The sequence below is a fragment of the Mesorhizobium sp. B2-2-3 genome (genome assembly GCF_006442405.1).
Classification (GTDB): domain Bacteria; phylum Pseudomonadota; class Alphaproteobacteria; order Rhizobiales; family Rhizobiaceae; genus Mesorhizobium.
In genome coordinates, this window is the sequence record NZ_VFWC01000002.1 from 415,001 (window position 1) to 471,017 (window position 56,017).

A 56,017-nucleotide genomic window follows, 5' to 3' on the forward strand; every position below is an offset into this window, starting at 1 on the left:
CGCAGGAACCGGAGCCCAATCCGGAGTTGCTGACGGCGTTCGATGATTCGTCGGCGCCAGTGGTGGTGCGCGGCAACCTGCCCAACGTCTATGACGGCATCTACCGCGCCGCCTATTCCTACGGCATGTCCAAGGCCATGACGCAGCGGCTCATCAAGCTGTTGGCTTCCGATGTCGACTTCCAGTCCCGCCTCAATCCGGCCGACCGTCTCGAAGTGCTGTTCTCGCAGCCCGACGGCGACGACCAGACCTCGGACAATTCCGAACTGCTTTACGTCTCGGCGACCTTCGGCGGGCAGACGCGCAATTTCTACCGCTTCCAGATGCAGGACGGCAGCACGGATTATTTCGACGAGGACGGCTCGAGCGCCCAGCAGTTCCTGCTGCGCAATCCGTTGCCGGCCGGAAAGTTCCGCTCCGGCTTTGGCGCGCGCAGGCACCCGATCCTCGGCTATGTCCGCATGCATACCGGCGTCGACTGGGCAGCCCCCATCGGCACGCCGATCATCGCCGCGGGCAATGGCGTCATCGAGAAGGTCGGCTGGGCCGGCGGCTATGGCAAGCAGATCATCATTCGCCATGCCAACGGCTATGAGACCTCCTACAATCACCAGAGCGCTTTTGCCAAAGGCATCGAACCGGGCGTTCACGTCCGCCAAGGCCAGACCATCGGCTATCTCGGCCAGACCGGCCTCGCCACCGGCCCGCATCTTCACTACGAGCTGATCGTCAATGGCACCAAGGTCGATCCGATGCGCGTCCGCCTGCCCGTCGGCAAGGTGTTGAAGGGCGAGGACCTTGTCGCCTTCAAGCGTGAACGCGAGCGCATCGACGACCTGCTGAAGCAGGAAGACAGTGATTCGCTGAAGGTCGCGAGCGCCAAGATCGAAGGATAGTTCCTTCGATCCACCCGTCAGTCGCGAGGGTTTTCGGCGGGCCGGCGCCATGGCAATGATTCGCCTGAAATCGTCATCCAGGCGATGACAGCCGAAAGCAGGCAAAGCAGCGCCGTTACAAAGGAAACAGCCGAGAATGCGGCGTCGCTGGCGGCAAGCCGTGCGGCGTCGACAGCCGGGGCCAGTCCGGTCGTCGCCGGTTCACCGAACCCCGGCACGCCGGGCAAGGCGCTGCCATCCAGGGCCTTCGCGTAGACCCAGGCGGCAAGCGACCCCATAGCCGCAACCGCAATCAGGCCGCCTATGCGCGAGACGGCATTGTTGATACCGGAGGCCGCGCCCGTATCCTTGTCTTCCACCGCCGTCATGATCGCGGTCGACAGCGGCGACACCACCAGCGCCATGCCGAACCCCATCAGCGCCATCAGCGGAAATGTTCCGGTCCAGAAATTGTGGATACCGGCATGCGTCAACAAGCCAAGCCCGGCGAAGGCGAAGGCAACCACCAGACTGCCGCTGGCGATCGGAAAACGCGGTCCGATCCGGTCGGACCACTGGCCGACAGGCCCAGACAGCAGTGCGATCAATGCAGACAGCGGCAGGAAGATGAAGCCGACCTCGGCCGTGCTCAGCCCCCAGCCGGCGATCAAAAGCATGGGCAGGTAGAAAAGATTGGCCGACAGCGCGAAATAGAGGAAGAAGGTCGCGAGATTGGCGCCGGCGAAGGCGCCGATGCGAAACAGATTGAGATCGATCATCGGCTCGCGCTGCCGGCGCTCGTAGAAAATGAAGACGAAAAGCAGGACCACGCCGGCAACGATTGCCGAACCCGACATGAATCCGGCAGCCTCCGCGTTCATCGCCGTCAGCCCGTAGGCCAGCAACCCGAAGGCCAGTGTCGCCAGCGCCGCGCCGCCAAGATCGAGGCTGCGCTTTTCGGTCGGCCGATCCGCCGGGATCTTGGCGAGCAGCAGGTAGATCGAAACCAGCCCAAGCGGCAGGTTGATGGCAAATATCGCACGCCAGATTCCATTGCCGAGGGTCGACAGCACGAAACCGCCCAGCACCGGACCGAGTGCCGTGGTCAGCGCCGAAGCGGCGGCCCAGATGCCGATTGCGCGGCCGCGCTCCTTTTTCGGATAGGCCTTGGCGATGATGGCAAGGCTGCCCGGCACCATGATCGCCGCGCCGACGCCCTGGATTGCGCGAAACGCGATCAGCACCGCCGGATTGGGCGCCAGCGCGCAGGCCAATGAAGCGGCGATGAACAGCGCGATGCCGGCGACGAAGGCGCGGCGCAGGCCGAAGCGGTCGCCCGCAGCACCGCCGGCAAGGATGAGCGCCGAAAGCGTCAGCGCATAGGCATTGGATATCCACTGCGCTTGCGCCAGGCTGGCGCCGAGATCGACGCGGATTGCCGGCGTGGCGATGGCAAGGATCGAACCGTCGATGAAACCAAGCGCTGAAGCCAGGATCGCGGCGATCAGCACATAACGCCGCTGCGACTGCGGGCAGAACGTACCGTTGGCGGTCGGTGGCGGGACGGCAGCGGCTTTGCTCGGTGAATGCATGCAACCTGCATAAACCCGCGGCGCGCGCGCAACAACCAGCCAGCGGTCCCGGTCGTTGAAACCAGCTGCGCAGCCACCTGGCCGCATTGGCAGGTGCCGGCCCACGCAGGTGCAAACAAGCGCCGGCATGCTAAGTTTTCACGCGGCATCGAATGGGAGCCGATCAGGCAGGGGAGAAAACCGATGAAGCGACCGCTCGAACCATCCCAGTCCGGGCTCCACCGCGTCGTCGGGCTGACCGACGGCGTCTTCGCCATCGCGCTGACCCTGATCGTTCTGGAGATTCGTGTGCCGACGCACGAGGCGATCCATTCCGAAGGCGATCTCCTCGACGCCGTCCTGGCGTTGGCGCCGCGCTTCCTGACCTATGCGCTTTCCTTCCTGACGCTGACCATCTTCTGGTTCGGCCAGCAGGCGCAGCATGGGTTGATCACCAGATCCGACAGGCGGCTGGCAACGCTCAATTTGTGCTTTCTCGCCTTTATCGCCCTGCTGCCGTTCTCGACCGATCTTCTGGCCGACTTCCTCGAATTCAGAACCGCGGTCGCCGTCTATTGGCTCAATCTGCTGATGCTCGGCGTCACCCTGATCGCCAGCTGGCGCTATGCGGAGAAAAATGGCCTTCTGGCGGATGATGTCGACGTCGAAACGAAACGCACGGTCTACCTGCGCATCGTCAAGGCGCAGCTTCTGTGGGCGGTCGGCGCCCTGCTCTGTCTGGTCACCCCGCTGCTCAGCGTCGGCTTCATTCTCATGGTGCAGCTGATTTATGCCGCGACACCGAGCGCGAAATGGTTGCGCAGGATAATCGGGTAGAGCAATTCCAGGAAAAACGTGGCGGTTTCCCGGGAAAAGCGCGCAGCGCTGGAGCGGCTCGGAAGTCCATCGAACACTGAACCGCTCTAACCAGCGACGAACGCCGCATCGTCTCAGTCGACGAATTCCACCGTCACACCGGGCGAAACCAGCTTGGCCAGTTCGCGGGCATCCCAATTGGTTAGTCGCACGCAACCATGGCTTTCGGTCTTGCCGATCTTCGAGGGATCCGGCGTGCCATGGATGCCGTAGGTCGGCTTGTCCAACGCGATCCACACCGAGCCGACAGGGCCATTCGGGCCGGGCGGAATGGTCAGGACCTTATTGTTCTCGCCCTGTTTGAAATTGATGTTGGGGTTGTAAGTGTAGTTCGGATCGAGCGCGACACGGGACACGGCATGAATGCCGGACGGCGACGGCGTGTCGGACGAGCCGATGGTGGCGGGATAGGCCGCGACCAGCTTGCCCGCCGTATCATAGGCAAAGACCTCTTTCTTGCCCTTGTCGGCGACGATACGAGCCACCGGCGACGACACCAGTCTGCCGAAATTGGCAACCTTGATGATCGTTCCGGGACGGTTGAAATTGGCCTCCGGGTTGAGCGCCTTGAGATAGTTCTCGTCCATGTGGAAGCGCTCGGCAAGCGCTTCCGTGACCGACGTATAGCCCATGCGGTCGAGCTGCGCCTTCTGGCTGTAATCTTCCGGGATCGACGCAACATAGGGACCGGCCGCATCCTCCGGCGTGATCGTGTAGTTGGCCAAGGCATCGCCGCCCGATTGTGCAAGGGCCGCCTGGATGCCGACGGCGTCGGTCGATCGCAGATTGCTGCCGGTGATCTGGTTGTAGGCAGCCAGCGCCTTGTCGACATTCGAACCGAAGCGCCCGTCGATGACGCCAGGCGAAGCGCCGCCGCGATCAAGCAGCACCTGCAGAGCCGCGACATCCTGGCGTGCTCCGAGCGAAAGCGACGGGTCGACCACAGTCTTGCCGGCTGCTTTCGGCGGTAATCCCGCTTCGTCTGCAGGCGCCGGCTGCGCGGCGGGAGCCGTGGGCTGGACCGGCTCTATCGAGGCCTCGTTCAGCGGCTGGCGCTTGACGGAGGGCGGCGTTGCCGGCTGGGGCGCTTCCGGATAGTTGTCGTCGTAGACGCCGTCGCCGCCGGGGGCCGGCGGGTAGGCCTCGACGGAATTGTCGCCATAGGGATCATATTCCTGGACGGGCGGCGCGATGACCCGGCCTTCGTCTTCCATCTGCCTGCGGCGGAAGCGTGCCATGTCTTCCGGATCGTCGAGATAGTAGCGGTCGTCGTCGGCGGGAACGCGGCCGAGTTCGCGCAGCCGTGTCTCGCGGCGCAGCGCGCGTCGGTCGAGCCTGGTCTGCGGCGGTTGGATGGCGACGACCTTGCCCGTGTCCGCATCGACGATGACGCGGTTGCCCCTGGCGTCGTAATAGATGTCGAGATTGCCGTCCTGGGCCAGCAGGATGCCGCCGTCAGCGGGGCGGACGACCCGCGGCGAAGCGTCCTCAGTCGGCGCGGCGAACGCGCTTGAAAACGCCAGTCCGGCCGCAAGTGCCGAAAGGGTGAAGATCGTCCGCAACATGGTGGGCAAACTCTCCGGTCCGTAATTGCCGTCGCAGGCGGCTTTCGCGCGTAGCGAATCCTTCGCCAGCGAACCACCGCCCGACCATAAGGTTCCAATATGAACCGGGCATGAAGATGGCGGTTTTTCGGCGCCTCGACGAATATCAGCTAAATGCATATCGTCCAAAAGCGGCCCGGTTTGGGGCGAACGACATGCATAGAACCAAGAGCTAAAGCGCGTCGCCTGAATCCGTCGAACGTGACGCGCTTTAGCCTCAGGCAAGTCCCAGTTCCCTTCGCGCCTGCTTCGTCAACTTCAGGGCGACAAGACGATGGCTCTCGCGCAGGTAGTCCTTCAGCGCGCCATCATCCATGCTCTTGCTTGTCTGGCGCTGGATCCATTTCATGCCGCGCGAGGCAAGATAGGGTGCGGGCCGCAAGCCCGGCTGCTCCTTCAGCACATCATAGGCAATATCGGAACATTTGAAGGTAATGAAAGGGTCGCGGCCCTCGCTCCGGCCGCCGATGGCAAAGACCTTGGCGCCGACCTTCCAGACATGGGCGCCGCCCCACTGGACGACATGCGATGTGGCGGGCAGCGAGGCGCAGAAGCCGTTATAGTCGTCCAGCGTCATGCGTGCTCCTGCCGAAAGACGCGAAAAAGCCGCGCGCCCGTCCTGGGCGCGCGGCGTTCAATCAGGCTGCCGCTTCGGTCGCGACGACCGTCGGCTTCGAACGGAAATTCAGCCGGTCGGAGCCGGCGGTCACCTTGACGGTCGAGCCGTCGAGGATCTCGCCGAGCAGGATCTTCTCCGCCAGCGGATCCTGCAGGTCTTTCTGCATCACCCGCTTCAACGGCCGCGCGCCATAGGCGGGGTCGTAACCCTTGGATGCCAGCCAGTCGATCGCCTCCTGGTCCAGCGACAGCGTGATCTTGCGGTCGACCAGCAGGTTTTCCAGCCGCTTGAGCTGGATTTCGACGATGCGGCCCATATCCTGCCGGCGCAGCCGATGGAACAGGATCACCTCGTCGACGCGGTTGAGGAACTCCGGCCGGAACGACGCCTTGACGACGTTCATCACCTCGTCGCGAACCTGATCGACATCCTGGTCCTCGCCGAGATTGACCAGGTATTCGGCGCCGAGGTTCGACGTCATGATGATCAGCGTGTTGCGGAAGTCGACCGTGCGGCCCTGCCCATCGGTGAGCCGGCCGTCGTCGAGCACCTGCAGGAGCACGTTGAACACGTCGGGATGCGCTTTCTCGATCTCGTCGAACAGCACGACCTGATAGGGCCGGCGCCGCACCGCTTCGGTTAGCGCGCCGCCTTCCTCATAACCGACATAGCCGGGAGGCGCGCCGATCAATCGGGCAACCGAATGCTTCTCCATGAACTCCGACATGTCGATGCGCACCATCGCGCTCTCGTCGTCGAACAGGAAGTTCGCCAGCGCCTTGGTCAGTTCGGTCTTGCCGACGCCGGTCGGGCCGAGGAACATGAACGAGCCGATCGGCCGGTTCGGATCCTGCAGGCCGGCGCGAGCGCGCCGCACTGCCTTGGAAACAGCTTGCACCGCCTCGCCCTGGCCGACGACGCGCTTGCCGATCTCGTCTTCCATGCGCAACAGCTTGTCGCGCTCGCCTTCCAGCATCTTGTCGACCGGAATTCCGGTCCAGCGCGAGACGATGTGGGCGACATGATCGGGCGTGACCACTTCCTCGACCATGCCAGCCTTGCCGTCCTGGGCCTCGGCTTCCTTCAGCTTCTTTTCCAGTTCCGGGATCTTGCCATAGGCAAGCTCGCCGGCGCGCTGGAACTCACCCTTGCGCTGGGCGATGGCCAGTTCGTTGCGCGCCTCGTCAAGCTGCTTCTTGAGATCGGCGGCGAGCCCGAGCTTCTGCTTCTCTGCCTGCCATTTCGAGGTCATCTCGGTCGATTCCTCCTCAAGGCTAGCGAGGTCCTTCTCGAGCCGGGCAAGCCTGTCCTTCGAAGCCTCGTCCTTCTCGACCTTCAGCGCTTCGCGCTCGATCTTGAGCTGCATGATGCGGCGGTCGATCTCGTCCAGCGCTTCGGGCTTGGAATCGACCTGCATGCGAAGCCTCGAAGCGGCTTCGTCGACGAGGTCGATCGCCTTGTCCGGCAGGAACCGGTCGGCGATGTAGCGGTTGGACAGCGTCGCCGCCGCGACCAGCGCCGAATCGGAAATGCGCACCTTGTGGTGCTGTTCGTATTTCTCCTTCAGGCCGCGCAGGATGGAGACCGTGTCCTCCACCGTCGGCTCCTCGACGAAGACCGGCTGGAAGCGGCGGGCGAGTGCGGCATCCTTCTCCACATGCTTGCGGTATTCGTCGAGAGTGGTGGCGCCGACGCAGTGCAGTTCGCCGCGCGCCAGCGCCGGCTTCAGAAGGTTGGACGCATCCATGGCGCCGTCCGCCTTGCCGGCGCCGACCAGGGTGTGCATCTCGTCGATGAACAGGATGATCCCGCCGGCAGCGGCAGTGACCTCGGAAAGCACGGCCTTCAGCCGCTCCTCGAACTCACCGCGATATTTGGCGCCGGCGATCAGCGCGCCCATGTCGAGCGCCATCAGCTGCTTGTCCTTCAGCGATTCCGGCACGTCGCCATTGACGATACGCAGCGCCAGGCCTTCTGCAATCGCCGTCTTGCCGACGCCCGGCTCGCCGATCAGCACCGGATTGTTCTTGGTGCGGCGCGACAGCACCTGGATGGTGCGGCGGATCTCGTCGTCGCGGCCGATGACCGGATCGAGCTTGCCGGCGCGGGCATCGGCGGTGAGATCGCGCGCGTATTTCTTCAGCGCGTCATAGCCCTGTTCGGCATTCGCCGAATCGGCGGTGCGGCCCTTGCGGACATCGTTGATCACCTGGTTGAGCGCCTGCGCGGTAACGCCGGCCTTGGCCAGTATGTCTGATGTCTTGGCCGATTTCTCGACTGCAAGCGCCGTCAACAGCCTTTCGACCGTGACGAAGCTGTCGCCGGCCTTCTTGGCCAGTTCCTCGGCCGTCGAAAACACCTTGGCCAACGGCTGTGCCAGATAGAGCTGGCCGTTGCCGCCCTCCACCTTGGGCATCGCTTCGAGTGCCGTCTCGATGCCGAGCTTGACGTCGCGGACGCTGCCGCCGGCGCGCTCGATGAGCGACGCAGCCAGACCCTCGTCGTCATCGACGAGCACTTTCAGGATATGTTCGGGGGTGAATTGCTGGTGGTTGCGCGAGAGCGCCATGGTTTGCGCGGATTGGATGAAGCCGCGCACGCGCTCCGAGTATTTCTCGAGATTCATACCTGTCTCCTTCCGTCACCGGCCCGCTTTGCGGCACCGGATCAGTTTGCGGTGACGGACCCGCCCGTGAGAGCCGGATCCAGTTGAGGCTGATATGGTGCGCAACCCGCGAACCCTCAAGACGTCTCGATGGCTGCGAAAGCATAATATTCCACGGCCGCGCAAAACGAAAACGGCGGAGATTTCTCTCCGCCGTTCAATGCATGGAAGCGTCGCCGCTCAGTTGTCGATGTCGGCGACCGCGGTGTCGGCGTTGCCATTGTCCGTCGGCGCCGCGACCACCTCGCCAGCGTCGGCATTGTCGTTGCCGCTGGTGATCTGGTCGGCATTGCCGCGCGGGCGGCGCGGACGCCTCGGACGACGGCTGGGACTAGTCTCCGCGGCCGTCTCATTGAGTTCGGCCTGGGCTGCGAGCCCGGCCGGCGACAGGTTCTCGAACAGCGGCGCCGCCTGCTCGACCGGCGCGGCGGATTCGGCTGGCGTGACGGCCTCGGCCTGTTCGGCCGTCTCGTTGCGCTGCTGCTGGGCACCCTGCTCGGCGGACGAACCATAATCGCCGCGCTGGCTGTTCTGGCCATAGCCGCCATTGGGGCGGCGGTCGCGATGGCGTCCGCCATTGTTGTCGCGGCCGCCACTGTTGCGCCCGCCATTATTATCACGATCGCGATTATCACGATCGCGGCCGTTTTCCCGGTTCAGCGCGACTTCGGCCGGCATGCCTTCGATAACCGGCTGCGGACCCGCGCCGTGGTTGATCACCGGAACCGGCGCATCCGCAACGTTGTTGCCGGCGTTGCCGACATTGTCGAACTCGTCGCGATCCTCATCGCCATCATCGTCGAATTCGTCGCGATTCTGCTGGACGTTCTGGATCGGCATCTGCGCCTGCGCGGCGGCAATGATGCGATTATAGTGCTCGGCGTGCTGGAGATAGTTCTCCGCCATCACCCGGTCGCCGGAGCTTTGCGCATCACGGGCAAGGGTGGCGTACTTTTCAGCGATCTGCTGAGCAGACCCACGGATCTTCACGTCCGGGCCGTTGCTCTCGTAGTTGCGCGTCAGGGGATTTGGCCCCTTGCGGTTGTTGTTATTGTTGTTGTTGCCGCCGCCGCCATTGTTGTTGCGACCGCGCATGCGCCTGTTCTGCTGTTGTGGCCTCATTCGACTCTCTTCATATTGAAATTTTCGAAAACTCTTCACGAACGGTGGCGCTCATGCAGCCAGCCGTTTCGTTTCTTCACCGGCGTTCGCCCGCATCAATTGCGTTGGCGCCACGTGCCATCCTGTTCCGGTTACATCACTTGCCGGACGATTCCCGCACGAAGCTTGGGCGTCGTTTGCGCAAGAAGGCAGCTATTTCCAAGGAAAACCGAATCGCTAAGAGCACTGCCTGCTTCGTCTCATCCGGTTAACGCGACCCTAGCCGCATTCCCCGGCATTGCCAAGCGGTTTTTTTCGCACTGCGTCAAGGCTTTCCCCGTTGAAAGACAAGAACCCTGTCGTTTCCGCCGAGGTCGCCGAACGCACCAGCGACCGCATAGCCGGACGAGCGAAATATAGCGGTGACCTCGATGTGCTGTGTGTAGCCGATCTCGACCGCAATCCTGCTTCCGGCTTCTAGAAACTTAGCCGCCTCAGCGGCGATGACCCTGTAAGGGGCCAACCCATCCGTGCCGCCATCCAGGGCCAGGCGCGGGTCGAAATCCCGGACTTCATCCTGCAGATTTCCGATGTCCTCCGATCGTATATAGGGAGGGTTTGCGACAATTACATGGTATCGACCAGAAACTTTTTCGAACCAGTCGGACAGCAGCGCCGTGAACCGGTCGCCAAGCCCCAATTGCGCGGCATTGCGCGTTGCCGTCCTCAACGCCCCTTCCGAGAAGTCGACCCCGGTGGCAATCGCTGCCGGCACGGCGCTGAGCAGCGCCAGCGCGATGGCTCCGCTGCCGGTTCCCAGATCGAGGATGCGGCACTCGCCCTCGCGCATGACGGTTGCCCTGACAAAGGGCAGTATGGCCTCGACCAGCGTTTCGGTGTCGGGCCGCGGCTCCAGCGTTTCCGGCGACAGCGACAGCCGCAACCCGTAGAACTCCCGATAGCCCAGGATGCGGTGCACGGGCTCGCCGCCCGCGCGGCGCCTCAAGGCGCGGTCGATCTGGACAAGAGCGGCGGCATCGACCGCATGTTCGGGATCGGCAATGGCCTGCGTGCGAGTCGTACCTGAAAAGTGCTCCACGATCAGTCTTGCATCGAGCGCCGGATTATCGACCGCCGCCAAGCGCGCTCTCGCTTCCCGCAGCAGCGGCCCCAGCGCCTGGGGCAAAGGATCAGCCATCGAGGCCGATATCGGCGAGCAGCTTCGACTGGTGGTCGGCGATCAGCGCGTCGATGACTTCGTCGAGTTCGCCCATCATCACCCGGTCGAGCTTGTAGAGCGTCAGGTTGATGCGATGATCGGTGACGCGGCCTTGCGGAAAATTGTAGGTGCGGATGCGCTCTGAGCGGTCGCCGGAGCCGACCTGAGACTTGCGCGATTCCGAGCGCTCCTCGTCGGCCTTGCTGCGTTCCAGGTCGTAGAGCCGGGCCCGCAGGATCTGCATGGCCTTGGCCCGGTTCTGGTGCTGCGATTTCTCCGCCTGCACCACCATGATGCCGGTCGGCAAATGGGTGATGCGCACCGCCGAATCGGTGGTGTTGACGTGCTGGCCGCCCGAGCCCGACGCGCGCATCGTGTCGATGCGGATGTCTTCGGCCCGGATGTCGATGTCGACTTCCTCCGCCTCCGGCAGCACGGCCACCGTGGCCGCCGAGGTGTGAATGCGTCCGCTGGCCTCGGTCGCGGGCACGCGCTGCACCCGGTGGACGCCGGACTCGAATTTCAGATGCGCGAAAACCCCCTTGCCGGAAACCGTGGCGATGATTTCCTTATAGCCGCCGGCATCGCCCTCGCTGGCCGATACCGTCTCGAACCGCCAGCCACGCGAAGCGGCATAGCGCTCATACATGCGAAACAGGTCGCCGGCGAACAATGCTGCCTCGTCGCCGCCGGTGCCGGCGCGGATTTCCAGGATGGCGTTCTTGTCATCGGCCGCATCCCTGGGCAAGAGCAGGATGTGGATGTCCTTCTGCAACGCCTCAATGCGCTCATCGACGCCTGGCAGGTCGGCCTCGGCGAGCGCTCGCATCTCGGCATCGGTGCCCTTGTCGGCGAGCATCGCCTCGAGATCGGCCTGCTCCTGCTCGGCCGCACGCAAGGCTCTGACTTTGGCCACCATCTCCTGGAGCTCGGCATATTCCGATGCCATCTTCACATAGGCATCCGGCGCCGGGCCGGCCGACATCTGCGCTTCGAGCATCTCGAAACGCTTGACGACTTGATCCATGCGGTCGCGGGGAAGGGAGATCATTGTAAAGGTGCTATAACGGAATTGAGCGGTCGTCGGCAAAGGCCTGCAGCAGCGCCCGCATCGGCAGCCCCTGGACCGGCGCCATCAGATTGTCGTCAAAGAACGCTTTCAACGCCTCCAGCGGCAATTCGGTCAGCATCGCCTTGACCGGACCGATCGAAGCGGGCGACATCGAGATAGAACGGAAACCGAGGCCGACCAGCGCCATTGCCGAGATCGGTTTGCCGGCGAGTTCGCCGCAGAGTGTGACGGGCGTGTGGTTGCGGGCACCGGCATCGGCGATGGTCTTGAGCACCCGCAGGAACGGCGTCGACAACGTGTCGAAGCGATCGGAAAGCTGCGTGTTGCCGCGGTCGACCGCCATCACGAACTGGAACAGGTCGTTCGAGCCGACCGAGACGAAGTCGACCGCCTTCATCAACTCGTCAAGCTGGAACAGGAGGGACGGCACCTCCAACATTGCCCCGAGCTTGAGGCTGGTCGGCAAATGATGGGCAAAGCGCGACAGATGCCGCACCTCGCGGTCGATGATTTCGCGCGCCTGGGCGATCTCGCCGAGCTCGGTGACCATCGGCAGCATCAGCTTGAGCTCCCGCCCGCCGCAGGCTTTCAGCAGGGCGCGGATCTGGGTGCGCAGCAATCCCGGACGGTCCAGCGTCAGGCGGATCGCCCGCCAGCCGAGCGCCGGGTTCTCTTCCTGGATGGCGCCTTTGAAATAGGGCAGCACCTTGTCGCCGCCGATGTCGATGGTGCGGAAGGTCACCGGCTTGCCGCGCGCGGCATCGAGCACGTCGCGGTAGAGCCGCTCCTGCGCCTCGGCACGGGGAAAGGTCGAGGCGACCATGAACTGCAATTCGGTGCGGAACAGGCCGATCCCGGCGGCACCCGACTCGGCCAGTTGCGGCAGGTCGACGGCAAGCCCGGCATTCATCAAAAGGTCGACCGCAATGCCATCCTTGGTCACCGACGGCTTCTTGCGCAGTTCGCGGTAGACTTCCTGCCGGCGCGCCCGGAACCGCACCTTTTCGGCATAGGCGGCTTCGAGATCCGACTGCGGACGAAGATGAATCGCGCCTTCCTCACCGTCGACGATGATGGCATCGCCGTTTTCCGCCATGGAAACGGCGCCCTTCATCTGCCCGGCGACGGGAATGCCCATGGCGCGCGCGACGATGACGACGTGGCTGGTGGCGGCGCCATCCTCGAGCACCAGTCCGCGCAATTTGTCCCGGGGGTAGTCGAGCAGTTCGGCGGCGCCCATCGAGCGGGCGACAATGATGGCATCCTTCGGCAGCGAGGCCGCGACATCGTCAGGCCCGCGTCCCATCAGCTGGCGCAGAAGCCGGTTGGCGAGGTCGTCGAAATCGCTCATCCGCTCGCGCAGATAAGGATCGGTCATGTGCAGCATGCGCGCGCGCATGTCGCTCTGCACCTTTTCGACCGCAGCTTCCGCCGTCAGGCCGTTGCGGATCGCCTCTTCCAGCCGCCGGACCCAGCCGCGGTCGTTGGCGAACATGCGGTAGGCTTCCAGCACCTGGCGATGCTCGCCCTCGAAGGCGACGTCGCGGCGCTCGAGCATGTCGTCGATGGAAAGCCTGAGCGAGCCGAGCGATGCCTCGAGCCGGCGGACTTCCTCTTCGCTGTCCTCGTTGAACAGGTTGGTGACGACGATGCGCGGTTCGTGCAGCACGACATGACCGAGCCCGACGCCCTCGTTGAACGACAGGCCGGTGAAGCTGACCGGGCGGCGCAGGTCGAGCTCGAGGCCGGGCCGCGTCAGCCGCGCCAGATCGCCGGTGGCGATCATCTCGGCGATAACCATGGCGGTGGTTTCCAGCGCCTCGACCTCGTCGTCGCGATAGTGGCGCATGGTCTTGTTCTGCACCACCAGCACGCCCAGCGTGCGCCCTGCCCTGAGCACCGGCACGCCGAGGAAGGAATTGTAGATCTCTTCCCCGGTTTCCGGCAGGTAGGCGAAAGCCGGATGTTCCTGCGCATTGGATAGATTGAGCGGCCGCGCGCTGGCGGCGATCGTGCCGACCAGGCCTTGCCCCAGCCTGAGCTGCGCCAGGTGCACCGCGTTGGGGTTCAGGCCTTCGGTGGCGTAGAGTTCGAGCACGGAATCGGCGCGCAGCACATAGAGCGAGCACACTTCGGCGACCATGTTGGAGGCGATGTCGCGCACGATGCGGTCGAGCCGCTCCTGCGGCTCCAGCGGCTCCTGCATGAGCTCGCGGAGCCGTTTCAGCAGAACGCGCGGGCCACTGGCCGGGTCACGCATCGCGGCTTCTTCTCCAATAGGCTTCCTGCCGGCGCAGTTTCGGCCGCCGCCGGCACGCACGCTACAACTGATTCAGTCTGCTACTGCTTATCCAGACCGTAGACGGAATGCAAAGTGCGAACCGCGAGTTCCGTGTACGGACCGTCGATCAGTATCGAAATCTTGATCTCGGAGGTGGTGATGGCGCGGATGTTGATCGCCTTGTCGGCCAGCGCCTTGAAGGCGGTGGCGGCAACGCCGGCATGGCTTCTCATGCCGATGCCGATGACCGAGACCTTCGACATGCCAGCTTCCGACTGCACGACGTCATAGCCGACATCGGCCTTCAGCCGGTCGAGCACGGCCAGCGCCTTGTCGACGTCTCCGGAGGGCACCGTGAAGGTCATGTCGGTAAGCTTGCCGTCCTCGGAAATGTTCTGGACGATCATGTCTACGTTGATGTTGGCCTCGGCCAGCGGCCCGAAGATGCCGGCGGCGACGCCCGGTCGGTCGCCGACACGGCGCAGCGAAATCTGCGCCTCGTCCTTGGCATAGGCAATTCCGGTGACGACCTGCTGTTCCACGATCTCTTCCTCGTCGCAAATAAGCGTTCCGGGCGGATTGAGCAAATCCCCCATTCCGGGCGCGTCGGGATCGTCGAAGGACGACCGCACGAAGGTACGCACCCTGTGCACCATGGCAAGCTCGACCGATCGCACCTGCAGAACCTTGGCGCCGAGCGAGGCCATTTCAAGCATTTCCTCGAACGATATCTTGGCCAGCCGCCGCGCCTTGGGCTCGATGCGCGGATCGGTGGTGTAGACGCCGTCGACGTCGGTATAGATGTCGCAGCGGTCGGCTTTGACGGCGGCCGCGATCGCCACCGCGCTGGTGTCGGAGCCGCCACGACCAAGCGTTGCGATGCGGTTGTCCGGTCCGATGCCCTGGAAACCTGCGATGACGGCCACCTGGCCCTCGCCAAAGCGCTTGATCAGGAAAGCGCCGTCGATATCGAGGATGCGTGCCGCGCCATGCGCGTTGTCGGTCTTGATCGGGATCTGCCAGCCCTGCCAGGAGCGGGCGTGCACGCCCATGTTCTGCAAGGTGATCGCCAGGAGGCCTGCCGTCACCTGCTCGCCGGACGCAACCACGGCATCATATTCGCGCGCGTCGTGCATCGGCGAGGCCTCGCGCGTCCAGCCGACCAGTTCGTTGGTCTTGCCGGCCATCGCCGAGACCACCACCGCCACCTCGTGGCCGGCATCGACCTCCCGTTTGACGTGACGCGCCACATTGCGGATGCGGGCGATGTCGGCGACGGAGGTTCCGCCGAATTTCATCACGATGCGCGCCATGGAAGCGAAATGCCTTTGACTGAAGCCGGCTCTGCGCCGAAAAACCGAGGAAAGCGCCCGGCTGGCGCCGGCCGCTGAATGCGCGGCCTCCTTAGCCAAAACATCCAGGCTTCGCAAGCGACGGCTCATAAGAAGAGCGCCGCGCGGGCTGAACGGTAACTTCATTTTGCGCAGGGCCCAACCGGCAAGGCTCACACGGCGACGGACGTCAGCCCAGGCGCACGATGCTTTTCCACAAATGTGGATAGTCGAGCACGAAGCCGAGTGGAGAGACCTCCAGAACCGCCTCATAGCCGAATGCCGGCGCGGCATAGGCGTAGCGGGCCGCGTCGAGGCGTCGATAGGTCTGCTCGAGCCGCATCATTCTGAGCTCGGGAAAGGCCAGATAGGCGGCCGGCGCGGGCGTCGCTTCGCCGACGGCGAGCGCGAACCGGCGGATCGCCAGGAGGTTCGAAGCCGGCGTGAAGCCGAGATCGACGTCTATCAGGCCGGCCACCTCCGGCTGCGGCTCGCCATTCAGCGCCCAGGAGCCGTCGGCGCGGCGTTCGATCCCCAGGGAAAGCTCTTGCGGGCCGAGAAAGCCCTCGACCCGTGCCGAGCGCGTGTGCCAGCCGGCATCGCAATCCACCTCGTAGGCGATGCAACACGGCCTGTCGTCTTGCAGGAAGATGGCCTGCCCCTTCAGGCCGTGCCCACTGGGCCGCTGCGAGAGCATGCAGGAATCGTGACCTTCAAAGTCGAGCCTGCGCCAAAGGATCGATGCGGTCTGAGCCACGGCCATCTCCTTTTTTCAACACGATCTTCCCTTTTTCGCACACCGCCGCGATTTTGTTTCGGCCGAGATGCCCTGAGCTGACACGTCCTGACAGAGCGCCGCCGGCAATACAGGGCGCTTGTCGGCGGTGCCGGCCTCGCACTGTCAGCAGGCGAAAATGCAGCCTTGACTTTCCCTCCCCCACGCCCGACTTGCTAGCGTCCGAGGAGACCAATCGATGCCAGAGCCCCGACGATCGACGATCGATGCCGGAGAAGTGGAGCGCTTTTCCGCCCTTGCCGCCGAATGGTGGAACCCGAACGGCAAGTTCCGGCCGCTGCACAAGTTCAACCCCATCCGGCTTGCCTATATACGCGACCAGGTGGCAACGCGCTTCGGCCGCGATCCGCGCGCGGCACGGCCATTCGAGGGCCTGCGCTTTCTCGACATCGGTTGCGGCGGCGGCCTGCTGTGCGAGCCGATGGCGCGGCTTGGCGCCGAAGTGGTCGGCGCCGATGCTTCCGCCACCAATATCGAAGTGGCCAAATTGCACGCCGCCGAAGTCGGCGTGACGATCGACTACCGCGCCACCACGGCCGAGGACCTGGCCGACGCCGGCGAAAAATTCGACGTTATCCTCAATATGGAAGTGGTCGAGCATGTCGCCGACATCGACCTGTTCGTCGCCAAATGCGGCGAGATGGTCAAGCCCGGCGGCATCATGTTCGTGGCCACGATCAACCGCACGCTGAAGGCGCTAGGGCTGGCCATCATCGGCGCCGAATATGTGCTGCGCTGGCTGCCGCGCGGCACTCATCAGTTCGGCAAGCTGGTGCGCCCGGAAGAGCTGGAAAAGGCGCTCGGCGGCGCCGGCCTGACCGTCATCGACCGCACCGGCGTCGTCTACCACCCGCTCGCCGACCGCTGGCAGCGGTCGAAAGACATGGACGTCAACTATATGGTGCTGGCGGAAAAGGGCACGGTCTGAACCGGCTCACGCCGCCTGACTCTGCGCCCTCGCGCTGGTCCCGCTTTGCGCCTTGGTGGTGATAAACACGCCGGCCGTGATGATGACAGCGCCTGCCCAGGTCAGCAGCTGATAGTGCTCGCCGAGGAAGATCGTGCCCGCGAACAGCCCGACGGCCGCCGCCACATAGCCGATCTGGCTGAGATAGACCGGGCCGCCCACCGCCTGCAGCCGGAAGAAGAAGGCAAACATTGCCGAAGCCGACGCCATCTGCGCGACGACCACAGGCGGTACCGCGCCCAGCGGAACAAACGCTTGCCAGCCGAAAAGCGTCAGGATGCCGAGGAGAAGCAAGGTCGCCGACGCCAGATGGCTGCCCACGGCAAGCTCGATCGGGCCGGTTCCTTCGGGCCAGTCGACGGTGCGGTAGATGTTGCCCGCGGCAAGGCTGACCGGGATCAGCAATCCGATCGTTACCCAGAAATAATCGGCCGGTTGGCCAGCTTCGCCGCGTGTAAGCGCGACCATGACCGCACCGATGAAGCCGACCGCAATGCCGATGACGCCGAGCAGGTTGGGGCGCCGAACGCCAAGCAAGATCGAGAACACGAGCGTGATCACCGGCGATAGCGTGAACATGATGCCCGTATATCCCGCGCCGAGATGCGGGATGGCCGAAAACATCAAGAGGTTGGGAAAGGCATAGGACACCGCCGCCGTGACGAAGAAATAGCGCAGCTTGCGCGCCGTAAGCTTGATGCGCTCGCCACGCAGCAGGAGAGCCAGCAACAGCACGCCGCCGGCACCGAGCGAGATGACGAAGGCCCAGACCATGGCCGGAACGCCGGCGGCGGTCGCAAGCTTGCCGAACGGCAGCGTCAGGCCAAGCAGGGCGCCCGTCACGACCAGCAGGCCAAGCGCCGAATCCCAGAGAAATTTCATCTGATGGTCCTCGTCATCGTCGCCGGCACTTGGCCGCCACTTCATTTTCCGATAAGATAACGAAAAGATTCTTAACGTCAAGATACATGGCAGAATAGATGGACAGGGCGGCAAAGGCGATCGAACAATGGAACAGGGAGAGGCCGGACCTTGACGTCTCGCCGATGGGCGTGATCGGGCGGTTGAATGAAGCATCCTCGCTGATTGCCCGCGAGCGCCTCGCGCCGTTGTTTGCGCGCTATGGATTGCAGGCCGGCGAATTCGACGTGCTGGCCACGTTGCGCCGCTCGGGCGCGCCCTACGCGCTGACCCCGACCGCCCTTTACGAGGCGACGATGGTGACCTCGGGCGCCATGACCAACCGGCTCGACCGGCTCGAAACCTCAGGGTTGATCGTGCGTGGTCCGCATCCCAACGACCGGCGCGGCATCGTCGTGCGGCTGACTGAAAAAGGCCTCGCTTTGATCGACGAGGCCATTGCTGCCCACGTCGCCAACGAGCACGAGATTCTTTCCGGCCTGACGCAAGCCGAACGGGAAACGCTTTCGCGCCTGCTTGAAAAATTGATCGGCAGCGTAAGCTGACCGCTCAGTTCCGATCCTCCGGAAACACCGGGATCGGCATGAACTCGACGCCGTCCTCGGCCAGGCTCTTGGCCTCCTCCAGCGTCGCCTCGCCATAGATGCCGCGCGGGTCGGTCTCGCCCAAATGGATCTTGCGCGCTTCCTCGGCGAATTTGTCGCCGACGTAATCGGCATTCTCGCGAACCTTCTCGGCCATTGCCTTCAGTTGCGCCAGCGCCTGCTTCTGCGCCTCGCCCATGGCGAGCGCTATCGTTTCCTGCTTGCGCGCCGTCGACACGGCCGGCGCCATCAGGGCTTTCTCCACCTTGTGCGAGCCGCAGCTCGGGCAATCGACGAAGCCACGCTTCTTTTGCGTGTCGAAATCGTCATTGCTGCGGAACCAGCCCTCGAACTCGTGCTCGTTTTCGCAGATCAGGGAGAAGCGGATCAAGAGGCCGCTCCCCTGAGACGCGATGTCTCGGACGAACCGGCATTGACAGCGAAATCCCGCGCATTTTTCAGATTGGGGATCTTCTTGCGCGCCGCCAGCGACTGCGCCGGGTCGATCTCGGCGACGATCACCGCCGGCTCATTGTGCGCCGCCTCCGCGATGACGCGGCCCCACGGATCGACGATCAGCGAATGGCCATAGGTTTCGCGGCCGTCCTCGTGAAGGCCGCCTTGCGCAGCGGCCACGACATAGGCGCCGTTCTCGATGGCGCGGGCCCTGAGCAGCACGTGCCAATGCGCCTCGCCGGTTTGGCGGGTGAAGGCGGCGGGCACGGAAAGCAGGTCGGCGCCGGCTAGCGCCTCGGCGCGGAACAGTTGCGGAAACCGCAGGTCATAACAGACGGCAAAGCCCAGCTTGGCGCCTTCGATGGTCGTGACGACCGCCTCCGTGCCGGGCTCGTAGGTCGCGGATTCGCGCCAGCTCTCGCCATTGTCGAGATCGACGTCGAACATATGGATCTTGTCATAGGAGGCGAGCGTGGCGCCGTCCGGACCGAACAGCAGCGCCCGGTTGGCGAGCTTGCCGTCGGCGCGCAGGATGGCGGTCGAGCCGATATGCAGGTGGACGCCAAGTTCGCGGGCCAGTCGGCGGGCGGTCCCGACGATGATGTCCTTGTCCTCTGAGGTGAAAGACGCGGCCTTCTTGTCACGCACCAGCGCTCCGGTCATTTCCGGTGTCTGGATGTAGCTCGCCCCCTGGCCGGCTGCTTCGCGCACCAGCCGCTCGAGGTCGATTGCGTTGCGCTCTGGCCTCTCGCCCGAACGCATCTGGATCGCGGCCGCCTTGAAAACACCCATCGTCATATCCTCAATTCGTCGAACCATTGGCGAGCAACTTGTCCAGCCGGCCTTGCGCCTCCAGCTCGTGGAGGTCGTCGCAGCCGCCGACATGCGTGTCGCCGACGAAAATCTGCGGAAAGGTCGTGCGGCCATGGGCGCGGGAAATCATCTCCTGGCGCAGTTCCGGCGAAAACGACGCGTCATGCTCCGTATAGGCGACGCCCTTGCGCTCGAGCAGCCGCTTGGCGGCCGTGCAGTAGCCGCACATCATGCGTGTATAGATGGTGACGTCGACCATGACGAATTTCCACTGTTTGTTGCCGACTTATATAGTCGTGGACTCGTCGGCCCGAAAGTCCCCCGGCAGCACGCGTGCGAAGGTCAGCACATCGACGGCGCCGGCCCCTGCTTTTTTCAGCGCCTTGCTGGCGGCGCGAACCGTGGCACCCGTGGTGTAGACGTCGTCGATCAAAAGCACGCGGCGGCCGGCGATCTCGATTTCCGCTTCGGCAGGCACGCGAAAGGCGGCCCGCACGTTGTCCTCGCGGTCCTTGCGCTCCAGCCCGACCTGCTGGCGCGTGAGCTTGACACGCCGCATGGCCGAGGGTGCGAAAGACAGGCCGCTGAGCTCGCAGACCGCCCTCGCCAATTCCGCTGACTGGTTGAACCGCCGCCTGAAGAAGCGACGCCAGTGCAGCGGGACCGGCACCACCACATCCGCCTCGGCAATGAGGTCGGCGCCGGCGCGCAGCATCCAACGCGCCATCCACGGCGCCAGGTCGGTGCGATCCTGGTATTTCAGCCCCTGCACCATCTGGCGGGCGACGCCGGAATAGGCGACGGCCGCCCGCGCCCGCTCGAAGGGCGGCGGATCGGCGATCGCCTCGGCCGACAGAAAGCCCTCACCCATATGGTGGGTGAACGGCGTGCCCATCACCGGGCACCAGGGCCGCTCCAGGAGGCGCAGTTTCGGCCAGCAGGCGCCGCACAGAACGCCGGGCTGCGAGACATGCCTGCGGCAGCCGGCGCAGACAGGCGGGAACAGGATGCGCGCCGGCCAGTTCGCCGCCGACCGTGCAAGGTTCCTGATGTCCAGAGGCTTGATCTTGGGCATGGGATCGGCCACGTGGTGGGTGCTGTGCGCCACTATATCAACTCCATCGGGGAATGGACAAACAAAGGATCTGCCCGTTTGCTGCCGATAATGGACACCTCACTGTGGCTGGCGCACAAGCAGCGCGCGCTCGATCATCCGGTCGGCGGCGCGGACTTCCTGATGCGGCGCAGTGCCGACGATCTTGCCGACCGGCTGGGTGCCGTGGAGCGCAGGTTTAGCAAGGCAGCGGTGCTGTTTTGCCAGACGTCGGCCGCAGCCGACATCCTCGCCGCGAGCGGCAAGGTGGCGGACATCGTCCGTGTCGAGGCGGATACGGCTTTCCTGGGCAATTCCGCCGGCATGGTAGCGCCGCTGGAAACCGTGCCCTTCGAGCCGCAAAGCCTCGACCTGGCGGTGTCGCTCCTGTCGCTGCAGGCCATGAACGACATTCCCGGCATGCTGGTGCAGATCCGCCGTGCGCTGCGTCCGGACGGGCTTTTCCTCGGCGCCTTCGCCGGCGCCGGCACGCTCGGCGAATTGCGTGAAAGCCTGCTGGCGGCCGAGACCGAGCTTCACGGCGGCGCCAGCCCGCGCGTCATTCCGTTCACCGACGTTCGCGACGCGGGAGCGCTGCTGCAGCGCGCCGGCCTCGCTCTGCCGGTCGCCGATGTCGAGACGGTGACGGTGCGCTATGACAGTCTTTTCAACCTGATGGCCGATTTGCGCGCCATGGGCGAAACCAGCGCGCTTGCCGATCGCAGCCGGCGGCCGGGCACACGCCAGCTGTTCGCCCGCGCCGCGCAAATCTACGCCGAGCGGTTTTCGGATCCCGACGGCCGCATCCGCGCAAGCTTTTCGATGGTCTGGATGTCCGGCTGGGCGCCCGATGCATCGCAGCAAAAGCCGCTCAAGCCGGGTTCGGCCAAGATCTCGCTGAAGACTGTGTTGGAGCAGCCCAAGGGGCAATGACAGTGTCCGCGGACGCGGACAGCCAGATCAGGGTGCGAAAGCGTTGGCAAGCCTGCTGCCATTGTCGCTGAACAGCCAGGTGATCGCGTTGAAGACCTGGCTGATGCCGCCGACGATCGTCAGCGACAGTACGGCGACGATCAAGCCGTATTCGACGGCCGTGGCGCCCTTTTCATCGTTCAGGAAACGCAGCAGCACTGTTTTCATCACGTCGATCCCTCTTGCCGGAACCATACCGCCGACCTGTTAAGAAAGGTTAACGGCACAGGCTTAATAGGCGATGAAACCGCCGCCTCTGAAAATGTCTTGGACCCGATCAGCAGTCGCCGCTGGTCCGGCCGTCGGATCGGATGATGCAGACCGAATCGGGCTGCGGCTGAAGCACGCTGCGGCGCACCGTATAGGTATCGCGACGAGTGATCGAACCAGTGGCAGTCATGTCGAGACCGCTGGCAAAATTCCGAGCCGATTGCGAGCGCGTCTGGCTCTCGAGGAAGGGCGTTGCGATCAGGGCCAGCGCCACCGCGGCCGACCCGAACAGCAGCGTGACGCGCAGCACGCCCATGCCCGCATCCGCGGCGCGAAAACTGCGGTCGGGCCGGATCGAATCCCAATCCCTGTCTAGGCTCATGCTGTCGCTCCCCAGAAAATCGCCGGCACGGCCGCGACGAGGCAGCCTTGCATCAATTTTTCATGATGAGATAAATCTTCCATTAATGCTGGCTTATGCGCCCCGCAGCTCCGCTCAGCCACAGGCCGCTAGCGGTTCTGTTCGCCTACAGGAGGTCGATCAGGAACGGGATCAGCGGAGCGTCGGCCGGCGGCATCGGGTAGTCGCGCATCTGCCTGGGCCGCACCCATTTCAGCGCCTGCCCCTCCTTCGGCTGGGCGATGCCGCGAAAGCGGCGGCAGATGAAAAGCGGCATCAAAAGATGGAAATCGTCGTAGCTATGGCTGGCGAAGGTGAGCGGTGCCAGGCACGGGATGTCGGTCTCGATCCCGATCTCCTCATAGAGTTCGCGGATAAGGCATTGCTCCGGCGTCTCGCCGGGCTCGACCTTGCCGCCGGGAAACTCCCAGAGCCCGGCAAGCTGCTTGCCCTCGGGCCGCTGCGCCACGAGCACGCGCCCGTCGGCGTCGACCAGGGCGCAGGCGGCGACCAGGAGCAGGCGCTTGCCGGCGATCGTCACATCATTCATGCCCGATTTCACCCATGAACAGGCGGCCGGCGGTAGTGGTAGCGATAGACCTCGTCGAAGCCGAGCGAATGATAGAGCGCCAGCGCCGGCACATTGCCGGCCTCGACCTGCAGCCAGGCTTCCCGCGCGCCGCGCAGCCGCGCCCATTTCAGCGCCGACAGGATCAGGTTGCGGCCGTGGCCCTTGTTGCGTGCCGACTTGTCGGTGGCGACCTCGAACAGGCCGGCGAGATCGCCGTCATGGACGCAGATCAGCGTGGCCAGTGGTTCCGCTCCAGCCTCGAGCGCGAACAGCCCGGCCTCGGGCTGGATGGCGCCGATGATCTCCGACAGGCCTGGCCGCAGCGACGCGTCCGAGCCGCTGACCTTGAGCGATGCGCCGATGAAGCGGCTGATGTCCTTCAACGGGATCTGGTCCATGGCGGCATCGAGCTGGGCATCGGCCAGCGGCAGCCGCATCACCAGCGATTCGTCGAACCGGCTCCAACCCTCGCGGTCGAGATGGCTGGCGAGATCCGGACCCGATAGCGGCGACATGCGGAAGGTCAGCGGCCTGCCATAGGCATCGAAACGACGGCTGGCGCGACCGATGCGGTCGGCAATGTGCTGGGTGTCGCCGGGGTCGAGCGGATTGACAGAATTCAGCCGCTTGGCCGGATGCCCGGCCGTCAGCCGCACCACCCAGGTGCCGTCATAATGGACTGCCGCCGCGGGCCAGGCGCGGAACCCGGCCGCCTCATAGCGGCGCACTGTCGCCAGCATGCTGGCCGGATGTTTGGAAACCAAGTCCGTCAGCTCCGGTAGTCGCCATTGATGGCGACGTATTCCTTGGTGAGGTCGCAGGTCCACACCGTCGCCTTGCCGCGGCCGATGCCGATATCGGCGCGGATGCGGATGTCGTCGCGCTTCATATACGCCGAGGTCGCTTCCTCCGAATAGGCCGGATCGCGCTCGCCCTCATGCGCCAGCCTGTTGTCGCCGAACCAGATCGACAGGCGGTCGCGGTCAGCCGGCTCGCCGGCCTTGCCGACGGCCATGACGACGCGGCCCCAATTGGCGTCCTCGCCGGCGACCGCCGTCTTGACCAGCGGCGAATTGGCGATCGAGAGCGCGATGCGCTTGGCCGAGCGCGCCGATTTCGCGCCGGTAACGGTGACTTCGACCTGCTTGCGGGCGCCCTCACCGTCGCGCACCACTTGCAGCGCCAGCGACTTCAGCACTTTGCCGAGCGCACGGCGGAAGGCCCCCAGACGGGCATCCTTGGGGTCGGTTATCTCCGGCGCGCCGCGTTTGGCGGCCTTTCCGGTGGCGAAGAGCAGCAGCGTGTCGCTTGTGGAGGTGTCGCTGTCGACGGTCACCGCGTTGAAGGTCTTGGCCGTGCCGCGCGACAGCAGATCCTGCAGCACGGGGGCGGCGATCGGCGCATCGGTGGCGACAAAGGACAGCATCGTGGCCATGTCGGGTGCGATCATGCCGGCGCCCTTGGAAATGCCGTTGATGGTGACATCGGTCTCGCCGAGCTTAACGGTCTGCGTCGCCACCTTCGGATAAGTGTCCGTGGTCATGATGGCCTTGGCCGCCTCGGTCCACAGGTCGGGCTTGCCGTTGCTGACCAGACCAGCCAGCAGATGGCTGAACTTGGTTGTGTCAAGCGGCTCGCCGATGACACCGGTCGAGGCCAGGAACACCTCGCCTGGCGTGCAGCCGGCAGCCTTGGCTGCCGCTTCGCCCGTCAGCGCGGTGGAGTCCCGGCCCTTCTTGCCGGTGAAGGCATTGGCGTTGCCGGAATTGACGACGAGCACCCGGGCCTTGCCCGCGGCAAGGTTCTGCCGGCAGAAATCGACTGGCGCCGAGGGGCATTTCGACTTTGTGAACACGCCGGCGACCGCCGTGCCGGGCTCGAAGACCATGGCCAGGAGATCGGTGCGGTTCTTGTATTTTATCCCCGCTTCGGCGGTGGCGATGCGCACCCCCTCGATCTCAGGCATCTTGGGGTATTTCTTCGGCGCGAGCGGCGAAATCGTCGTGGACATGGAACCTCGGACGGGAAAAATCGGCGGAGAAACGCCGGTTTGCCCGATACGGCGCGCCCGCGCAAGGCGTTTTGGTGGCGGCGTGAGAACCGGAATTGGCCTTGACCGGTTCGCAGCCGGCTCCGTTGCAGTTCGCTGGCACCGCCCTGCCCAGGTTGCGATCTCTCCCGAGGGCAGCTTCTGACCCTGGCCCTGGTATTTCTGGGAGCCGTTGCGACTCGGCGCGGGAGCGCGGGCAGAGTTGGTCAGCACCGATGGCGGCCTGCGCATCGTGCGGGGGGACATGGCAGGCAAAATGTCTCCTGCCTCAGCCGCCAAGAACGGGCCGTTTCGTTTCATCGCCGGATCACTTATATTGCCGGCCTAAACCGACGGCGAGGGCGACAGGATGGCCGAAGAGGCGGATACGGCGCGTAAATCCATCGGTGCGCGGCGCAATCCCGACAGCGCGGAAGCCATTCTCGATGCCGCCGAGGCGGTGTTGGTCGAGGCCGGCTATGCCGGCTTCTCGATCGAGGCCGTGGCGCGGCGGGCGCGTGCCGGAAAGCCGACCATCTATCGCTGGTGGCCGAGCAAGGCCTCGCTGCTGCTGGAGGTCTACCAGCGCCAGAAACGCGTCGATGTTCCCGATACGGGAAGACTGGAAGAGGATCTCGTCGGCTTCCTCAAGAACCTGTTCGCGCACTGGCGCGAGACGTCGTCGGGCAGCGTGTTCAGGTCGCTGATCGCCGAGGCGCAGTCGGACGAAACGGCGGCCGCGGCCCTTGCCGGCTATACAGGCGGGCGCCGGGCCCACACCGGCCAGATCATCGAGCGCGCCAAGGCAAGGGGCGAGGTCGCGGCCGATGTCGATCCGGCTGTGGCGGCTGACCTGGTGGCTTCCTATGCGTGGCGGCAGCTCCTGACCAACCGGCTCGACGAAGACGAGGCGACGATACGCAAGGTGGTCCGCTACCTCCTGCGAGGCATAGAAGGGCCCGACGGCTGAACTGACGTAAAAAGGGCGCGGCGCCCTTTGGCCACCGCGCCCCTTTTTCGAAAACCGTTCTGGTTTACTTGGCGCTTTCCAGCGTATCGACGGCCTTCTTCAAATTGGCGTCGGGAATTTCGACCTTGGCATCGGCGCGCAGCGACTTGACCAGCGCGAAATACTTGTCGCGGATGACCGCCTGCTTGGCCTGGTCCTTGACGTCGTCGAAGGCCGGCGGCTGCTTGGTGCGCTTGTCCTCGAGCTTGATGACATGCCAGCCGAACTGCGACTGCACCGGCTGCTCGGTGTATTTGCCGACCTCGAGCGCGAAAGCGGCCTTGTCGAATTCCGGCACCATCTGGCCAGGTCCGAACCAGCCGAGATCGCCGCCACTGGTCTTGCCGCTCGGATCCGAGGTGTGCTCGTTGGCGAGCTTCTGGAAATCGGCGCCGCCGTCGAGTTGCTTGATGATCGCTTCGGCCTCTTCCTTCGTCTTCACGAGGATGTGACGGGCATGCACCTCGTTGACCGGCGGCGTGTTGGCGATCTCCTGGTCGTAGCGGGCGCGGATCTCGGCGTCGGTGACCTTGTCGACGACGCCTTTCTCGACCATCTCGCCATGCAGCGCGCGCTGCTGCAGGAAGGCCATGCGGCGCTGGAAATCGGGATCCTTGTCGAGACCGGTCGAGACGGCCTGGGCGGCCATGACGCGGATCTCGATTGCGGCCGAAAGCGCCGCGGCGCGGCGTTGCTCGGCCGGGAGTTGCGCGAACTGCTGCGACAGCTCGCCTTCGGCAAGCACGAGATCTGCTTCGGTGAGGGGTTGGCCGTTGACGGTGGCAACCACTGTATTCGGATCGACCGGTGCGGCCGGTGCCGCTGGTGGTGCCGGCTGGGCTGGTGCGGTTTCCTGCGCCATCAGCGGCGACAGGCAAAGAGCCGACAGGCCGACGGCCAGGCCGAGGCTAGCGAGCGACGCACGGCGGAACAACAAGGACATTAAGATGACTCCGATGAGGATGTGAAGGACGGGAGGCTTCCAGATCAGCCAGATTGTGGCCGAATTTGGCGCGACCGGCAGGGCCAGCGCGGCGTTGACATCAGTTGAGCCCCCTCTTATCTGTCCAACGACTTTGCGTCCAGAACCGTTTTCCGGGCGCTTTTTGCGTTGCCCGTATACAGGCGGCGCATTCACGTGGATTTGATGGGGCCGGCCGGCGCTCGTCTCAGTTTGAGAATTCTATCGAAAGGACCATTGGATGGTCAGTCTCGGCGGTCTCGCCCGTAAGGTTTTCGGCTCCTCCAACGACCGCAGGGTCAAGTCGACCCGGCCCCGTGTCGAGGCGATCAACGCCATGGAAAACGAGATGCGGGCGCTCTCCGATGCAGAGCTCGCCGGCCGCACGGAAAAGTTCCGCCAAGACATCGCCAACGGCGCCAGCCTCGAGGACCTGCTGATCCCGGCCTTCGCCACCGCCCGCGAGGCGGCGCGCCGCGTGCTCGGCATGCGCCCCTTCGACGTCCAGCTGATCGGCGGCATGGTGCTGCACAATGGCGGCATCGCCGAGATGCGCACCGGTGAGGGCAAGACGCTGGTCGCGACCTTGCCCGTTTATCTCAATGCACTGGCCGGCAATGGCGTCCACGTCGTCACCGTCAACGATTATCTCGCCACCCGCGACTCCGAATGGATGGGCCGTGTCTACAAGTTCCTCGGCCTCTCGGTCGGCGTCATCGTCCATGGCCTGTCCGACGAGGAGCGCCGCGTCGCCTACGCCGCCGACGTCACCTATGCCACCAACAACGAACTCGGCTTCGACTATCTGCGCGACAACATGAAGTACGAGCGCGCCCAGATGGTACAGCGTGGTCACAACTACGCGATCGTCGACGAAGTCGATTCCATCCTGGTCGATGAAGCGCGCACGCCGCTGATCATTTCCGGTCCGCTCGAGGACCGTTCGGAAATGTACAACACCATCGACACTTTCATCATCCAGCTGCAGCCGCAGGATTATGAGATCGACGAGAAGCAGAAGACCTCCATCTTCACCGAGGAAGGCACCGAGAAGCTCGAGAACCTGCTGCGCGACGCCGGCCTGCTCAAGGGCGAGTCGCTCTATGACGTCGAGAACGTCGCCATCGTCCATCACGTCAACAATGCGCTGAAGGCGCACCGCCTGTTCCAGCGCGACAAGGACTATATCGTGCGCAACGGCGAGATCGTCATTATCGACGAGTTCACCGGCCGCATGATGCCCGGCCGCCGCTATTCGGAAGGCCTGCACCAGGCGCTTGAAGCCAAGGAGCATGTGGCGATCCAGCCGGAGAACCAGACGCTCGCCTCCGTTACCTTCCAGAACTATTTCCGCCTCTACAAGAAGCTTTCCGGCATGACCGGCACGGCGCTGACCGAGGCCGAGGAATTCGGCAACATCTACGGCCTCGAAGTCACCGAGATCCCGACCAACCTGCCGGTCATCCGCAAGGACGAGGACGACGAGGTCTACCGGACGGTCGAGGAAAAATACAAGGCGATCGTCAAGGAGATCCGCGAAGCCAGCGCCAAGGGCCAGCCGACGCTGGTCGGCACCACCTCGATCGAGAAGTCCGAGCAACTGGCCGAGCGGCTGCGCAAGGAAGGTTTTAAGGATTTCGAGGTGCTGAACGCCCGCCATCACGAGCGCGAGGCGGCGATCGTCGCCCAGGCGGGCAAGCCCGGCGCCATCACCATCGCCACCAACATGGCCGGCCGCGGCACCGACATCAAGCTCGGCGGCAATGCCGAGATGCGCATCGCCGAGGAACTGGGCGACATGCCCGAAGGGCCCGAGCGCGAGGCGCGGGAAAAGGAAATCTATGCCGACGTCGAGCGCCTGAAGGAAAAGGCGCTGGCTGCCGGCGGCCTCTACGTGCTCGCCACCGAACGCCACGAGTCACGCCGCATCGACAACCAGCTTCGTGGCCGCTCCGGCCGCCAGGGCGACCCCGGCCGCTCGAAATTCTTCCTGTCGCTGCAGGACGATCTGATGCGCATCTTCGGCTCCGAGCGCATGGACGGCATGTTGCAGAAGCTCGGCCTCAAGGAAGACGAGGCCATCATCCATCCCTGGATCAACAAGGCGCTGGAAAAGGCGCAGAAGAAGGTCGAGGCGCGCAACTTCGACATCCGCAAGAATCTTCTGAAATATGACGACGTTTCCAACGACCAGCGCAAAGTCGTGTTCGAACAGCGCATCGAGCTGATGGACGGCGAAGGCCTGTCGGAGACCATTGCCGAGATGCGCGAAGGCGTTATCGACGAGATCGTCGCCAAGGCCATTCCCGAGAACGCCTATGCCGAGCAGTGGGATGTCGCCGGGTTGAAGGCCGAGGTCGCCGAGTTCCTCAATCTCGACCTGCCGATTGAGGAATGGGTCAAGGAAGAAGGCATCGCCGAGGACGACATTCGCGAGCGCATCACGCAAGCCGCCGACGCCGCCGCCAAGGAGCGCGCCGAGCGCTTCGGGCCCGAGGTGATGACCTATGTCGAGCGCTCCGTGGTGCTGCAGACGCTCGACCATCTGTGGCGCGAGCACATCGTTAATCTCGACCATCTGCGTTCGGTTGTCGGCTTCCGCGGCTACGCCCAGCGCGATCCTTTGCAGGAATACAAGAGCGAGGCGTTCGAGCTGTTCCAGGCGATGCTGGGCAATCTGCGCCAGGCCGTCACCGCGCAGCTGATGCGCGTCGAACTGGTCCGCCAGGCTGCCGAGGCCCCGCCGCCGGAAGCCCCCGACATGTTCGGCACGCATATTGACGGTACCACCGGCGAGAACGATTTCGAAGGCGGCGAAACCGCCCTTCTGGTGCGCCAGGAAAGCAACGCCATCGTCGCCCCCGAAGACCGCGACCCCAACAACCCCGCCACCTGGGGCAAGGTCGGCCGCAACGAAGCGTGCCCCTGCGGCTCCGGCAAGAAATACAAGCACTGCCACGGCGCTTTCGCGTAAGGAAAACCTGCAGGGCTCACATTCCCGGATTTCTGATCCGGGCGAGATTCCTACGTGCTCAGATCAGCCCGGAATCGCGCGCGGCGGCGGTCGCCTCGCCACGCGAAATGGCGTCCAGCTTGCCCAGCACCGCCGAGACATGATGATCGACGGTCTTCGGTGAGATGGTCAGGTGCTCGGCTATTCTCTTGTTGGAAAAACCGCGTTCGATCAGTTGCAGGACCTGCATCTGGCGCAGCGTCAGGCCAGCTTGATTGGCGCGCGTGCTCTGCCGCGGTCCCCTTGCAATGTTATTGACGCCATTCTGCCGCATGACGGCGCGGACGTGCTGGGCGACCGGCCGGGCACCGAGCCCCTCGAATATATCCAGGGCCAGGCGCAGGGCCGGCTCGTCGCCGCGCAGCAGGGCGAGCGCCTGCTCGAACGGAGCACCCAGCCGGGCCCACAGCGTCGCGGCACCGTGCCAATCGCCGGCGAGCAGCAGGCGATAGGGCTCCGCCATGCCGGTCGTATCGCCAGGGTCGCTTTCAGGCGACAAGAGCAGCCGCCAGACGGCCAGTTCGGCGAACATCGCCCTCGTCGGCGACAGGCTTTCTGCCAGCTCGATCAGGCGAAGCGCCTCACTGGCGTCGCCTTGCCCAAGCCATGCCAGTTCGGCCATCGACGCCGTGTAAGGCACCAGCCGCTGCAGCTCCATTCCCCTGTCCAGGAACCGCTTCATTTCCTCCAGCACCGGCCCAGCCGGATCGCCTCGCCTTATGCGCAGTTTCCCCAGCGCGACCAGGGATGGGTAACGCACCAGGGCTGTCGTTGCAGCATCGTCGATGACGTCGAGAGCCATGGCCGCCGCATCGTCCCAAAGGCCGCGTCGCAAAAGCAGCTGCGCCTGCACGCCCCGCATATAGTCGCGCCAGGTCGCGAGGTCGTTCTCAACGCAATAGGCAATCCCGCGGTCGAGAAAGGATTGCGCGCGCACAAGATCGAGCTGGTTCATTTCGGCGCAGGCGCAATTGGTGAAGCCGCGTGCCGCGTGCTCCTGGAAATTCTGCACGAGCGCGATTTCAAGGCTGCGGGCGAGGTGCAGCCGGCCTTTGGCCAGGTCAAGCCACTGCTCGGCCGAGCCAAGATTGTTGAGCGCGTGGCAGATTATCTCCGGCTTGTTCAACCGTTCGGCCAGAGCGACTGCCTTGCCGCCAAGCAGCAGCGTCTCATCGAGCTTCTCGGCCAGCATCGCCAGCTGCGAGAGATTGGAATAGGCCATGGCAAGCTCCGGACTGGCAGGCGCCTGTTCCAGCAGTTCCACTGCCTGGGCCCCGAACAGGTCCGCCTGTTCGCGGTCACCCACCAGATAGGCGAAGCGCGACAGGCATCTGAGGCTGTCGCCCTCCCTGAGCGTGTCGCCCAGCGCCTGCTGTAGCCGGCGCGCCTGGCTCTGCGCCTCGATGGCCGCATCGATGCGGCCGATCAGATGGCATTCAAAGGCATATCCTTCGTAAAGCCTCGCCCGGTCGCTCATCGGCAGGCTGTCGGCATGCCGCAAGGCGACCTCGTAGTAGCCGGCGGCATCGCGATGCGCGCCGACGCGGGAAGCCTCGCGCGCTGCGAGCGGGGCAAGCTCGCGCACCGCCTCAAGATTCTGGGCCTCCACCGCATGGTGCACAAGCCTTGCGGTAGTCACCTCGGCGTTTTCCTGCAGTGCGGAAAGCGCGCGCTGGTTGAATTCGCGCCGACGGCTCGAGGTCAGCGCCATCTCGATGGCGCGACGGGCGATCTCGTGCCGGAAGGCGTAGCCATCGCCGAGATCGTCGAGCAAGCCATTCGAGACACATTCCGCCAGCTGGCCGGCGCTGGCGACGCCACAGAGGCCGCGCAGCGCCCAGGCATCGGCGCGGCGTGGAAACACAGACACCGCGTCGAGCATTGAGCGCGCCCCCTGCGACAGGCGCTCGGCACGCGCCAGCACGGCGTCGCGGACGCTGGCCGGCGGGATCATCTCGCTTTCGGCAGCTAGCAATTCGGTGACGAAGAAGGCGTTGCCCGCGGTGGCGCGATATATTGCGCTGCCGTCGCGGTTGGCTGCTTCGGCAAGCGACAACACCGCCGCCTCGCTGAGCAGTGGCACTTCGATGCGCTGGACGTTGCCGGCTGGAATTTCGCCGAGCACCCGGCGCGCACGCATCTGCCCTTCGCTGCGGTCGGTGCGTGCCGTGAACAGCACCAGCATATGCGTGTTGGTGATGCGCCGGCCCAGGAAACGGACGAAATCCAGGGTCGCGTCGTCGGCCCAGTGCATATCCTCGATGACCAGCAAACCCGGCCGAGACCTCGCCTCGAAAACCTCGAGAGCGTCTGAAAACAGGGGCAGCCGCTGACCTTGGCGATCGTCGATTGCCCGGGGCAGTGCCCACTGCGCGTCCCGGGCCAGATCATAGAGCGGTCCCAGCGGATCGGGAATCGACAGGTCTTCGCAAGCGCTGCGGAATATGGAAACGTGCTGCCCGGCACGGGTTACGAACGCCTCGACGAGTGCCGTCTTGCCGGCGCCGGCCTCGCCCAGCAATGCCGCCACGCGGCCGCGACCGCGCGCGGCCTCCGCGAGCAGTTCCTCCAACTGATCGAGTTGTGCCTGCCGTTCCAGAAGCATCGTCACTGGCCCATAAGTATCGTCGTCCCTCGACCCTTCTCCAAAATACCCCCGCTTCGGTATCCGCAGTGTGGCTCCCAGACCAAACGTCGAAAACATAGGGAATCGTCCCGCGCAATATGGGGAAAGGCTCCGATGTGCGCTTTCGACGATCGTGATTTTTCTCCAACCGCGCTCATTTCGAGCGTGAATCAGTCACAAAAGGAAGCCACTCCATGCCTCGCTATCTGATCGAACGGACATTCCCCGACGGGCTCAACGTGCCGACGAACGACGTCGGCGCGACGGCGCTCGGCGGCATCATCATGCGCAACGCCGAGAAGGGGGTCACCTGGCTGCACTCCTTCGTGTCGCCCGACAGGAACAAGAGTTTCTGCATCTACGACGCCCCCTCGCCGGAAGCGATCCGCAGCACGGCGCAGAAGAATTCGCTACCGGTGGACAAGATCACGGAGGTGAGGGTCCTGGACCCTTACTTTTATCGCTGACCCTATGGACCAAGGATGGAACAATGAGCGTGAGATCGTCCTGGGCAGCGATGGGTGTCGGCTTACCGTGCTGTTTCCTCCCGAAACGGCAGCCGCCGTCGTGGCGTTCGACCATGCACCCTCCCGGCGTGGTCTCGCATCGCGGATTGTCTCCGCGCTGCTCGCGCCATTGCGAAGCCGGCGCAGGCGCCTGCCACCGCAAGACGATTATTTAAGGCGGGACGTCGGCCTGCCGGAGCACGAGATGCGGCGGGACTACTGGGAATATTGGTGGTGGCATCAATGAGACCGCCGCCCGGCTAGAGAGGAACGGATCGGACCCGTCCCGCAACTGACGATCCAACGCGCAGGCATGGCAGCAGGGCCTTACAGGCCGGTCCTGCCGCCTGCGCGTCACCAACAACCAATGGAGAATAAAATGAACGTCAATTTCTGGCGCCTTGCCGCGCTGTCCATCATGGCGATCACCGCCACTGCCGCATCTGCGGAGAGTGGCAATCGGCTGGCCGCCGAGGTGCGGGCGGCCAACGGCCGCTTCGTGAATGTCGCGGCGGCCACCGCCGAGGGCTATGCGCCGATTCCCTGCGCCAGCGGCATCACCGGCGGCGCGATGGGCATTCACTACGTCAACGGCGCCTATCTCAAGGATGATGCCGTCGACCTCGCCAAGCCGGAGGCCGTGATGTACGAGCCGATGGCCGATGGCAAGCTGAAGCTGGTGGCCGTCGAATATATCACCGCGAAGGGTCCCGCGTCGCTCGAAGGCCAGCTGTTCAACTTCGACAGCGCCCCCAACCGCTATGGCCTCGGCCCCTTCTACGAACTTCATGTCTGGGCCTGGAAGCAGAACCCGACCGGCGCCTTCGCCGACATGAACCCGAATGTCTCATGCGACGCCATGAAAAAGGCCGACTGACGGCACCGCCTGCCGGAACAGTGCCGGCAGGCCTTTTACGCGTCGCGAGGAGAAACCATGCCCGAGATAGCTATCTTCCTGGCAAGGCTGCGCGCCCCACCATGGCGGCCGATGGCCATCCTCGCTTGGCTGGCGCGCGGACAGCGCCTCCGACATGAGCGGCGTCACCTGGAGGCGATGCCCGATTTCATGCTGAAAGACATCGGCATCAGCCGTTCCGAGATCGACTATGTCGCAACTCACGGCGAAGCGCGCCGCTCTTAGGCTTGGCTGGGAGTTGGAACGACAGAGCGCCTGTCTCCTGCTTGCGGCATGGAACCCACACCGGTCGTCCTCGCTGGCCTCTCTGCCATTGTGTATGCCTCTTCCACCCACCCTTTCTTAAGGTGTCTCCGCTACACCAAAGCCTGGAAAGAAGCGGAAAACGGAGAACAATCGGGGTGCGCTTTTCCGCGGCCACGACAGCCGGGCGGTTCTTGCCGCAGCGTTTGGCGCTGCGCGTGGAGCCGTTGCTTGGCCGCGTCGACGCCGTGCTGTTCACCGCCGACGAGCGCGGCGAGGCCGGCCGCATGTCGGTCATTGCCTTTTCCATCCGCATCGTCAGCGCCGTCATCGCCTTCGTCAGCCAGGTGTTGATGGCACGCTGGATGGGCTCGTTCGAATACGGCATCTTCGTCCTTGTCTGGGTGACCATGGTCATCGTCGGCAATCTCGCCTGCCTCGGCTTCCACACCTCGGTTATCCGCTTCATTCCCGAATACCGCGAGCGTGGCCTCATCGACGAGTTGCGCGGTATCGTCGTGGCCAGCCGCCTGTTCGTCCTGATCGCTTCGACGGTCATCGCCGGGCTCGGCGCACTCGGCGTGTGGCTCGCTTCGTCATGGACTGAAAACTACTATGTCCTGCCGTTCATCCTCGGCGTCATCTGCCTGCCGATGATAGCGCTGTCGGATCTGCTGCAGGGCCAAGCCAGGGCGAACAGCTGGGCGCTGTTCGCCCTGGCGCCGACTTATCTGATACGGCCCGTGCTGATCCTGCTGTTCATGGCGCTGATGCTTTTCGCCGGCTACGCGCCCGACGCGAAGACCGCGATCTTCGCCTCGATCGCCGCCACTTACGTCACCACGCTCGCCCAGCTTATCGGCGTCACCCGGCGCATGGAAAAGCAGATTCCGGCCGGGCCGATGAAGGTGCATTTCGCACAATGGTTCATTGTCTCGCTGCCGATCTTCTTGGTCGAAAGCTTCTTTTTCCTGCTCACCAATGCCGACGTGCTGATGGTCGGCGCCTATATGGACCCCAACGACGTCGCCGTCTATTTCGCCACGGTCAAGACACTGGCGCTGGTGCATTTCGTCTACTTCGCCGTCAAGGCAGGCGTCGCTCAGCGCTATGCCCAGTTCACCCATGGCGAGCCGGAAAAGCTCGCCGCCTTCGCCCGCGAGACGGTGTCGTGGACCTTCTGGCCATCGCTCGCCATGGCGCTGCTGGTGCTGGCGCTTGGCAAACCGATGCTGATGCTGTTCGGTCCCGAATTCACATCGGGTTATCCGCTTCTGTTCCTGCTCGTCTTCGGCGTCGTGGCGCGCGCCGCCGTGGGCCCGTGCGAAAGCCTGCTCACCATGAGCGGCAACCAGAATGTCTGCGCCGCCGTCTATGCCATGACGCTGGCCTTCAACATTGGCCTGAACGTGGTGCTGATCCCGCTCTTCGGCCTGTGGGGCGCCGCAATGGCCACCGCCTTCGCCATGATCTTCGAGGCCGGCGCGCTGTCCTTCACGGTCTGGCGCAAGCTCGGCATCGTCATGGCGATCTTCGTGCCAGCCAAAGGAGCCGCGTGATGGCAGCCATCCCCTTGCTCGAGGAAACCAGCGGCGGCCCCGCCGGCGCCATGGTGTCCGGCCTTGCCGGACTGGGGCGCGACACCGACCCGGCCCATATCGAGATCCTCGCCAACAACCGGCCCGAGCGGAAACTGGCCATCTATACGGCGTCGGCCGGGTTCGACCTCGTCGAGGAGCTGGATTATCTGTGCGCCCGCACCATCGAGCCCAACGTCTTCTTCAACCCGCGTTTCCTCGCGCCCGCAATGCCCCGGCTGGAAGACCGCGAGGTGCGTCTGGCCGTCATCCGTGACGGCGATGAATACCGCAACCGGCTACGCCTTCTGGTGCCGTTCTCGGTGGAGCGGCCGGTGGTGCCGCTCGGGGTTCCGGTCATGCGCACATGGTCGAGCCCGTTCGGCCCGCTCGGCACCCCGCTGGTCGACCGCGACGATCCGGTCGGTGTCCTCGAGGATTTCTTCTCCATGCTGTCGCGCCCGCATCTGAAGCTGCCGAAAGTGTTCGTCCTGCCCGACATCAGGCTCGACGGCGCGGTGGCGAGCCTGGTTGCCACTGTGGCCGAAACGCGTGGCCTGATATTGGTCACCACCGGTCACGCCCAGCGTCCGCTGCTCGAGAGCGAACGCGACGCCGAGGACTATCTGAAGGCTTCGCTGCGCGCGCACCATTACCGCGAGTTCCGCCGCCTCAAGCGGCGGCTGGGCGACCTCGGCAAGCTTGAACATGTCGTGGCGCGCGGCCCCGACGAGATCCGTCACGCCATCGAGAGCTTCCTGACGCTGGAGGCGGCCGGCTGGAAGGGCCGCGAGCGCACGGCCATGGCGATCGACCGCTACCGCGCCGCCTTCGCCCGCGAGGCCGTGCACAGGCTGGCCGAGCAGGACCTGTGCCGCATCCATTCGCTGACGCTCGACGGCCGCACCATTGCGTGCTTGATCGTCTTCGTCGAAGCCGGCGTTGCCTACACCTGGAAGACGGCCTACGACGAAACTCTGGCCGGCTATTCGCCAGGCACGCTGCTGATGATCGAGGTGACCAGCCAGCATCTCGACGACCCCAACATCATGATGACCGATTCCTGTGCCGTGCCCGACCATCCGGTGATGAGCAGGCTGTGGACCGAGCGCAAGCCGATGGGCACGCTGGTGATCGGCCTGACGCCGGACGCCGACCGTCTCGCCCGCCAGGCGGCCTCGCAACTGCATCTCTACCGGGAGACCCGCAACATGGCCCGCCTGCTGCGCAACCGGATGAAGAGCCTGCTCAAGAGACGATAGACGCGCTCGCATCTTCTGGAGCGCGTGGATGCTTGCTTCAAGCCTAAGCATTTGGTTGCTTCATGGGATAAACAGTCACTGTATTGATAGCGTTTATTCGCCAGCACCTGCTTGAGCAACAGTCACAATCTTTCAACAAAGCGCGACAAAGGTGATACGATTTTGGGTATAATTCATGTCGCTTGCCGGCGGCGCATCCGTTTTTCTTGAGCGCTTTTCCTCGTGGCGGACATCAGAGTTAGCTAATTCATTCGAACATATAAAGGACATTCACGGAACTTAAGTGGTAACATAAGACCTTTGGGACCAAACCATGGGACTTTGGTCCGCCTTCACGAAATCCGGCAGCGAGCATGAGGCTAATCTTCATTGCTCTTCAGGAACTTGAAACGGCCGACCAGATCTAACTTGAGCCACTCGTCCTCTTTCTTCCACGGCGCTTTCGGCGGTGGCGCGCGGATTGCGAGGAACAGGCGCCGAACGCGAGAAATCCACCTGCCGGAACCAGCGGGTGAGCCGCCATGGGAAAGCTGCCGGCGCCAGAATCCTGGACGCGTAGAAGCCCGCCACGGAGCCCTACGGGGACGGTCTTGGGCGAGCGAGCGCCATGTCGAAAGTGTCCGGCAGGTGAGGATGCGCGCCGGTCCGTCTCACCGAAGCCGTGGTCATCGCGTCGACCGGGAGAATAATCGACATGCGAGCATAGTGGTCCGGCCACAGCGGCTTTCCAAACAGGAAGAACACGATCGCGAGAAAACAAATCAGCAGCAGGACGGCGAAGGTGTTCGCGATGATCTCGCCAAGCTGCATGTCTTTCTCCCCGAAGTCGGACACCCGCCGCTCGCAGCAACGGCGGGCGTCCAGGGACCGTCGATGAAGGGACTTTACTCGACGGCTTCCACGCCAATGAGGAACGGCGGCTTATGTTCAGGGTTTAGGACCAATGCGTCGATGCTTCGGACTTCAGTCCCAATTGCGGGTCCGAGGAGAAGGAGACAGTCTGCCTTTCGCACCGGCTAAGCCCTCCACCAAGGTACCTGACAGCCGGGAGCACAGCCCGGCCTGCTCGCCAAGTGCCGAACCTACCGCCAAAAGCAGGCCGGGCTCCTTCTGTCGATAGTCAAGATCGTCGCCCAACGGGGAAAATGACCAGCTACAAGGTGGAGGAAATCCTGGGCGAGAGAATTATCGGCACGCACGAGGTGGCGGCTTCAAGTCCCGCAGGGGCTGCCAGACGGGCAACCGGTCATCCGATGCAACCCCGCATTCCAGGTGCGCTGTTCGTTCGGGTCACCAGATCGGAGGACGGCACGGTCGCCGAATTCAGCTTCGCGGGATTTCCTTGTTGAACCCGGATGTCGTCGGATGGGACGGCACGAGTGGCGTTTCTTGCGACTATGGCCGGTGTCTACGCCGACCCATTGGCGCGGTTCGGCGTTGATGGAACCGCCGGCTCACCCTAACCGTTTGTTTTCACGTGGATTCCGAAGCTCGTCGATGAAACCGTTTTGACCCGACTTGCACCAGAATTGCGCTAGCGTCCCAGCGGCTGTCTGGATGCCGAAACCAATTCGTCTTCGTCCCTGATCCCGGCCATGTAATTCGCGATTATGCGGGATGAAATCGCTTCGCGTTGCTGGGCCGATCGGGCGTCGAGCTTCAGCCTGTCGAACACGCGGCCAAGCAGGGCCACTTCGGAGGAATCGAAGACGCCAGCCTCCTGAGCTTTCTGACGAATCGGCATGAGTTCCTCCCTTTCAGATAAATAAGCAACAACTGATGCAAGGGGCAATCTCAAGGCCTGATATATCCACACCGAGGAACGGTCAGGCGGCCAACATAGGTCCTGAAGCGTGAAAGCGGCTACCGCATTGGACAGGCCGTCCTGCACCCTGCCGAGCCGCTCCCGGATGTCGCTCTTGCGATATCGGCTTTAAGCGGCGCACGACAAACTCGAGCACCATATCCGCAGTGCCGAAACGCCGATCGGGAAATTAGCGGCAGACGCATCGAAGCGGCGACTGAAATGGTGCCCCTAGCCGGGGCTGTTTGACTAAATCGAACCGGGCATTTTGGCGCGGACTTTAGTCAAAAATTCAACAACTTAGGGGAAGTCGCCCCGAGGGGTTGCTAAGTTGCGTCGTACCTCAATGGGTAGCTGTCGTCGTACCTCTCGTCAAGCCTTCGCGGTCCAAGACGTGGACGACAAACCTTGTCCCGACCAGTCGCGGAATGTTTCCCAACGGCCTTTCCGCATCATGATCCCCACAAACAGGCTGTAGCGGCTCAGTTCCAATTCAAGGCGTTTGGTATTGATGTGCATTCGGTCCGTTCCCTCTCGCTTTCCCCGGCCCATGCCGTGGCGGCGGCAGGGTTAGCGTGACCCGGTCTGTCAGATCAAATCAGTTATTTTCATCCCACCAGTGGAGCGATTTCGGACCGCGAAAGCCCGCCCCCGACACACCTCTTGGGGCGATGCATCGGGGGCAGAAAGGTCGTTATTCGTCTCCTTCGTTGTTGAGCGCAGCTCTGATCCGCTGGGCATGTTCTGCGATGGCCTTCCAATCACCCTTAACGACCAGCGAGCGGATCGCCGGAAGGTCGGCCTCGTCACAGCAATCGAGGTAGTCGTTGAGGGTGAGCCCGACAGGGGCCAAGCATTCGCTCGTCATGCGGTTCTCGAATGCCTTCACGGTCGCGTCGAGGGTCTGCTGATCAACCCCTACGACGTTGGCGTCGAGTGTCCCATCAAGGGTGAACTTGGCCACTATCAGTTCAGCCGTGTCACGATCCACTGTCTCGTTGAACGCCGTGATCGCCCTATCCGCAATCGCCTCGATCTCGGCAGGGTCGGCGGTGTCGAGGTCTAACACCTCGTCCTTGTCAGCCTCGTCGGTGTCGCTGTCCGCAGTCGGAACCGGAGCGGCGTTATCCGCCCCGGCTGTCTTGTCCGCTACGGCGCTCAGAAAGACGGAGGTGCGCTGAACCCCCGCTGAGCCAAGCCCTCAGCCACCGCTGCGTTGAACTCGGCTTTGCTGATCTGCCCAAGCTCCGCCATGTCCTTGGCTTGGCTGTAGCTCACCTCATAGTTGGAAAGCGACGGTATGCGTACCTTCGTGCTTTCGATGGCCTCCTTCGTCACCAAGGCCCCGACGTCCTGACTGCGGACCGCCGCGTTGGTCTGCACGCCAAGGCGCTGCGCAGCGATCTGCTGGTTGAACTTGGACATCGAGAGTTCGACAGCGCGGTCAATCTCTTCCTTCTTGGCCCGCTCTGAGGCCTCGGCAGCCGTAGCGTGCTGCTTCGCCTTGTCCGCTTCTGCCTGTGCTTCTTGAGCCCGGAACATGGCCTGCGCCACGGTCGTGTTATCGGTCTGGTATTTGTTCGGGTTGTCGTCATACATGTTGTTCGTTCCTTCAATTCGTCGTGCTTGTCCGCCCCGGTGCGTCATTGCTCTGGGTGCGGGTAGGGCTTGGTGGCCCTCACATTTTGCATGGAGGTGTTGGTGTCAGGCTCTGCGGGTGAACCCGTAGGTGTCGTCACAGAGCCCCCAAGGACGCGCGCTAGGTGCGGCTGTAGTTGGCGACCCCGGAAGCTCGCCGCTGCCTCCGGTGGCCTCTCTGCGTGGCACTGTGGGCCGCGTCGTGACCTCGGCAATACGCCTCGCGACTGTCACCGCGTCCAAAGCCGGATAGCCATAAACCTCGAAGCACCGCTCGGCTGCCGTGTTGAAGCTCTGGGTCCATTCGATGCCAATTCCCGGCAATCGCCGGTCAAGCTGTGAGACGCTCCCCCAGTCGTCGGCTTTGATCCACTCGACCAAGGCAAGGGCTGCCTCCCTCGTCGGATACGTGGCAACCCAGTCCCGGCGCTTGATCTGATCCGGGGTCATGCCCGGTCACCCTTGGCGGTCATCCGACCCATGCGGTAGAGATACGCAATCGGCGATCCCTCGGGGTTCTCGATCTCGTCCACCGCGAACGGGTCGAGGGTGCCCATGGCAACCAGCCGGTCAATCGTCTGGTGGTATTGCTTGACGTCGGTCGGGCTCATCGTCCGCCACTCATCCTTGCTCGGCTGGACCACGATGCCTTGCGCTATCATTCGTCTCGATTTCCTTCGCTCCTGTGCTGCTTTCAGTGACTTCGTTCTGCGCATCTTGGCGCGCTGTGAAAGGGCCGCGTCGGGTATCACCCGCTGGCCCGGTAAGTGGTCGAGCGTCAGGCGTTCCCGGCCCCCTCGTTCGGCCCTGTCGTCATGGTCAAGTTTGCGCCGCTTGCCCCGCCTGTCGGCGTCCTGGCGGACCTTGACCTCCTGCACCTTGCCTTCAACCATCGCGCTCCAATCGGCCTCGGTGAAGCTCTCGGACGTGGTCGAGGTCATGACCAAGAACAGCACTTCTCGGTCGGTCAGCGCCTTCGGGTCACAATGCGCCTGCATGATTTGGAACGCCGTGGGGCGATAGACGCAACTACCGGTCTCGCTGACCATCCCCTGCCAGCCTCGCACGGGGTCATGCTCGATGGTCGAGGCCCCGTCTGGGTGCTGGTCGAGGTATTGCGCCATGAACGCCGTGACGGCCTCATGGGTGACGTATCGGTCTATGTGGTCGTTCGGGTCCCATCTGGGCAACCGCAGCGTGACCAACGCTTTCTCATCTGGTGTCATCGTCTCCTTTCCTGCCTCGATGTGGAAAGAGCGCCCCGATGAGGAGCGCCCTGTATAAATTTCACCCCGTAGTGATTACACAGGGGCCCTCAGAACTCGTCATTGTCGACCTCGATAGCCCTTCTATCATCCTCGCCCAGATGCTCTCTAAGGAACCCATAAACTTCCGGCAGTTTCCGCCCGAAGTAGCTCGCCAGTGCCATGGCGGCGATCTCGGGATTGAGTGCCAGCTTGGTCGAGAACTTCTTGGTCAACTCATCGGCGTATCGCTCGGCAACCTGTTGCATCCACTGCTCCCGCTCATCTTCTCCGTTGTGCCCAAGGTCCTTCCCGTTGGCCGCAAGGCGAGCCCGGAACCACGACGAGAAATCTCCCGCCTGTTCGCCTAAGGTCCGCTTAGCGCGCCTCATGATGGACACCTGGCCTTCCGAGATGCCCGACGCCTTGGCAACCTCGGCCTTGCTGTGCCTGTCGATCAGTACCAGCCGCCAAGCGAAGTTCTGCCGGTCGGTGTTATCCATCGGCAGCTTGGCCTTGGAGTTGGCCTCCCCGGCTACCAGAACGGCCTCTTCAGGTGACCCTTCGAAATACCTGACGGGCACCGGAGCGGCCCACTTGGCGGCCCCGTAAGCCTCAATGCGGTGATGCCCATCGATCAGAATAGTCCTGTTCCCGACCACCATGACGGTCACAGGGTCGAGGGCTCCTACTGCCTTGATCGCCTTGATCAGGTCCGACACGTGCCGTTCGCTAATCCCGCCCCTTGGCTGGAACAACTCGGGCACCGTTTCGATGTCCTGAAGGCGTAACTCCGGTGGACCTTGGGCAGGCCCTGTGAATTGGCTCATCAATTCCTGGAGGTGATCTCCAGCGTTCATTCTTGCTCCTTCTGTTGTCGTCCCGGGACTAACCTGTCCACTTTGAAATGCACGGATAGCCAGACACGCGTCTGAACATTCGCACCTCACCAAGACCGACCACCCCGGCGACACCTTCAAGCGCCCCCGGAAGGAGCAACGAGAGTGCCTGTCGGGCCATCAACAGGATGGTCGATCTGGGAGAAGAGCGTTGGGTAGAGCTAGTGGGGGCCTTATTGCAGCGATCATCGATCCTCGCCTTCCACAGCTAGTGGTGCCCCTATAGTCAAACTGCTGTGAGAACCTTCTGGACCGCTGAAGGGGAACACCCAGCCTCCTTGGCAATCTGCCTCACTGAGCGTCCCTCAGCCTTCAGCGCCTTGATCAGGTCATGGTCGAGGGTCACCGGCCTGCCGGTCTTCCACGGCTCGCCCTTGGCCTCGGCTTGGGCCTTTGCCTTGGCAATGCCTTCCATCTGCCGCTCCTTGCGCAGCGCGGTCTCAAACTCCGCGATACTGGCGAGGATGCCGAACACCAGCTTGCCCGTCCGGGTGGTCGTGTCCAGCGAGGCGTCATCGAGCACCTTGAAGCCGACCCCCTTCTTGTCGAGGTCCCTGACGATCTGGTGGAGGTGCGCCGCCGATCTCGCCAGACGGTCCACCTTGGTCACCACGAACACGTCACCCTCGCGGACGAACTCCAGCGCCTTCTCAAGCTCGGGTCGCGTCTCGTCCAATCCCGACCGCTTCTCGCTAAAGACCTTCTCGGCTCCGGCAGCCGTCAGCTTCTCAAGCTGGGTGTCGAGGTCTTGGCCAGTGGTCGAGACGCGAGCGTAGCCGATGATCATGGTGTTCACTATCCTCTGAGGCAGTTGGTGAACGATACTTAGTAGACGATTAGTGCACATGTCAAGCGGCATGTTCACGAACGTATAGGTTTGTGGACGCCTTCCATTGCTAGTGGTGCCCCTATTGACCTTCGTCATCGGCACCGCAGGAGAGCCACTTGGGCCTCTCGTCGTGGAAACCGGAGGGGTACGGGGGGTCGGCCCGCGTGCTTGTTATCCGATCACCCGCTCAGATTTTTCTTCCAAACATTTCGGTGGGCGAGGTCGATCAGCTATCGGCAACAGCACTCGCAAACACTAAAGGTTGCTGGAGATAGTTGAGGAGCTTGGTGATGGCACTCCCTCCTGTAGAAGGGGCTTTGTTTCGCAGAAACTATGTCAGGGAACCAGTTCCGCTACCAGACAGCACAAGGGCACGTCGCCGCTTCTTCATGTTTTTCCATGATTTCCTAGATCACGACCTTCGAGAGCGGTTCGCTGCCGATGTCGTGCGAAAGCTCGGCGTCAACTACGCAATGGGCGCTTACGAAAGTCAGCATGGTCAATTTTGGACGACGGCCGAAATTCCTGACCTTCTTAGCGCAGTAACAATCGCCCTCAGGTTGAGCAAGCATCTCGGAGAGATTAATCAAGAGCGTGCCCTGGCTCGGGCGCGTCAGATCATTTCGGAAGAGGGTCTTCACTACCGGATAGATGACGCTTTCGGAGTTCACTATTTAGTGGATGAAGAATTTACGCGAACTTCCGAAGCCGCGCTCGCGGGGCTGGGGCAGCCACGGTTTGCCGCTGCAAGCCATGCCCTTGACGAGGCTCTAGGCCATTTGGACCCCGCTAACCAAAGCGGCAAGGCTCTTATCAGGGGGGTCTTTGAGGCCGTCGAAAGTGCCTTCTTGGTGGTGATCAACCAACCAACCGTCAACAGGCTGAACGCCCAGTCAATCGATGCTCACCTCAAGCCGATCTTGATGGCAAGGCATGCGAGCTATGCTGAAGCTCAAGACAAGGTTGATCGCGCCATGGAAATGTTCAAGGCTTGGGTTCACTCCGCCCACCCCTTCCGCCATGGCGCAGCGCTGGCCCAAATTCACGAAGCTCCTATCGACCTTGCCATCATGTCTGCCACGCAAGGCATGGGATTTCTTCGGTACATCGTGGCGACGCCATGATGGCCTTCCGCCATTGAGCCAGAAGGTGGGTTTGACAGTCCGCTCTCGCTGGTGGCCAGCTCAAGGGTAGCTGGTCATCCAACCAGTTCCTTAGCCCGCCAAGGCGTCTCCACGTCCCATCATCGGTCTTATCTGCGGGTATCGTGACCCCAAGGTTGACCCCCGTTTGATAGGAGGTTCCCGGCAAACATTCGCAGACCGTCAGCCTTGCACAGCTTCCGGCACATTTCGACCTTAACCCGGCCCCCGCCTAGAGACGCCTCAAGAAGGTGCAACAACCTGCCTTGAGAATGGGGGCGTCAAAAAAGCTTCCAACGGAAACCTTCCTTTCTGCCCCCTCGTAGTGAGAGCCCGGCAGACATGGTGTTTGTTGCGATCTGCGTCAAGTGCCGCATTAAGTTATGCCAACGCCTTCCGCACTGCCCTCGTCGCCGCTACAAGCCGCGCCTCAGGTCCCCCATAACGCTTCCCTTCACCACCCAGGGTGTGACCGAGAACAAGGTTCCGGTCGGCCTCCTCGACCCCGGCCAACTTGAGCTTGTCGGCCATGTTGTGTCGAAGCGAATGAACTCTTGCCAGCTTGTCGTCTGTGATCGCTCGAACGTGCTTCATGAGCGCCGCCGAAGCTGCCGTGTTGCCACCCTCAACGCCGTAGCGCGGGAACAGCATGTCGTTCTCGCCGGCCAGCTTGAGCGCCGCTTTAGTCGCGTCGAGCGCGTCACCCATAAGCGGCACCCTGCGAATTGACGCCACGGTCTTGAGCCCACGCCGATCATGAGGCTTGATGTCGAGGTAAGGCATGTCGCCATCCGCCACGACGTCAACAACCCGCAATCCGGTCACCTCTGCAAGGCGACACCCGGTGCCCTCCAACATGCGCCAGATGAGGATAAGGTCGGGTTGTCTGGATAGTCGCTCAATCCTGTCACGGATTGCCGTCGCTTCCTCGACCGTCAGTGGCCTCCCCTCCTCCTCTGCCGTGGGTCCGCCCCAGCGTCCGCCCGCAAGGATAGGCAGCCCCGTGAAATGGTTCTTGAGCCCGTGGAGGTCGGGAAACTCGGCAATGGCGTGGTTGATGATCGAACGAATGTCGTTGAGATAGCGATCCACGGTCGCGGCTGAGACCTTGCCTCTGAGATAGGTTTGCACCTTCCGGGCCTCTTCCCGCGTGATGCTTGTCACCGTGGCAACCCGGCCCAGCGCCTCAACGATGGCGTCCGCCGCCCTTTCGGCGCGCTGCTCGTCCTTCTTCCGCTCTAGTTCGCGCGGCTGCCTCAGCGCAAAGCGGTTCTGTAGGTAACGCTTCTTGGCGTCCATGATGGTCACTGGAGGGGCCTTGGGGTCTGTCGTCATCAGCACCCGCAGCAATGCCGCGTCAGCCTTCGTCACCCCTACCGGCTCGTCTGGCTCATCAACGCCGGTCGCATAGGCTCCGCCCGCTGCCCGGTAACCGGGGCGATACTTCTCAGCGATGCCGTCAGCAATCAGGTGCCGCGCCTCGTCGTCGCCCTCCTCGCTGTCGTCGTTTTCATGACGATACGGGTTGACCCCGAGGTCCCGTGCCCGATCAATCGCTTCGTTGAATAGCTCTCGCGCCGTCTGCACCGGCTGGACCTTCGGGGTCTTGGCTTTGCCGTTCACAACGTCCCACGCTTCGGCCAGCGCCTTCTCAACTTCCTTGTCGACCTTTCCGTAAGCCTTCGTGGCGGCGACAAGCGTCTTCCCCAGCGGCACGACCAACTCGCCCTTGCCGAGATGCTCCTTTAGCGCCCCAGGCACCGGGCGGCGGTATCGGTATGAGAGCGTCCCGCGCTTCTTGCCCTGTCGCTCCTGCAGATACTTCATCGTCACGTTGACCATAACCGTCCCTCTTTCGGTACCAAATGTTGTACCTCAGGGGACTTCTAAGCCCTTGATGCTGTTGAATTTCCTGGCCCGGAAAGGTCCAGTGGTGCCCCTAGCCGGGATCGAACCAGCACTCCTTGCGGAACTCGATTTTGAGTCGAGCGCGTCTACCAATTCCGCCATAGGGGCTCAGGCCGGGCAGCCTGGATGGCGCGGACTATACGGTTGGAGGCCTGTTCGTCAACTGGCCTGTTGCCGATAGCCTGCGGAGCCGCGACCAAACCGCCCCTTTCGGTTTCCTGCGGGCACTGCCATTGTGCGGCGCGGAAAATCTTTCTAGACAGGCGTCGTGTCGAAGCGCCTGGCGTCCGGAAGAAGGAACGCGGCGCGCTTCGGGTCTTGGTTTCACGCATGCACCTGTTTCATCCATGCCCCTGGTTTTCTGCCTGCTCTTATGCCGGCCACGCCGTGCATGTGGGCGCCGTGCGGTAGGCATTTACGACATTAGGAGAGCCGATGCTTCGCGGACTGTACGACTGGACCTTGTCGCTGGCGGCGCGCAAATCCGCCGAATGGTGGCTGGCCTTCATCGCCTTCGTCGAGAGTTCCGTGTTCCTGGTGCCGGCCGACGTGCTCTATCTGCCGATGGCACTGTCGCGGCCTGATCGCGCCTATCGCTATGCGCTGATCGCCACCGTCGCCTCCGTGCTGGGCGGCATCGCCGGCTGGTTCATCGGCCACTACGCCTACGACGCGCTGGCGCGGCCCATCCTCGAATTCTACGGCAAGTATGACGAGTTCGAGGCGCTGCGCGTCTCTTCGGGCATCGGCTTCATCATCTTGATGCTGATCACCTCGGGCGCCGCCCATCTGCCGCCGATCAAGGTGGTGACGATCCTTTCGGGGGTCATCGGCGTCAATCTTTTGCTGTTCATCGCGCTGGCAATCGTGGCGCGCGGCGGGCGCTTCCTGCTTCTGGCCTGGCTGCTGCGCCGCTATGGCGAGCCGATCCGCGAGTTCATCGAAAAGCGCCTCGGCCTGATCGCGGGTGCGGCGGCAGCCGCCCTGATTTTGCTCTATATCCTGGTCAAATACGCCTTCTGATTCATGTCGCCCAAACCGCGCGGCGGCGTGGCGACATGGACCACAAGACCGGGCGAGCGGCGAACACAACGGACGAAAGACCCCATGACTGCGACCATGACTGCCAACACCGGACGCCAGCGGACCATGACGGCCCTGTTCCTTGCCGTAGCCATGGCCGCCACTGTCGGCTCCGCGCTCGCCTTCCAGTACATTGGCGGCTACATCCCTTGCCATCTCTGCCTGGAACAGCGCACGCCCTACTATATCGGCGTGCCGCTGATGCTGCTGGCGCTGCTTGCATCGGCGCTGCACGCGCCGGCATGGGTGGTGCGCGGCTTGCTGGCCATCGGCGGCCTGCTGATGCTCTATGGGCTGTATCTCGGCATCTATCACGCCGGCGTGGAGTGGGCCTGGTGGCAGGGCCCGGCCGATTGCACCGCGGGCGGAGGCCCGGTCGACACCGGCGGCAAAGGCGTCCTCGACGCGCTCGACAAATTCGTGCCCCCCTCCTGCGACAAGGCCGCGCTTCGCATTCTCGGCCTGTCGCTCGCCGGCTGGAACGCCATCGCCAGCCTTGTCCTTGCGGCCGTCGCCTTCCGCAGCGCTCTTTCGCGCGACTGAGTAGCGCGAAAGCGCCGACGCGAGATCGTTCAAGAATTCGGCAGGCTGAGTCGCATGGAGTGATTGTCGAGAACCGAAGCGGAGCGGACATTGGTCCGTGAGCATCGGAAGCGCAGACAATCGCTTCAGACGGCCAGCGTCCCGAATTGTCGGACGCTCTCAGGGTTCGAGTTCGACATCCCAGTACAGATAATCCATCCAGCTTTCATGCAGATGGTTGGGCGGGAACAGACGGCCATTATTGTGCAGGTCGTGCACCGTCGGCTGGTAGGGCTTCTGCAACGGCCACATCTTGGCATGCGCCGGCATCATGCCGCCTTTCCTGAGATTGCAGGGCGAACAGGCGGCGACGACATTCTCCCACGTCGTAGCACCCCCGCGGTGGCGGGGGATGACGTGATCGAAGGTCAGATCGTCGGGCGTGCCGCAATATTGGCACTGGAAGCGGTCACGCAGGAAGACATTGAAGCGTGTGAAGGCGGGATGCCGCGACGGCTTCACATAGGCCTTCAGGCTGACGACGCTCGGCAGCTTCATCGAGAAGGTCGGCGAGGACACCGCGTGCTCGTATTCGGCGACGATGTTCACCCGTTCGAGGAACACCGCCTTGATGGCGTCCTGCCACGACCAGAGCGACAGGGGGTAATAGCTGAGCGGACGGTAATCCGCATTCAGCACCAGCGCTGGAAGCCCATCCGGAGATACGGCAACCGTCACGTCGTTGGCCTCCTTGGTTCTCTAACCTGAATGGCGCGGATACTGTAAGCCCGACATGACAGGGATGTGAAGCGGATTGTCACGCGTCCGAAGGCACAAAAAAACGAGATTTTGATGCTTTTTCGCGCTTTCAGGCCGGGGGTGCGGCATCCCTGCCCTTCAATTCGCGATAATAGGACCAGAAAAGCCGCGATGCGACACCTCTCCATGGGCTCCATGATTCGGCGAGTTGGATCAGTGTTTTCTCCTGCGGACGCGGGTCGATGCCGAGCGCATGGCCGACGGCGGTCTGGAGCGCGACATCGCGCGCCGGGAAGATGTCGGGATGGCCTGCGGCGAACAGCAGATACACCTGCGCCGTCCACGGACCGATACCGGGCACGGCCGTCATGGTCGTGATTGCCTCGCCGGCGTCAAGCGAACACAAATGATGAAGATCGAGGCCGTCCGCCACCGCCTGGGCGGCGGCGAGGAGGCCGCGTTGCTTGGGTCGCGACAGGCCCGCCTCGCGAAACATGTCCTCGCCGGCGGCAAGGATCGCCAGCGGCGTCAACGGGTCGACCAATTTCGTCAGCCGGCCGAAGATCGCATCGGCGCTGGCGCGCGACACCTGCTGCGAGACGATAATCGAGGCAAGGCTCGAGAATCCTGGTTGGGACAGCCGTAGCGGCACCTCGCCCGCCATGCCGCGGATCTTTTCCAGCCTTGGGTCGATCGCGCAAAGCGCGTCGAGTCCCCGGGCGATGTCGTCCAATGTGGCGATACGTTGCATGCTTTCTTGTTCCTGAACCGGCCGCACGGTAGCAATTGGCAAAACCGCCGCACAACCCGATTGCCGCTCAAGAGATGACACTCCTGACATTCCGTTTCGCGCCAAGTCCCAATGGCGAACTGCATCTCGGCCATGCCTTTTCGGCGCTGCTCAACCAGAAACTGGCGCGAGCGGTCGGCGGCCGCCTGCTGCTGCGCATCGAGGATATCGATACCACGCGCTGCTCGCCGGAATTCGAGGCGGGCATCTTTGCCGACCTGAAATGGCTCGGACTTGCCTGGGAACAGCCTGTACGACGGCAATCCGAGCACTTCGCCTGTTATGAGACGGTGCTTGGCCGGCTGATCCGGGAGGACCTCGTCTATCCCGCCTTCATGAGCAGAAGCGAGATCCGGGCTTTCATCACCGACAGCGAAAAGCGCGACTGGCCGCGCGATCCCGACGGCGTGCCGGTCTATCCCGCCGTCGACAAGGCGCTGCCGGCGAAGGAACGCCGGCGCCGCATTGCCGAAGGCGCTCCCTTCGCCTGGCGGCTGGATGTCGATGCGGCGATGGCACGCGTCGGCAAGGATTTGTCATGGAACGAATTTTCAGACGAAACGCTTTCCGCGACGCGCGTCGTCGAGGCCCGCCCGCGCGATTGGGGCGACGTGATCGTGGCGCGCCGCGAAATCCCGACCAGCTATCATCTCGCCGTCGTCGTCGACGATGCGCTGCAGGGCGTCAGCCATGTCGTGCGCGGCCAGGATCTTTATTCCGCCACCGGGGTACAGCGGCTGCTTCAGGAACTGCTTGGCCTGCCGCAGCCAGCCTATTTCCATCACCGGCTGATCCTGGGACCCGACGGGCGCAAGCTGTCGAAAAGCCTGAAGGACACCGGCCTTGCCGTCTTGCGCGAAGCGGGCGTGTCGGCTCACGATGTCAGGCGGATGGTCGGTCTCTGACGCAGGCGAAGGCCGAAGAGACAGCTTGCAGAAAAGGCGGCCGGTTGAATTCCGGTGATGCATGGATCAATCGTTTCGTTTTGCGCGCCGGCTTGAACCGGACTAGAGCTTCGCCACGGCTCAATTCTCATCAAGCGCGGTCCCCGGAAAATGCACAGCGTCAAGCGGCTCATCCCCGCCACTTTCGTCGTCCTGTGGGCGACCGGCTTCATCGGCGCCCGCTATGCCATGCCGTGGGCCGAACCGTTTACGTTCCTGGCTGCGCGCTTCGTCCTGGCGGCGGCGTTGTTCGCCGGCCTGGTGGTCGTGCTTGGCTCCAAGAGAGCCTCCCGCGAAGAGGCATTGCACGCCACCGGGGCCGGCATTCTGATGCATGGCGTCTATCTCGGCGCGGTCTTCTGGGCTATCCACAGGGGCATGCCCGCCGGGCTGTCGGCGCTGATTGTCGGCCTGCAGCCGCTGATCACGGCGGTGCTCGCCGGCAAGTTTCTCGGCGAGGCGATCCTACCGCGCCATTGGGCCGGCCTCGCGGTCGGCCTGGCCGGCGTCGTCATCGTGCTCTGGCCAAAGCTCGGCGCGCTCGGCGGCGGCGTGACGTCAGCCACGTTGACAGCCTCGCTCGTCTCGGTGCTCGGCATGAGCGCCGGCACGATATGGCAGAAGCGTTTTGCTTCCGGCGGCGACCTCGTCGCCGCGACCATGTGGCAATATGTCGGCGGCGCTTCGGTGATGATCGTGGCTTCACTGGCCTTCGAGACCCACACGGTCGTCATCAACGGCGAATTGATCTTCGCCATGGCCTGGCTGGTGCTGGTGCTGTCGATCGGCGCCATCTTCCTTCTGATGGTGATGATCCGCGACGGCGAGATGTCGAAGGTCGCTTCGCTGTTCTATCTGGTGCCGGCGGTGACGGCCGTCATCGCCTGGGCCTTGTTCGACGAGCAGCTCAACGCGCTTCAGATTGCCGGCATGGCGATCACGACCTTCGGTGTCGGTCTGGCAACGGCGCGGCAGACCAAGGGAAGAATTGTAGAAATGAGGAATTGAGGAATTGAGGAATTGAGGAATTGAGGAAAATGGTGCCATCTGGCGCTGGGGGCTTCTTCTTCAATTCTCCAATTCTCCAATTCTCCAGTTCTTCAATTCAGCCGGTCATCCCACCCGCGCGCGTGCCTCGAGATAGCGGCTGATTGCTGCGTTGAGTTCGCCGCCGAGAATGAAGATCGCGGACACGATGTAGAGAAAGACCACCGCGATCATGATCGAGGCAAGCCCGGCATAGGTCGTCACATAGGACGAGAAATGGTCGAGATAGGTGGCGAAAATGGTCGAGCCTATCAGCCATGCGGCGAGCGTGAAGACGATGCCGGGGATCAGCGAGACGAAACGGCGCTTGCCGGCCGGCAGCCAGTAATGCACTGAAAACAGACCGCCGACGATGACGGTCGAGGCGATGACGTAGCGCCACAGCGTGATGGTGCCCGTATAGGGTTTTATCCACTCGAAATGCGCCTCGGCCAGCCGCGCCAGCAATGGCGCGAAGACCAGGAGCACGCTGATCGCCAGGAAGCCTGCCGTGGCGATCAGCACGAAGAAGATGCTCTGCACGCGGCGATAGATGATGCCGCGCGTCTCGGTGACGCGATAGGCCCGGTTGAGCGAGGTGCGCAGCGCCTCGATGCCGTTCGAGGCGAAATAGGCGGCCAGCAGCACGCCGTAGGTGAGCAGATCCGATCGTCGCACGGTGAGCACGTTCAGCACCTCTCGCGCGATCGGTTTGGCGATTTGTTCCGGCCAGGTGTCGAAGACCAGGTGCACGGCCGTGTCGGCGAAGGCTTGCGCGCCGAGGAAGCTCGCCAGCGTGGTGGCGAAGATCAGGAACGGAAACAGCGCCATCAGCGAGGTGATTGCCAGATGGCTGGCCATCGCCCAGCCGTCATCGGTGTTGAAATGACCGATCGCGTCGTAGAGCACGCGGCGCAGGGCGACGATATTCCGCAACAAGAACCGCGCTCCCCTTCGATTGTCTCGACGCCGCGAATATGGGAAGGGAATGCGGCAAATGGCAACCCTTGGTCATAAGACGAATCCGTCGGCACGCGCGTTGCGCGTCATCATCGTCACCGGCGCGTCGTCCGGCATAGGCGCTTATTGCGCGCGGGCGCTCAAGGCGGAAGGCTGGCGGGTGTTCGCCACGGCGCGCAAGCCCGAAGACATCGCGGCCCTGGAAAAGGAGGGCATCGAGGCGTTCTATCTGGACTATCGCGAACCTGCCTCCATCGAGGCGGCTGCGGCTTCAGTGCTGGAGCGGACCGGCGGCAGGATCGATGCTCTGTTCAACAATGGCGCCTATGCGCAAGCGGGCGCGGTCGAGGATCTGCCGGTGGCCGCCTTGCGCGAGCAGTTCGAGGCCAATTTCTTCGGCTGGCACGACCTGACCCGCCGGCTCGTGCCGGTGATGCGCCGCCAGGGCGGTGGCCGGATCGTTCATTGCTCGTCGATCCTTGGCCTGGTGCCGGTACGTTTTCGCGGCGCCTATTCGGCATCCAAACACGCTTTGGAGGCGCTGATGCTCTGTCAGCGCCAGGAATTGGCCGGCAGCGGCGTGCATGTCTCGCTGATCGAGCCGGGGCCGGTGAAATCGAAGATCGCCAGCAATGGCCTCGCCTGGTTTCTCAGGAATATCGACCATGAGAATTCCGTGCATCGCGCGGACTATGAGGAGCAGTTGGAACGGATGCGCACCGGCGGCAGCCAATCGGCGCTGAAGCCGGGGCCGGAAGTGGTCCACAAAGCGCTTCGCCATGCACTTCTGTCGCGGCGCCCGCGCCCGCACTATGTGGTAACAGTGCCGGCCAAGGTCGGCGCCACGCTCAAACGCATCCTTCCGGCATCGATGCTTCACCGCCTGCTCGCCAAACGCGCCTGAACAAGAAAAGGACTGGAAACGCAAAATGGCATCCGTCTTCAACATCCTTGCCATCCTGGTCATGGTCGCCGTGGTGATCGTGCTGGTCCGGGGCCTGATCAACATGATGCGCGGCGGTTCCGGCATGACCTCCAACAAGCTGATGCAGACGCGCGTCGTGCTGCAGGCCGTGGCGCTGGCGCTGATCCTGCTGGCCGTGTATTTCACGCGCAAATGAGGACACCGGCCGTTCGGGAGGCGACGTGGTCAAGCTCAACAAGATCTACACCCGCACCGGCGACAACGGCACCACCGGGCTCGGCACGGGTGAGCGGCGGCTGAAATCCGATCTCAGGGTGGACGCCTACGGCACTGTCGACGAAGCCAATGCCTGCATTGGCATGGCTCGTGTTCACACCGCCCCAGGCCACCCCGCGATTGACACCATGCTTGCCCGCATCCAGAACGATCTCTTCGACCTCGGCGCCGATCTGGCCGTGCCCGACGACGGCAAGCCGCTCGGCTACGAGCCGCTGCGCATCATTGCCGCGCAGACCGAGCGCGTCGAACACGACATCGATCTCCTCAACAACGACCTCCAGCCGCTCAAATCCTTCGTGCTGAACGGCGGCGCGCCGGCCGCCGCTGCGCTCCATCTCGCCCGAACGGTGGCGCGGCGGGCCGAGCGGCTGATGGTGGCGCTCGCACAGCATCCTGGTGAGCACGTCAACCGCGACGGGCTGAAATACATCAACCGCGTCTCCGATTTCCTGTTCGTCGCCGCCAGGGCGGTCAATGACAATGGAAATGCCGACGTGTTATGGGTTCCTGGCAAGAACCGCTGAACTATGCCAAGGCGGGAGAGGCCAGGCACCTATGTTCATCCCGCTCTACGACACCAACAGGCTGCGGCACATCAGGCTGCAATATGTGACGATCGCCCTGATCCTGGCCAACGCGCTGGTCTATTGCGCCACCGCGCTCGGGGGCGAGAATTTCACCAATGCCGCCGTGCTCGGCCTCGGCTTCATCCCCTCCGTGGTGCATGACACGGCAGAGCTCGACCCGCGCTTTATCGTCATTCCCGAAAGCCTGAGCTATCTCACCTACTCATTCCTGCATGCCGACATTTTCCATCTTGGCGGCAACATGCTGTTCCTGTGGGTGTTCGGCGACAATGTCGAGGACGCGCTCGGCCATGTCCGCTATCTCATCTTCTACCTCCTGTGCGCCATCGCCGGAGCCGCCTTCCAGGGCCTCATCGCGTGGGACTCGCAGGTGCCGCTGATCGGCGCCTCCGGCGCCATCGCCGGCGTGGTCGTCGCCTACCTGATCCTCTATCCCAGGGTGAAGGTCTGGGTGCTGGCCTTTGCCCGCATTCCGCTGCGCATCCCGGCCTTCATCCCGCTCCTCCTGTGGGTGCTGTTCCAGATCGTCATGTTCGCCGCCGGTGGCGAGGACCAGATTTCCTGGGCCTGCCACATAGGCGGCATCATCGCCGGCGCCGTGCTGGTGCTCGTGCTGCGCAGCCGCGGCGTGCCGCTTTTTGCGGGCGCGGACGAAGAGGCCGCACCCGCCGACCAGCCCGCCATCGCCGTAGATCCGGCCGTAAACGAGCCGATTGCCGCGCAGCCCGTGCCACGCTGGGGTCGGGGAAGTGCCCCCGGCCCCGACTGAACCGATTGAGTGAATTGCCCGACGCCGTGGCATATTGACGTGCGGGTTCGCCGCAACTACGGAAGCATTTCCGCCCGCCTTTGGCGGTTGAAGAGCAGAATTTCCATCCGGAATGTCGGCTTTCGACAACTCTGACAGGGTTCACGCTGGTATAGCGCGTCCCAACTATCTCAAGAGAGGTGACAGGAAAATGAAGATCCTTGTGCCCGTGAAGCGGGTTGTGGATGCGAATGTGAAGGTTCGCGTCAAGGCTGACGGTTCGGCGGTGGAATTGGCCAACGTCAAGATGGCGATGAACCCATTCGACGAGATCGCGGTGGAAGAGGCGATCCGGCTCAAGGAAGCCGGCAAGGCCGAAGAGATCATCGTCGTGTCGATCGGCCCGCAGCAGGCGCAGGAGACGCTTCGCACCGCGCTCGCAATGGGCGCCGACCGCGCCATCCTGGTCAAGACCGATGAGCAGACAGAGCCACTGGGCGTCGCCAAGGTGCTGAAGGGCGTGGTCGAGGCCGAGCAGCCCGGCCTTGTCATCCTCGGCAAGCAGGCGATCGACGATGATTCCAACCAGACCGGCCAGATGCTCGCAGCCCTTCTCGGCTGGGCGCAGGGCACGTTTGCTTCCAAGGTGGTGCTCGACGGCGACAAGGCCAGGGTGACGCGCGAGGTCGACGGCGGCTTGCAGACGGTTGAGCTGAAGATGCCGGCGATCGTCACTGCCGACCTTCGCCTCAACCAGCCGCGCTATGCATCGCTGCCCAACATCATGAAGG

At 63.4% G+C, this 56,017-nt stretch carries 57 protein-coding genes and 1 tRNA gene (2 of these 58 cut by a window edge); 23 read left to right on the forward strand and 35 right to left on the reverse strand.

All coding sequences use genetic code 11. The features are described 5' to 3' along the window. Positions 1–896 carry the end of a M23 family metallopeptidase gene (locus FJ951_RS05190; RefSeq protein WP_181172198.1) on the forward strand. It extends 1,075 nt beyond the left edge of the window, so the window shows 896 of its 1,971 coding nt (coding positions 1,076–1,971); the start codon falls outside the window, past its left edge; the stop codon is at positions 894–896. Positions 897–913: 17 nt separating this feature from the next. Here FJ951_RS05190 and FJ951_RS05195 read toward each other — a convergent pair whose 3' ends face one another. Next, entirely contained in the window at positions 914–2,467 is a 1,554-nt protein-coding gene (locus tag FJ951_RS05195; protein ID WP_140513831.1) for an MFS transporter, read from the reverse strand. A gap of 183 nt (positions 2,468–2,650) precedes the next feature. Between FJ951_RS05195 and FJ951_RS05200 the strand changes: the two genes are divergently transcribed. Further along, positions 2,651–3,283: a TMEM175 family protein gene (locus FJ951_RS05200; protein ID WP_140513832.1), complete on the forward strand. Its 633-nt coding sequence runs from the start codon at positions 2,651–2,653 to the stop codon at positions 3,281–3,283. Positions 3,284–3,396: 113 nt separating this feature from the next. Here FJ951_RS05200 and FJ951_RS05205 read toward each other — a convergent pair whose 3' ends face one another. The 9 genes from FJ951_RS05205 to FJ951_RS05245 form a co-directional block, all read right to left on the reverse strand. Further along, positions 3,397–4,887 (reverse strand): L,D-transpeptidase family protein, encoded by a 1,491-nt coding sequence (locus tag FJ951_RS05205; RefSeq protein WP_140513833.1) that lies wholly within the window; start codon positions 4,885–4,887, stop codon positions 3,397–3,399. A gap of 256 nt (positions 4,888–5,143) precedes the next feature. Further along, the gene (locus FJ951_RS05210; protein ID WP_140513834.1) at positions 5,144–5,503 is read right to left on the reverse strand and encodes an MmcQ/YjbR family DNA-binding protein; all 360 of its coding nucleotides are present in this window, start codon (positions 5,501–5,503) and stop codon (positions 5,144–5,146) included. A gap of 61 nt (positions 5,504–5,564) precedes the next feature. Beyond that, on the reverse strand, positions 5,565–8,171 hold the full coding sequence (gene clpB / locus FJ951_RS05215) for an ATP-dependent chaperone ClpB (protein ID WP_140500939.1): 2,607 nt from the start codon (positions 8,169–8,171) through the stop codon (positions 5,565–5,567). 219 nt (positions 8,172–8,390) lie between these two features. Next, complete coding sequence (locus tag FJ951_RS05220; protein WP_140500936.1) at positions 8,391–9,332, reverse strand: DUF4167 domain-containing protein; 942 nt, start codon at positions 9,330–9,332, stop codon at positions 8,391–8,393. A 304-nt stretch (positions 9,333–9,636) separates the two neighbouring features. Then, positions 9,637–10,509 (reverse strand): peptide chain release factor N(5)-glutamine methyltransferase, encoded by an 873-nt coding sequence (prmC, locus tag FJ951_RS05225; RefSeq protein ID WP_140513835.1) that lies wholly within the window; start codon positions 10,507–10,509, stop codon positions 9,637–9,639. Continuing rightward, positions 10,502–11,581 carry a peptide chain release factor 1 gene (gene prfA / locus FJ951_RS05230; protein WP_140513836.1) on the reverse strand — a complete coding sequence of 360 codons (1,080 nt, stop codon included), beginning with the start codon at positions 11,579–11,581 and terminating at the stop codon, positions 10,502–10,504. Before prfA ends, prmC begins: the two co-directional genes overlap by 8 nt. Before the next feature lie 10 nt (positions 11,582–11,591). Continuing rightward, the gene (gene ptsP / locus FJ951_RS05235) at positions 11,592–13,862 is read right to left on the reverse strand and encodes a phosphoenolpyruvate--protein phosphotransferase (protein WP_140513837.1); all 2,271 of its coding nucleotides are present in this window, start codon (positions 13,860–13,862) and stop codon (positions 11,592–11,594) included. Between the two features lie 80 nt (positions 13,863–13,942). After that, positions 13,943–15,196, reverse strand: a complete 1,254-nt coding sequence (locus FJ951_RS05240; protein WP_140513838.1) for an aspartate kinase — start codon at positions 15,194–15,196, stop codon at positions 13,943–13,945. Positions 15,197–15,404: 208 nt separating this feature from the next. Further along, a complete protein-coding gene (locus FJ951_RS05245) occupies positions 15,405–15,971 on the reverse strand; it encodes a putative glycolipid-binding domain-containing protein (RefSeq protein WP_246671084.1) in 567 nt (188 codons plus the stop codon). Positions 15,972–16,188: 217 nt separating this feature from the next. Here FJ951_RS05245 and ubiG point away from each other — a divergent pair, with 217 nt between their 5' ends. Beyond that, a complete protein-coding gene (gene ubiG / locus FJ951_RS05250) occupies positions 16,189–16,938 on the forward strand; it encodes a bifunctional 2-polyprenyl-6-hydroxyphenol methylase/3-demethylubiquinol 3-O-methyltransferase UbiG (protein WP_140513840.1) in 750 nt (249 codons plus the stop codon). Positions 16,939–16,944: 6 nt separating this feature from the next. Here ubiG and FJ951_RS05255 read toward each other — a convergent pair whose 3' ends face one another. Next, positions 16,945–17,859: a DMT family transporter gene (locus tag FJ951_RS05255; RefSeq protein ID WP_140513841.1), complete on the reverse strand. Its 915-nt coding sequence runs from the start codon at positions 17,857–17,859 to the stop codon at positions 16,945–16,947. 98 nt (positions 17,860–17,957) lie between these two features. On the opposite strand from FJ951_RS05255, the gene FJ951_RS05260 reads away from it, so the two are divergent. Further along, positions 17,958–18,443, forward strand: coding sequence for a MarR family transcriptional regulator (locus FJ951_RS05260; RefSeq protein ID WP_140500921.1), 486 nt, complete (start codon positions 17,958–17,960; stop codon positions 18,441–18,443). A gap of 4 nt (positions 18,444–18,447) precedes the next feature. On the opposite strand, the gene FJ951_RS05265 is transcribed toward FJ951_RS05260, so the two are convergent. Genes FJ951_RS05265 through FJ951_RS05280 form a run of 4 tightly spaced genes read right to left on the reverse strand, consistent with a single transcriptional unit; the run spans position 18,448 to position 20,838 of the window. Further along, positions 18,448–18,873, reverse strand: coding sequence for a DUF1178 family protein (locus FJ951_RS05265; protein WP_140513842.1), 426 nt, complete (start codon positions 18,871–18,873; stop codon positions 18,448–18,450). Continuing rightward, positions 18,870–19,730 (reverse strand): carbon-nitrogen hydrolase family protein, encoded by an 861-nt coding sequence (locus FJ951_RS05270; RefSeq protein ID WP_140513843.1) that lies wholly within the window; start codon positions 19,728–19,730, stop codon positions 18,870–18,872. Before FJ951_RS05270 ends, FJ951_RS05265 begins: the two co-directional genes overlap by 4 nt. 10 nt (positions 19,731–19,740) lie before the next feature. Then, positions 19,741–20,010: a glutaredoxin 3 gene (gene grxC / locus FJ951_RS05275; protein WP_140513844.1), complete on the reverse strand. Its 270-nt coding sequence runs from the start codon at positions 20,008–20,010 to the stop codon at positions 19,741–19,743. Between the two features lie 27 nt (positions 20,011–20,037). Then, entirely contained in the window at positions 20,038–20,838 is an 801-nt protein-coding gene (locus FJ951_RS05280) for a ComF family protein (RefSeq protein WP_140513940.1), read from the reverse strand. A 66-nt stretch (positions 20,839–20,904) separates the two neighbouring features. On the opposite strand from FJ951_RS05280, the gene FJ951_RS05285 reads away from it, so the two are divergent. Then, positions 20,905–21,777, forward strand: coding sequence for a methyltransferase domain-containing protein (locus FJ951_RS05285; RefSeq protein WP_140513845.1), 873 nt, complete (start codon positions 20,905–20,907; stop codon positions 21,775–21,777). 27 nt (positions 21,778–21,804) lie between these two features. On the opposite strand, the gene FJ951_RS05290 is transcribed toward FJ951_RS05285, so the two are convergent. From FJ951_RS05290 to argJ, 5 genes are all read right to left on the reverse strand, one after another. Next, entirely contained in the window at positions 21,805–21,984 is a 180-nt protein-coding gene (locus FJ951_RS05290; RefSeq protein WP_140500916.1) for a Flp family type IVb pilin, read from the reverse strand. A 109-nt stretch (positions 21,985–22,093) separates the two neighbouring features. Continuing rightward, on the reverse strand, positions 22,094–22,408 hold the full coding sequence (locus FJ951_RS05295) for a hypothetical protein (RefSeq protein ID WP_140500915.1): 315 nt from the start codon (positions 22,406–22,408) through the stop codon (positions 22,094–22,096). Positions 22,409–22,553: 145 nt separating this feature from the next. Beyond that, entirely contained in the window at positions 22,554–22,976 is a 423-nt protein-coding gene (locus tag FJ951_RS05300; protein ID WP_140513846.1) for a (deoxy)nucleoside triphosphate pyrophosphohydrolase, read from the reverse strand. A gap of 8 nt (positions 22,977–22,984) precedes the next feature. Next, the gene (locus FJ951_RS05305) at positions 22,985–23,737 is read right to left on the reverse strand and encodes a GNAT family N-acetyltransferase (protein ID WP_140500961.1); all 753 of its coding nucleotides are present in this window, start codon (positions 23,735–23,737) and stop codon (positions 22,985–22,987) included. A 29-nt stretch (positions 23,738–23,766) separates the two neighbouring features. Further along, the gene (gene argJ, locus FJ951_RS05310; RefSeq protein ID WP_140500913.1) at positions 23,767–25,008 is read right to left on the reverse strand and encodes a bifunctional glutamate N-acetyltransferase/amino-acid acetyltransferase ArgJ; all 1,242 of its coding nucleotides are present in this window, start codon (positions 25,006–25,008) and stop codon (positions 23,767–23,769) included. A gap of 388 nt (positions 25,009–25,396) precedes the next feature. Between argJ and FJ951_RS05315 the strand changes: the two genes are divergently transcribed. Then, positions 25,397–25,996 (forward strand): TetR/AcrR family transcriptional regulator, encoded by a 600-nt coding sequence (locus FJ951_RS05315; protein WP_140513847.1) that lies wholly within the window; start codon positions 25,397–25,399, stop codon positions 25,994–25,996. 64 nt (positions 25,997–26,060) lie between these two features. Here FJ951_RS05315 and FJ951_RS05320 read toward each other — a convergent pair whose 3' ends face one another. Beyond that, positions 26,061–26,978 (reverse strand): peptidylprolyl isomerase, encoded by a 918-nt coding sequence (locus tag FJ951_RS05320; RefSeq protein WP_140500911.1) that lies wholly within the window; start codon positions 26,976–26,978, stop codon positions 26,061–26,063. A 259-nt stretch (positions 26,979–27,237) separates the two neighbouring features. On the opposite strand from FJ951_RS05320, the gene secA reads away from it, so the two are divergent. Beyond that, entirely contained in the window at positions 27,238–29,970 is a 2,733-nt protein-coding gene (gene secA, locus FJ951_RS05325) for a preprotein translocase subunit SecA (protein WP_140500910.1), read from the forward strand. Between the two features lie 58 nt (positions 29,971–30,028). Here secA and FJ951_RS05330 read toward each other — a convergent pair whose 3' ends face one another. Continuing rightward, a complete protein-coding gene (locus FJ951_RS05330) occupies positions 30,029–32,614 on the reverse strand; it encodes an AAA family ATPase (RefSeq protein ID WP_140513941.1) in 2,586 nt (861 codons plus the stop codon). Between the two features lie 215 nt (positions 32,615–32,829). On the opposite strand from FJ951_RS05330, the gene FJ951_RS05335 reads away from it, so the two are divergent. From FJ951_RS05335 to FJ951_RS05360, 5 genes are all read left to right on the forward strand, one after another. Further along, entirely contained in the window at positions 32,830–33,102 is a 273-nt protein-coding gene (locus tag FJ951_RS05335; RefSeq protein ID WP_140500909.1) for a DUF4242 domain-containing protein, read from the forward strand. A gap of 418 nt (positions 33,103–33,520) precedes the next feature. After that, complete coding sequence (locus tag FJ951_RS05345; protein WP_140500907.1) at positions 33,521–34,018, forward strand: hypothetical protein; 498 nt, start codon at positions 33,521–33,523, stop codon at positions 34,016–34,018. Between the two features lie 57 nt (positions 34,019–34,075). Further along, on the forward strand, positions 34,076–34,282 hold the full coding sequence (locus tag FJ951_RS05350; RefSeq protein WP_210239610.1) for a DUF1127 domain-containing protein: 207 nt from the start codon (positions 34,076–34,078) through the stop codon (positions 34,280–34,282). A gap of 176 nt (positions 34,283–34,458) precedes the next feature. Next, on the forward strand, positions 34,459–35,859 hold the full coding sequence (locus FJ951_RS05355; RefSeq protein WP_140513849.1) for a lipopolysaccharide biosynthesis protein: 1,401 nt from the start codon (positions 34,459–34,461) through the stop codon (positions 35,857–35,859). Continuing rightward, complete coding sequence (locus FJ951_RS05360; protein WP_140513850.1) at positions 35,859–37,139, forward strand: GNAT family N-acetyltransferase; 1,281 nt, start codon at positions 35,859–35,861, stop codon at positions 37,137–37,139. Before FJ951_RS05355 ends, FJ951_RS05360 begins: the two co-directional genes overlap by 1 nt. Before the next feature lie 576 nt (positions 37,140–37,715). On the opposite strand, the gene FJ951_RS05365 is transcribed toward FJ951_RS05360, so the two are convergent. After that, entirely contained in the window at positions 37,716–37,949 is a 234-nt protein-coding gene (locus FJ951_RS05365) for a polymerase (protein ID WP_140500900.1), read from the reverse strand. A 335-nt stretch (positions 37,950–38,284) separates the two neighbouring features. On the opposite strand from FJ951_RS05365, the gene FJ951_RS05370 reads away from it, so the two are divergent. After that, positions 38,285–38,488, forward strand: coding sequence for a hypothetical protein (locus FJ951_RS05370; RefSeq protein ID WP_140500899.1), 204 nt, complete (start codon positions 38,285–38,287; stop codon positions 38,486–38,488). A gap of 185 nt (positions 38,489–38,673) precedes the next feature. Here the strand turns inward: FJ951_RS05370 and FJ951_RS05375 are convergent, their stop codons facing one another. The 7 genes from FJ951_RS05375 to FJ951_RS05400 all read right to left on the reverse strand — a co-directional run bounded on the left by FJ951_RS05375 (position 38,674) and on the right by FJ951_RS05400 (position 43,511). Further along, positions 38,674–38,937: a hypothetical protein gene (locus FJ951_RS05375; protein ID WP_348642788.1), complete on the reverse strand. Its 264-nt coding sequence runs from the start codon at positions 38,935–38,937 to the stop codon at positions 38,674–38,676. A gap of 378 nt (positions 38,938–39,315) precedes the next feature. After that, on the reverse strand, positions 39,316–39,462 hold the full coding sequence (locus FJ951_RS28370; RefSeq protein ID WP_181170953.1) for a hypothetical protein: 147 nt from the start codon (positions 39,460–39,462) through the stop codon (positions 39,316–39,318). A gap of 175 nt (positions 39,463–39,637) precedes the next feature. After that, entirely contained in the window at positions 39,638–40,012 is a 375-nt protein-coding gene (locus tag FJ951_RS05380) for a hypothetical protein (RefSeq protein ID WP_140513851.1), read from the reverse strand. Between the two features lie 89 nt (positions 40,013–40,101). Then, positions 40,102–40,542 carry a hypothetical protein gene (locus tag FJ951_RS05385; RefSeq protein WP_140513852.1) on the reverse strand — a complete coding sequence of 147 codons (441 nt, stop codon included), beginning with the start codon at positions 40,540–40,542 and terminating at the stop codon, positions 40,102–40,104. A gap of 485 nt (positions 40,543–41,027) precedes the next feature. Then, a complete protein-coding gene (locus FJ951_RS05390) occupies positions 41,028–41,807 on the reverse strand; it encodes a hypothetical protein (protein WP_140513853.1) in 780 nt (259 codons plus the stop codon). A gap of 89 nt (positions 41,808–41,896) precedes the next feature. Then, complete coding sequence (locus FJ951_RS05395) at positions 41,897–42,685, reverse strand: ParB N-terminal domain-containing protein (RefSeq protein WP_140513854.1); 789 nt, start codon at positions 42,683–42,685, stop codon at positions 41,897–41,899. 265 nt (positions 42,686–42,950) lie between these two features. Further along, the gene (locus FJ951_RS05400) at positions 42,951–43,511 is read right to left on the reverse strand and encodes a recombinase family protein (RefSeq protein ID WP_140513855.1); all 561 of its coding nucleotides are present in this window, start codon (positions 43,509–43,511) and stop codon (positions 42,951–42,953) included. Positions 43,512–43,843: 332 nt separating this feature from the next. Here FJ951_RS05400 and FJ951_RS05405 point away from each other — a divergent pair, with 332 nt between their 5' ends. Then, positions 43,844–44,677: a hypothetical protein gene (locus FJ951_RS05405; protein WP_140513856.1), complete on the forward strand. Its 834-nt coding sequence runs from the start codon at positions 43,844–43,846 to the stop codon at positions 44,675–44,677. A 399-nt stretch (positions 44,678–45,076) separates the two neighbouring features. Here the strand turns inward: FJ951_RS05405 and FJ951_RS05410 are convergent, their stop codons facing one another. Together FJ951_RS05410 and FJ951_RS05415 are read right to left on the reverse strand one after the other, a co-directional pair. Further along, positions 45,077–46,537, reverse strand: a complete 1,461-nt coding sequence (locus FJ951_RS05410; protein ID WP_140513857.1) for a tyrosine-type recombinase/integrase — start codon at positions 46,535–46,537, stop codon at positions 45,077–45,079. An 89-nt stretch (positions 46,538–46,626) separates the two neighbouring features. Further along, positions 46,627–46,711 (reverse strand) — tRNA-Leu (locus FJ951_RS05415). A gap of 327 nt (positions 46,712–47,038) precedes the next feature. Here FJ951_RS05415 and FJ951_RS05420 point away from each other — a divergent pair. Then, complete coding sequence (locus tag FJ951_RS05420) at positions 47,039–47,626, forward strand: YqaA family protein (RefSeq protein WP_140500881.1); 588 nt, start codon at positions 47,039–47,041, stop codon at positions 47,624–47,626. Between the two features lie 84 nt (positions 47,627–47,710). Continuing rightward, positions 47,711–48,229 carry a disulfide bond formation protein B gene (locus FJ951_RS05425; RefSeq protein ID WP_140513858.1) on the forward strand — a complete coding sequence of 173 codons (519 nt, stop codon included), beginning with the start codon at positions 47,711–47,713 and terminating at the stop codon, positions 48,227–48,229. Positions 48,230–48,388: 159 nt separating this feature from the next. On the opposite strand, the gene FJ951_RS05430 is transcribed toward FJ951_RS05425, so the two are convergent. Beyond that, positions 48,389–48,946 carry an HNH endonuclease gene (locus FJ951_RS05430; RefSeq protein ID WP_023677956.1) on the reverse strand — a complete coding sequence of 186 codons (558 nt, stop codon included), beginning with the start codon at positions 48,944–48,946 and terminating at the stop codon, positions 48,389–48,391. A 130-nt stretch (positions 48,947–49,076) separates the two neighbouring features. Continuing rightward, complete coding sequence (locus FJ951_RS05435; protein ID WP_140513859.1) at positions 49,077–49,718, reverse strand: DNA-3-methyladenine glycosylase; 642 nt, start codon at positions 49,716–49,718, stop codon at positions 49,077–49,079. Between the two features lie 74 nt (positions 49,719–49,792). On the opposite strand from FJ951_RS05435, the gene gluQRS reads away from it, so the two are divergent. Next, complete coding sequence (gluQRS, locus tag FJ951_RS05440; RefSeq protein WP_140513860.1) at positions 49,793–50,662, forward strand: tRNA glutamyl-Q(34) synthetase GluQRS; 870 nt, start codon at positions 49,793–49,795, stop codon at positions 50,660–50,662. 150 nt (positions 50,663–50,812) lie between these two features. Next, positions 50,813–51,709 (forward strand): DMT family transporter, encoded by an 897-nt coding sequence (locus FJ951_RS05445; protein ID WP_140513861.1) that lies wholly within the window; start codon positions 50,813–50,815, stop codon positions 51,707–51,709. A 105-nt stretch (positions 51,710–51,814) separates the two neighbouring features. Here FJ951_RS05445 and FJ951_RS05450 read toward each other — a convergent pair whose 3' ends face one another. Beyond that, on the reverse strand, positions 51,815–52,666 hold the full coding sequence (locus FJ951_RS05450; RefSeq protein ID WP_140500876.1) for a YihY/virulence factor BrkB family protein: 852 nt from the start codon (positions 52,664–52,666) through the stop codon (positions 51,815–51,817). Positions 52,667–52,724: 58 nt separating this feature from the next. Here FJ951_RS05450 and FJ951_RS05455 point away from each other — a divergent pair, with 58 nt between their 5' ends. The 5 genes from FJ951_RS05455 to FJ951_RS05475 form a co-directional block, all read left to right on the forward strand. Next, a complete protein-coding gene (locus tag FJ951_RS05455) occupies positions 52,725–53,591 on the forward strand; it encodes an SDR family oxidoreductase (protein ID WP_140513862.1) in 867 nt (288 codons plus the stop codon). Between the two features lie 25 nt (positions 53,592–53,616). Next, positions 53,617–53,808 carry a twin transmembrane helix small protein gene (locus tag FJ951_RS05460; RefSeq protein WP_140500874.1) on the forward strand — a complete coding sequence of 64 codons (192 nt, stop codon included), beginning with the start codon at positions 53,617–53,619 and terminating at the stop codon, positions 53,806–53,808. A gap of 25 nt (positions 53,809–53,833) precedes the next feature. Beyond that, on the forward strand, positions 53,834–54,415 hold the full coding sequence (locus FJ951_RS05465; protein ID WP_140513863.1) for a cob(I)yrinic acid a,c-diamide adenosyltransferase: 582 nt from the start codon (positions 53,834–53,836) through the stop codon (positions 54,413–54,415). Between the two features lie 31 nt (positions 54,416–54,446). Next, a complete protein-coding gene (locus tag FJ951_RS05470; RefSeq protein WP_140513864.1) occupies positions 54,447–55,247 on the forward strand; it encodes a rhomboid family intramembrane serine protease in 801 nt (266 codons plus the stop codon). A 190-nt stretch (positions 55,248–55,437) separates the two neighbouring features. Further along, positions 55,438–56,017, forward strand: the 5' portion of a protein-coding gene (locus tag FJ951_RS05475; RefSeq protein WP_140500871.1) for an electron transfer flavoprotein subunit beta/FixA family protein. It continues 170 nt past the right edge of the window; only the first 580 of its 750 coding nucleotides appear in the window; it begins with the start codon at positions 55,438–55,440; its stop codon lies beyond the right edge, outside the window.

Coding starts and splice junctions, on each gene's coding strand:
- FJ951_RS05195 (WP_140513831.1), bottom strand. CDS start 2,467: ATGCATTCACCGAGCAAAGCCGCTGCCGTCCCGCCACCGACCGCCAAC.
- FJ951_RS05200 (WP_140513832.1), top strand. CDS start 2,651: ATGAAGCGACCGCTCGAACCATCCCAGTCCGGGCTCCACCGCGTCGTC.
- FJ951_RS05205 (WP_140513833.1), bottom strand. CDS start 4,887: ATGTTGCGGACGATCTTCACCCTTTCGGCACTTGCGGCCGGACTGGCG.
- FJ951_RS05210 (WP_140513834.1), bottom strand. CDS start 5,503: ATGACGCTGGACGACTATAACGGCTTCTGCGCCTCGCTGCCCGCCACA.
- clpB (WP_140500939.1), bottom strand. CDS start 8,171: ATGAATCTCGAGAAATACTCGGAGCGCGTGCGCGGCTTCATCCAATCC.
- FJ951_RS05220 (WP_140500936.1), bottom strand. CDS start 9,332: ATGAGGCCACAACAGCAGAACAGGCGCATGCGCGGTCGCAACAACAAT.
- prmC (WP_140513835.1), bottom strand. CDS start 10,509: ATGGCTGATCCTTTGCCCCAGGCGCTGGGGCCGCTGCTGCGGGAAGCG.
- prfA (WP_140513836.1), bottom strand. CDS start 11,581: ATGATCTCCCTTCCCCGCGACCGCATGGATCAAGTCGTCAAGCGTTTC.
- ptsP (WP_140513837.1), bottom strand. CDS start 13,862: ATGCGTGACCCGGCCAGTGGCCCGCGCGTTCTGCTGAAACGGCTCCGC.
- FJ951_RS05240 (WP_140513838.1), bottom strand. CDS start 15,196: ATGGCGCGCATCGTGATGAAATTCGGCGGAACCTCCGTCGCCGACATC.
- ubiG (WP_140513840.1), top strand. CDS start 16,189: ATGCCAGAGCCCCGACGATCGACGATCGATGCCGGAGAAGTGGAGCGC.
- FJ951_RS05255 (WP_140513841.1), bottom strand. CDS start 17,859: ATGAAATTTCTCTGGGATTCGGCGCTTGGCCTGCTGGTCGTGACGGGC.
- FJ951_RS05260 (WP_140500921.1), top strand. CDS start 17,958: ATGGACAGGGCGGCAAAGGCGATCGAACAATGGAACAGGGAGAGGCCG.
- FJ951_RS05270 (WP_140513843.1), bottom strand. CDS start 19,730: ATGGGTGTTTTCAAGGCGGCCGCGATCCAGATGCGTTCGGGCGAGAGG.
- grxC (WP_140513844.1), bottom strand. CDS start 20,010: ATGGTCGACGTCACCATCTATACACGCATGATGTGCGGCTACTGCACG.
- FJ951_RS05290 (WP_140500916.1), bottom strand. CDS start 21,984: ATGAAAACAGTGCTGCTGCGTTTCCTGAACGATGAAAAGGGCGCCACG.
- FJ951_RS05295 (WP_140500915.1), bottom strand. CDS start 22,408: ATGAGCCTAGACAGGGATTGGGATTCGATCCGGCCCGACCGCAGTTTT.
- FJ951_RS05300 (WP_140513846.1), bottom strand. CDS start 22,976: ATGAATGATGTGACGATCGCCGGCAAGCGCCTGCTCCTGGTCGCCGCC.
- FJ951_RS05305 (WP_140500961.1), bottom strand. CDS start 23,737: ATGCTGGCGACAGTGCGCCGCTATGAGGCGGCCGGGTTCCGCGCCTGG.
- argJ (WP_140500913.1), bottom strand. CDS start 25,008: ATGTCCACGACGATTTCGCCGCTCGCGCCGAAGAAATACCCCAAGATG.
- FJ951_RS05315 (WP_140513847.1), top strand. CDS start 25,397: ATGGCCGAAGAGGCGGATACGGCGCGTAAATCCATCGGTGCGCGGCGC.
- FJ951_RS05320 (WP_140500911.1), bottom strand. CDS start 26,978: ATGTCCTTGTTGTTCCGCCGTGCGTCGCTCGCTAGCCTCGGCCTGGCC.
- secA (WP_140500910.1), top strand. CDS start 27,238: ATGGTCAGTCTCGGCGGTCTCGCCCGTAAGGTTTTCGGCTCCTCCAAC.
- FJ951_RS05330 (WP_140513941.1), bottom strand. CDS start 32,614: ATGCTTCTGGAACGGCAGGCACAACTCGATCAGTTGGAGGAACTGCTC.
- FJ951_RS05335 (WP_140500909.1), top strand. CDS start 32,830: ATGCCTCGCTATCTGATCGAACGGACATTCCCCGACGGGCTCAACGTG.
- FJ951_RS05345 (WP_140500907.1), top strand. CDS start 33,521: ATGAACGTCAATTTCTGGCGCCTTGCCGCGCTGTCCATCATGGCGATC.
- FJ951_RS05350 (WP_210239610.1), top strand. CDS start 34,076: ATGCCCGAGATAGCTATCTTCCTGGCAAGGCTGCGCGCCCCACCATGG.
- FJ951_RS05360 (WP_140513850.1), top strand. CDS start 35,859: ATGGCAGCCATCCCCTTGCTCGAGGAAACCAGCGGCGGCCCCGCCGGC.
- FJ951_RS05365 (WP_140500900.1), bottom strand. CDS start 37,949: ATGCAGCTTGGCGAGATCATCGCGAACACCTTCGCCGTCCTGCTGCTG.
- FJ951_RS05370 (WP_140500899.1), top strand. CDS start 38,285: ATGACCAGCTACAAGGTGGAGGAAATCCTGGGCGAGAGAATTATCGGC.
- FJ951_RS28370 (WP_181170953.1), bottom strand. CDS start 39,462: ATGCACATCAATACCAAACGCCTTGAATTGGAACTGAGCCGCTACAGC.
- FJ951_RS05385 (WP_140513852.1), bottom strand. CDS start 40,542: ATGTATGACGACAACCCGAACAAATACCAGACCGATAACACGACCGTG.
- FJ951_RS05390 (WP_140513853.1), bottom strand. CDS start 41,807: ATGACACCAGATGAGAAAGCGTTGGTCACGCTGCGGTTGCCCAGATGG.
- FJ951_RS05395 (WP_140513854.1), bottom strand. CDS start 42,685: ATGAACGCTGGAGATCACCTCCAGGAATTGATGAGCCAATTCACAGGG.
- FJ951_RS05400 (WP_140513855.1), bottom strand. CDS start 43,511: ATGATCATCGGCTACGCTCGCGTCTCGACCACTGGCCAAGACCTCGAC.
- FJ951_RS05405 (WP_140513856.1), top strand. CDS start 43,844: ATGGCACTCCCTCCTGTAGAAGGGGCTTTGTTTCGCAGAAACTATGTC.
- FJ951_RS05410 (WP_140513857.1), bottom strand. CDS start 46,537: ATGGTCAACGTGACGATGAAGTATCTGCAGGAGCGACAGGGCAAGAAG.
- FJ951_RS05420 (WP_140500881.1), top strand. CDS start 47,039: ATGCTTCGCGGACTGTACGACTGGACCTTGTCGCTGGCGGCGCGCAAA.
- FJ951_RS05425 (WP_140513858.1), top strand. CDS start 47,711: ATGACTGCGACCATGACTGCCAACACCGGACGCCAGCGGACCATGACG.
- FJ951_RS05435 (WP_140513859.1), bottom strand. CDS start 49,718: ATGCAACGTATCGCCACATTGGACGACATCGCCCGGGGACTCGACGCG.
- gluQRS (WP_140513860.1), top strand. CDS start 49,793: ATGACACTCCTGACATTCCGTTTCGCGCCAAGTCCCAATGGCGAACTG.
- FJ951_RS05445 (WP_140513861.1), top strand. CDS start 50,813: ATGCACAGCGTCAAGCGGCTCATCCCCGCCACTTTCGTCGTCCTGTGG.
- FJ951_RS05455 (WP_140513862.1), top strand. CDS start 52,725: ATGGCAACCCTTGGTCATAAGACGAATCCGTCGGCACGCGCGTTGCGC.
- FJ951_RS05460 (WP_140500874.1), top strand. CDS start 53,617: ATGGCATCCGTCTTCAACATCCTTGCCATCCTGGTCATGGTCGCCGTG.
- FJ951_RS05470 (WP_140513864.1), top strand. CDS start 54,447: ATGTTCATCCCGCTCTACGACACCAACAGGCTGCGGCACATCAGGCTG.